A 57,671-nucleotide genomic window follows, 5' to 3' on the forward strand; every position below is an offset into this window, starting at 1 on the left:
AACGAGTTTTCTGGTGAACATTTATAAAACTAGCGAAGGCCGACCGTTTTCGACTCCTGGGGGATTAGCATGATCTGAAGATCCACTTTGAAAAGTGCCTTTCTTTTTGAAAGTTAGCTGAAGAGCATGCCCCCCGGAAAGCGAAACGGTCAGCCGAAGCGACAGTTTAGCACTCTATTCATTTCAAAATTAAGACAAAGTTAGAGCTTCCCTTAATCGGGTAATAGTTGTTATGTCTCAGACTCATCATTCCATCATTTTATTTTATTCAGCATCCATAAGCGGACACTTAACTCTAATAAAAAAGAATCATCAGCATCGATTAAGGATAAGTGCGTGAGTGACTCTATTTTTCGCAACCGATGCAATAACGATTGACGATGTAAATTTAATTCTCTAGCTGTTTGACTAACATTTCCTTTGTATTTGTTGTATGTCTTAAAGGTAAAAATCAGGTCTGTCTGTCTCTTTTTATCGTATTCTAACAATGGCTTCAATGTATCTTTTACAATCTCATGAATATTTTCTTCTTGAGATATTGCCATTAACAGCCGGTTAATTCTTGTATCACTATAAAATGTTCTATTACCAGGACCATCATGCAGCAGTCCGATTTCTAGAGCCGTTTTTGCCTTTTCATAGCTTTCATAAAAGGGGTACGTACTTTCTTTTTGAAGTGCAATTCCCCAAGAAATATCAATATCCGAAAGTAATTGGCTTAATCGACGTTCAATCGTATCTAAAAATTGGTTGGCTACATCATGGTAAGAAGAATCCTCCGCTTGCAAATATAAAATTACTTCCCCTTTTTCAAAGGTAGTCATAGTTTTTCGCTCAAATAATTGACCTGCATAGGTGATTTCCTTCTGAATATAATAATTAAAGCTTCTTAATGATGAATGATACGGATTCTCTAAAGTATCATGCTTATCTGACCCTAACTCTTTATGGCTAATTTCTCCGACAATACAAACATAAGGAAGGTTTAGATCATAGTTTAATAATTGTGCTTTTGTTAATAGTTGATGATCTACTTTCATTTTATTTTTAGCTAAATTTAACACAAAATTATCCTTTAATCGTATTTCGGTTAACTCAATGGCATTCTCTTTCACAAAGTATAGCGCACAAGCTGTTACAGCGTGCTCTAACACATTCATTACAGACCAAGTTAGCTCTTTATTATCACCCGGTTGAAATACAATGTACCCTTGGACTTTATGGTTGTTGAGAATTTGCAACTGAAAAAAACGTTCTTTATAAAACCTGTATTCTTTCATATGATAATAGAGTGGATGTTCTTGAAATTTTATATCAGATAGTGGTATTGGTTGTAAATGACTTTCTTGAACTTCGAGGCGATAGCTTTCTAAAATATCTTTATTAAAAAATTTGTATGCTCTCCATCTTTTTTCAGCATCTGTGATGGCAACAGGAATCCTAATATGCTTATATAAAGTATGTGCAATATCTTCTAATCCTTTATCTTTTAGGACACAATTAATTAATTCTTGTCTGGCATCTTCTACCTTTTGAAGTTCTTTTTGTTTTACTTCTGTAATTTTATCCATCACAGATTGCCAAATATCCGTAAAACGAACTTCCCAAGGAACATCAATAATGATTAAATCATTTTGATTAGCCTTTTTCAAAATTCGATCAGGGATACTATAAATATATCGTCCTGTGGCAAAACCTAAAACAGATGCTCTTGATTGAATGACATCTTGCACAAAAGATTCTAATAAGTTGGGATTATCTTCGCATCCTATACCGGTACTTAAAACAAACTCATTCTTTCTGACAAAGTTTTCAACAGGAAGCTCAATAACAGAAACCCATTCAATCTGCTTTTGCTCTAACACATGCTTACCTGCTTTTACTTCACAACCTTTCATCACCGGCAATTGCATAATATTATTTACTGTTAAGCTCATATCACTCACCTCTTTTTGCTACAAAAGTTCATCACACCTAAACATGGATGCTTAAAAAAGAAACATTTTCACCTTAAAGTTGAAGTTATCTAGCTTAGCCACCATGGATAATAGAAGATTTGTCTAGACGAGCTGTTAAACGAAGTCAGAGAATTAACCATTCGCGCGTTTATATAGCTCAGTCACTTCGATCCACCTGCTAATTTCCTGGCTGAGAGAACCTTGCGCTAAAGGTTGCGATCTCGTACTTTCTTTATGACTAATATAGCAGATCGGATCTAAGAACGTACAACGGGGAAACGTGACGAATCCAACACCAATTGGGTGAAATAGCAGCCAGTCACTACAAAGACCAGAATATTAATTTCTATCTACGTCATTGGATTAGCTATTTAGACGGAACTCGTGATAAAGGGTGGTTGTTATTATGAGATCTCAAAATAAAAGGGGTAAAGAAGCTGATATATAATTTTACGCTTACGCTACGTACAATATGCCTTTTCATTCGCTGCTCTGTAGGAATATGAAGCCACATTCACGTCTCTTATTTTTGGATAAAAAGACCAAAATGTTTAGGTATAGTCTATTAGGCAAAATTTCTTAAAATGAATAACCAGCTATTCTAACCTCTCTTTTGTTAAAAAAATTATGTTTGTTTTGGTAAAAAGCGGGAATAAATAAACAGAAAACTTTGATACTTTAATCAAATTTTGCTCATTTGTAAGAATAGATGACAATATTGGAGGATTTATAAAGTTATTCCAATTGAATGAAGCTCAAGTTAATAAAAGAAGATTTATAAAGTTTAATCAAGCTATAAGCGATTTGCGGAATATTGCAAATCCCTTTATTATATTGAATGTATCATTTGCGTAAATAAATGATTGCCAAATAAGAAAGGAGTAAATTGTTATTAATTACGTACAGAACCAAGCTCCAACACTAGACGTTGTATTCTCCAAACCAACAAAAAATGATGGAGCATCTATGTGGGAATTAGTATCAAAATCAACATTAGACACAAATTCTCCCTACAAATACCTTTTAATGAGTGAGTATTTTAGTGATACTTGTGTCGTAGCAAAAGAAAATAACCAAGTGGTTGGCTTTATTACCGCATTTATCCCTCCAAAAAAACCAGATGCTATATTTGTTTGGCAAATCGGTGTTGATGCATCACAACGAGGTAAGGGTATTGCATCGAGGATGTTGCATTACTTATTAACAAGTAAGGCATGTGAAACAGTCAGGTTTGTCGAAGCAACTATTACACCAGATAATAAGGCATCGCAATCTCTATTCCAGAAACTAGCTCGTGACTTTAATACAGAAATAACTTCAAGCGAGTTTTTTACCGAGGATGTTTTCCCTGGTGATGAACACGACGAAGAATTAAAGTTTATTGTTGGGCCAATTAACAAGTAATATTGTCGTAATATTTCGTATTTTCAGAATTAGAAAGTACGGAAATATTCGATATATAAAACCATTTAGGAGGAACTTAAAAGATGAGTAAAAATATTGATATTATCAATCATCATGAATCAGTAGTACGTAGTTATGTTCGTAACTTCCCAACCGTATTTACAAAGGCGAAGAAGCACAAAATGTGGGACGAGGATGGAAAAGAATATCTAGATTTCTTCTCTGGTGCAGGTGCACTTAACTATGGACACAATGATGATCATATGAAAGAAAAATTAATCGAATACATCACAAGTGATGGGATTACTCACTCTTTAGATATGGCTTCTACAGCAAAAGCTGATTTTCTACAGAAGTTTGATGACGTGATTTTGAAACCACGTGATCTTGATTATAAAGTAATGTTCCCTGGACCAACAGGAACAAACACAGTTGAAAGCGCCTTGAAATTAGCGCGTAAAGTAACAGGTCGTACCGATATTATTAGCTTTACTGGTGGTTTCCACGGTATGACAATTGGTTCCCTATCAGTAACTGGTAACTCTATGAAACGCCAAGGTGCAGGTATTCCACTACAAAACACTGTAACGATGGCTTATGATAACTATGTTGATCATGATACTGTCGTTTATTTAGAGAGATTCTTGGAAGATAACGGTAGTGGAGTTGCAATTCCAGCCGCAATGATCGTCGAAACGGTTCAAGGTGAAGGTGGTATTAATGCTGCACGCTTTGAATGGCTAAAACAAATTGAAGAAATCTGCCGTCGTTGGGGCATTTTACTTATCATTGATGATGTGCAAGCAGGTATCGGTCGTACCGGTTCATTCTTCAGTTTCGAAGCTGCCGGTATTAAACCAGATATTATTTGTTTATCTAAATCATTAAGTGGTTATGGTTTACCACTTGCTGTAACGTTGATCAAGCCTGAGTTGGATATTTGGAAACCAGGTGAACATAACGGTACTTTCCGTGGTAATAACCATGCATTCGTGACTGCGACAGCAGCACTTGACTATTGGAAAGATGATTCATTCGAGAAAGAAATCCACGAAAAATCTGAAATTATCTACAATTTCCTAGAAAAAATAGTTTCAGACTATCCTGAAATTAAAGGGGAAGTTCGTGGTCGTGGATTTATGGTAGGTATTGCTTCAGAAGTTGAAGGGCTTGCTGAGAAAGTAACAGCTCGTTGCTTTGAATTAGGTTTAATTATGGAAACAGCGGGACCAAATGATGAAGTATTCAAGCTGTTCCCACCATTAAATATTCCAAAAGATGAACTACAAAAAGGTCTAGATATTATTGAGCAAAGTGTAAAAGGTTTAGTTAAGGATCCCGTTACTAACTAAGTTACGGTTTTCAAATATAACAGACAATACAGGAGGCAATTTATTTTATGAAAGTAGTAAAACTAGAAGACATACTAGGAACTGAATATGATGTTGACGGAGGTAACTGGGTTAGCCGTCGTCTAATAATGAAAAAAGACGGAATGGGTTATTCTGTCAATGATACCATCATTAAAGCAGGTACAGAAACTCATATCTGGTACAAAAATCACCTTGAATCTGTATATTGTATTGAAGGTGAAGGCGAAGTAGTAACATTAAGTGATAATAAAGTATGGCCAATTAAAAAAGATACGCTATATGCACTTGATGAAAATGACGAACATTTACTTCGTGCCACAACAGATATGCGCATGGTTTGTGTGTTCAACCCACCTCTATCAGGTAAAGAAGTACATGACGAAAACGGCGTATATCCAGTAGACGAAGATTAATTAATCTGCTAGAAAAACTATCCCTCTTTTCTAACAGTTGTTAAGACATTCCTATAGTAAAATTTTTCTTATCCAAAAGCTCCCTTTTCCTTGGGGAGCTTTTACTTTTTTGTATATACTATAGATGAGGTGTTGAAAATGGGAAAAAAAGAAATAGAAGATTATTTACAAGAAGGAATTTATGGCGCAAAGGAAATTAACCCTGATGAAAAAAGAAAATATTTAGGGACTTACCGTGAGAGGGTTGTATTAGCCTTATCCAAGGCACAAGTTCGTGGCGAAAAAGGACTTTCTGAATTGGAGGAACAAATCCGTCAATTTCCTAGTACTACACTATTGATGAATAATAATATGAGCTTACGTTTCTTCAAACCTTACCGTGAACTGGCTGAGAAACTTGGTATTTCTCATACCTATGTAGCAAACCGGGAAGCTGACAGTGATTATGGCCTCATATTAGCAGCTAAGACTGCTGTAGATAAGGAAGATATTTTATTAACTGAGGCCGAACAAACGGAGAAAGAAATAGAGAAGAAATCTTGGTGGCAGCGGCTCCTTGGACTATAATGATTAAAAGTCGGTAACGCGCACTACTGATAGAATGATCCCTTTATTGGATGCAGAGGAAAGACACTTGCAAACTCGCACCTTTCCTCTGATACATATTTACTTATTAATATAAGTTGATTCTAATACTTTCACAAAACGTTTCATGCCTTCTTCTATTAGTGCTGGTTCCGAGTTCGTGAAATTTAGTCGTAGTGTATTTTGTTCTGGATCTGATACATAGAATGGAGCTCCAGGCACAAAGGCTACTCCTTCTTTTACTGCTTCCTCTAATAACGCTGTTGTGTTCATTTCGTTCGGCAGCTTCACCCAGAAAAACATACCACCTTTAGGAACAATATATTCAAGCCCTTCGATGTTGGCTTTCTCTAATAGCCGCTTCATCACTAACATTCGTTCATAATAAGTTTTTCTAATTGTTTGAATGTGCTCATCAATATCAAAGTCTTGTAATAAATGTACTAATGCATGCTGACCAATAGAATTGGTATGAAGATCTGTTGCCTGCTTAGCTTGGGCCATAATTCGAATAATTTGGTGTGGGCCAACAATCCAACCAATACGAACAGCAGGGACAACCGTTTTAGAAAAAGTACTCGTGTATAATACTAGTCCATTCTCATCTAATGAAGCGATCGATGGAGGTGTTTCACTTTCATCAAATTGTAATTCCCCATAAGGATCATCTTCAAAAATAACAACATGATATTTATTTGCCAGTTCCAATAGTCTTTCTCGTCTTTCTAGTGACCACACTTTTCCAGTAGGGTTGGAATAGGTTGGTACGACATAAATGCATTTTGGTTTATGTTGGTTAATTTTTTCTTCTAAATCAGCTAAAACCATACCGTCATCATCTGAATCAACTGCCACCACTTTTGTTTCATACGATTCAAATACTTGCAATGCAGCTAAATATGTTGGATTTTCTGTTAAGATGACATCCCCTTTATTGAACATTACTCGTGAAAACAGATCAATTGCCTGTTGACTACCTGAAGTAATCAAGATATTATCAGGAGATCGGTGTAGCCCTTTCTGCTTCATACGATCTGCTAATAGTTCCCTTAACTGTGGTACTCCTTCTGTTTCACCATATTGTAATGCTTTTTTATTTGTCGTAATTGCTTTATGAAAAGCCTCGTCAACAGCTTTTACCGGGAATAAATCTTCTTCCGGTAATCCTCCTGCAAACGAGATAATATTTCCTTGATTAATAACCTTTAAGATATCTCGCACTGCTGATGATTTCAAATATTTTACTCGGTCTGAAAAACCATATTTCATTCATGATCCCTTCTTTCTATCATATAAGGAGTTTTCATTTTAAATCAAAGTGTGTCTGTTATGCAATTTATTTCGTATACTTTGTACATTTTCATTTTATACTTTCCTAGCGTGTTAGAAAAGACAGCTACTCTCTACCAAAAGTAACTGTCCTTACTTTAACCTAATATAGCTCGGTCATTCTCCATTTGTGTTCCGCGGATCCGTTGGAATTCGTGTAGTAATTTTTCGATGGTAAGTTTTTGTTTCTCTTCACCGGATACTTCTAAAATAATTTGTCCCTTATCCATCATAATCAGACGGTTACCTAAATCTAACGCTTGCTGCATATTATGGGTAACCATTAAAGTGGTTAAGCCGAACTGTTCCACTACCTCACCAGTCAGATTAGTAATCAATTCAGCTCTTGATGGATCTAATGCTGCAGTATGCTCATCTAACAGCAATATATTCGGCTCTGTAAAAGTTGCCATTAATAACGAAAGTGCCTGGCGCTCTCCACCAGAAAGCATTCCGACTTTAGCGTTCAATCTACTTTCGAGCCCTAGATGAAGAGTTTCTAAATACTCTTTAAATAAAGCCTTTCGTTTTTTGCTTACTCCAATTTTCAAAGTACGTTTTTTGTTTCTCGCATAAGCCATCGCAAGGTTCTCTTCAATTGTCATCGTCGGTGCCGTTCCTGCCATCGGGTCCTGAAAAACTCGCCCTATAAACTGGGAGCGTTTATATTCAGGAAGCATGGTTACATTTTTATCATTAATTTTTACCGTCCCGATGTCTGGCTTTAATGACCCGGAAATCATGTTCATTAATGTTGATTTTCCTGCCCCATTACTCCCAATTACGGTAACAAAATCACCCTTTTTCATCTCAAGGTTAATATCTTGCAGGGCTTTCTTTTCATCCAATGTACCTTCATTAAAGGTAATCGCAATATTTTGCATGCTAAGCATTGTTAGCCCCCTCTCCACTGGCTAGCATTGCCCTTTTTCTTCGTTTTCGTTTTGCTTCTTTTTGGGTGGCGATAATTTTCGGTGTGACAAGTGCAACAATAACAATAAGTGCCGTAATTAATTTCGCATCACCCGTTTCTAAGAATTTAAACTTTAAAGCGAAGGTCAGCACTATTCGATATGCAATGGCCCCACCAATAACCGCTAGTGTTGTACGGGCGATTGTTTTTGTTCCAAATAATGCTTCACCTATAATAACAGATGCAAGACCGATGACGATCATACCAATCCCCATATTAACATCTGAAAAACCACCATATTGCGCAATAAAAGCACCAGATAACGCAACTAGTGCATTAGAAATACCTAAACCGACAATCGTTAGAATATCAGTGTTAGCAGAAAAACTTCTGATCATTTTTTCATTATCACCAGTTGCCCGTAAAGCGAGTCCAACTTCTGTTTTTAAGAAATAATCCGTTATAAATTTAATGATTAATGTAATAATAACCATAATAATGAGTATTGCCCAAGTGCCTGGTACACGATCCGCACCAGCCATGGTAAATATACTATTTAAAAAGTTGTCAATACCTAAAGATGCCCAAAAACCTTCAATCTGATTAAACATTGTAGGTTCATTTAGTAAAGCGACATTAGGTTTATCCATAATTCTAAGATTAATAGAATACAAGGCAATCATCATTAAGATACCGGATAATAAAGGGTTAATCTTCCCTTTCGTATTTAAAATTCCTGTTACGACTCCTGCCAAAAATCCAGCAATAGCAGCATAAAAAGTTGCTAATACGGGCGGTACACCATTAACAATCGAAATCGCTGCAACCGCTCCACCTGTTACAAAACTGCCATCCACTGTTAAATCCGGGAAATCTAAAATACGAAATGAAAGATAAACGCCCAATGCCATCAACGCATAAATCGTACCAGATTCTACTGCACTGAATAAGGAAATTAAGATGCCATCCATACTACTTCTTCCTTTCTATCCTTCTGCCAAACTTGATAGAAAACCTCGACACCTATCATTCATCAGCAATGTCGAGGTTTCCTTCAGATATTTATTCTTCTTCTGTCGTTTCTAAAAATTCTGCATCTTCATCCCAGTCTTCGTTCCATTCCACACCTTGTGCTTCTGCTGCTTCTTTGTTAATAAACAACTGCATGCTTGGTGGAACTTCCACAGGGATATCTACTGTTGTTTTGTCACCTGTTAACACTTCTACCGCCATTTCACCAGTGCGATAGCCAATTGTGTGGTAATCAATACCAAACGTTGCAAAACCACCACGCTGTACAGAATCGGGTTCACCTACAAACAATGGAATGCCTTGTTCTTCCGCCACTGATACCACTGTTTCTAGTGCAGAAACAACCGTATTGTCCGTAATAATGAAGAAAACATCTGCATCACCAACTAAGGAATTGGTTGCTTGCTGTACTTCAGAAGAATTACCAACAGTAGCTTCAGTTGTAGATAAGCTCGTTCCTTCTACCGCCTCATTTACAGCCTCAATTTGAGCAACTGAATTTGCTTCTCCAGCACTATAAACAAGCCCAATTGTAGCTCCTTCGAAATAATTATCAATAAATTCTACCGTTCTTGTAACAGAATCTGGATGTAAGTCTAGCACACCCGTTATATTTTCACCTGGTTGGTCTAAAGATTCTACAAGACCACTTTCTACAGCGTCTGTTACCGACGTGAATAAAATCGGAATATCACTTGTCGCTTGTAATGCACTTTGCGCACTTGGAGTAGAGTTGGCAAAAATTAAATCTACACCATCCGCTACAAAGTTATTTGCAATTGTTGTTGCATTATTTTGATCATTTTGTGCTGATTGAAAGTCGTATTCTACTTCTAAACCAGCATCTGCAATCGCATCTTGAAACCCTTCATATGCCGCATCTAATGAAGGATGCTCTACAATTTGAGTTGCACCAATTTGATATACTTCATCGTCAGAAGGTGCCTCTTCCTCTTCTCCTTCTGTTTCTTCTGTATTTTCCTCTGTCTCTTCAGCATCTGATCCAGATCCACCATTTGTGTTATCCGTTTCGTCACTCGTACCACATGCTGCAAGAACAAGTGCACTGAAGAAAGCAATAATTAATAATAAAAGCAAGTTTTTCTTCATGATCCCCTTTTCCCCCATTTTCTTTGAATTTAGAATTTTCAAACTTTTAAGATACATTATAGCACAGATTCGACAGCTTAGGTATAGCATATTACAATTAATCTATTACTGGCGTTGTGCTTGTGTGCATCATCGAGTCGATAGATTAGCTAATTTTTTTTAAAAAACATCGTTACTAGTAAAGGTCCAATTAAACCTTCTAATTTATAAAATATAGTAGACATGAATCGATATATAAAGACGCAATGTCTCACTAGTGATAGATAATTAAACACAACTTCTTTATCCTTCATTGCACTTATGATGGACACTTTCCTTGTATCTCCCTCTTTTTTGTCCTTCATCGCGCTTATGATGGACACTTTCCTTGTAGCTCCCTCTATTTTGTCCTTCATCGCGCTTATGATGGACACTTTCCTTGTAGCTCCCTCTATTTTGTCCTTCATCGCGCTTATGATGGACACTTTCCTTGTATCTCCTTCTTTTTTGTCCTTCATTAAGCTTATGATGGACACTTTTCCAACTCAGGTGCTTTTTTGTCCTTCAGATGCAAAAAAACACGCGTCTCATCAATGATGAAACGCGTGTTTTGACCACTATCTTCCTTATTGATCTGTTCGATTGATGAAGTCTGTTACGGCACCTTGTGATGAGCAGGAAACGTTGTGCGCGTACTTTCCTAACACACCTCGTTTGTATAGCTCTGGTGCTTTCCAGTTTGCACGACGTTTTGCTAATTCTTCGTCCGAAACATCCATCGAAATTTCTTTTTGTTCTGAATCAATGGTAACCATATCTCCTTCTTCTAAGAAAGCAATTGGTCCACCTGATTGTGCTTCTGGCGAAATATGACCTACTACAAGACCATGTGTACCACCAGAGAATCGACCGTCTGTTAATAACGCTACTTTTTGGCCTAAACCTTTACCAACTAAGATTGCAGAAATAGAAAGCATTTCCGGCATACCTGGTCCACCTTTTGGCCCTACATAACGAATAACTAGAACATCCCCTTCTTTGATCTCGTTATTCATTACTGCGTTTGTTGCTTCTTCTTCATTATTAAATACACGAGCAGGACCTGTGTGACGTTTTACTTTTACACCTGATACCTTTGCAACCGCACCGCTCGGTGAAAGATTACCTTTTAATACGATTAATGGTCCATCTGCACGATATGGATCACTTAATGGATGAATAATATCTTGGTCATCAGATAGAATTGGTGCATCCGCATAATTTTCTGCAATTGTCTTACCAGTAACAGTTAAACAGTCGCCATGTAAGTATCCATTATCTAATAATAGACGCATTACAGCTGGAACTCCGCCAATTTTATGTAAGTCTTCCATTACATATTTACCACTTGGCTTCAAATCTGCTAAGTGTGGTACTTTTTCTTGGATACGATTAAAGTCATCAATTTTTAGATCTACTTCTGCTGCATTAGCAATCGCTAATAAGTGAAGGATAGCGTTAGTAGATCCACCTAATGCCATAACAGCAGTGATCGCATTTTCGAATGCTTTCTTCGTTAAAATATCTTTCGGATAAATACCTTTCTCTAACAAGTGGTAAACTGCTTCCCCTGCTTTACGACAATCTTCAAATTTCTCAGGAGATTCCGCCGGGTTAGAAGAACTTCCAGGTAAACTCATACCTAGTGCTTCTACAGCCGTCGCCATAGTATTTGCTGTATACATACCACCGCAAGAACCTGCACCTGGGCATGCATGACATTCAATTCCTCGCAATTCTTCATCATCAATATCACCGTTATTGTGTTTACCTACCCCTTCAAAAACAGACACAATATCTAACTTTTCCCCTTTACGGTATCCTGGCGCAATCGTTCCACCATAAACAAAAACAGCTGGAACATCAGAACGAGCAATTGAAATTAAACAACCAGGGATGTTCTTATCACAACCACCAATTGCTACATAACCATCCAAGTTCTCTGCTCCTACTACTGTTTCAATCGAGTCTGCAATTACATCACGACTTGGAAGGGAATAACGCATTCCCGACGTCCCCATCGAAATACCATCAGATACTGTGATTGTATTAAAAATTAACGGAACACCACCAACTTCACGAGCGCCTTCCTTAGCTTGGATCGCTAAGTCATCTAAGTGGATATTACATGGTGTTACCTCACTCCATGTACTTGCAACACCAATCATAGGCTTTTTAAAATCTTCATCTGTTACCCCAACAGCACGTAACATCGCACGGTTTGGAGCACGTTTTGCATCATCAAACACATTACTTTTGATACGTAAGTCCTTCCCCATTCCAACATGCCTCCCCACTATATTTTCTAGAAATACTAGAATTCTTTCAATTTATAATTTTCTGTAAAATTTAGTTTGAGAAATGGTGTCTCTACATCTCAATAATGATATAGTATCATATATTTATGAAATACGGAATAATTCGAACTTTAAAATAGAGGAGAAAAAAATGAAAATTCGCACAATTTTAGTCCTATTGTTTATTATTGGCATTGGTTACTTCATTTTTCTGTTTCAGAAATACAGCAATCGACCAATGCCGACAGAACTACATCCAATTGTGGAAGAAAAGAAAGAAGAACTGGTAAAGCAAGCAGAAGAAATCGGGATTACCGTAATCATTACGGACGGTTTTCGCTCTGTCGAAGAACAGGATGCAATCTATCAGCAAGGAAGAGAAACTGATGGAAACATTGTTACCTATGCTAAAGGGGGAGAATCCTATCATAATTATGGACTTGCGATCGATTTTGCCCTGCTAACAAATGACGATAATGTTGTCTGGGATTTAGAATATGACGGCAACCAAAATGGGGAAAGCGATTGGAACGAGGTGGTCGAGATCGCTAAAGAATTAGGTTTTTCCTGGGGTGGTGATTTTACCCGTTTTAAAGATTATCCACACTTGCAAATGGACTTTGGTCTAAGCATCAGGGAATTAAAATGGGGGAAACGACCTGAAGATGTGATCGATTAGCCCCCTTCTATCAACGGTAAATTACCGTACTATACAGTTGTTCAGTAGCACGTGGATCGATAAATAAATGTGCTTTATTAACAGCCGTAATTGCTTCCGAATAGCCCGATGCAATCAAATTTGTTTTCCCTTCATATTGGACAATATCACCAGCTGCAAAAATGCCGGGTATATTAGTTGCCATGTCACCTTTAACCAAAATACGCCCTTTATATGTCGCAACTCCCCAGTTATCAAGGGGAGTTGCCTGTAACTCAAGACCGTGATAAGAAAGTAACGCGTCTGTTTCAACGGTAATAGTTTCATTGATCTCCACGGATTGCAGTTGATTTTCCTTCACATCAAAATTCGTTATGTGGGATTCCATATGAATTGGAATGGAACTATTTCGTAATTGCTCTAAATCTTCTTCTTTTACTTGATGGAATTTGGAATCTGGATTCACTACCGTGACAGATTTCGCATGATCCTTAAGATACAATGCCCAGCCTACTCCTACCTTATTATTAGCAGTAATAACGACATTTTTATGATGGTACTTTTCCCGGTTCATCAAGTTAGTAGCCACATGTTTGCGAAATTTTGGAAAAGGTAACGCATCCCAATTATCTGGCATTTTCGTTTGAAATGTTCCAGAGCCTGTTGCAAGCAAAATCACTTTCGTAATATGTCTCTCCCCGTCACTCGTATTTAAAATAAAATGATCCGATTTTTGCTCGATAGACTCGACCCATCTATTGGTTAACATCTCAGGTTGATGCCGGTTAGCTTGAGCTATCATTTGCTTCACTAAGTCTTCGCCTGATATATCAGGGTATCCACCGACATCATAGATTAATTTTTCCGGAAAAAATTGCATCACCTTGCCGCCAAATTGAGATTGAGATTCTAACAATTTAACTTTCATATTACGCATGGTTGCATAATACGTAGCAAAAAGACCAGTTGTGCCACCACCAATAATGGTGATATCAAACAATTCATCATCCCCCATCGCTATACACCTCTATCTTTTATATAATCGGTCAGTAGATTGTAATGCCTTTAAGTTTACAGCACCTACACCAAACATGACCATTTGCAATTCTAACTCGCGAACTTGCATCCATTCTATCACATTCTCAGCAGAATCAACCGCTTCTTTTAAAATCGACCTGGCGAAACCTACATAATCGGCACCTAATGCAATCGCTTTAGCTGCATGGAGACCGTTGCGAATACCACCACTGGCAATGATGTTTTTTTCCGGCATTATACCGGAAACCTCTTCTAAACAAACTGCAGTGGAATTTCCCCAGCTTGCAAAAGCTTCTGCTGCCTGTTTCTTAAATTTTTCTTTAGAACGCAATTTCTCTACTTGACTCCAAGATGTACCACCTGCTCCAGCGACATCAATAAAGGAAACACCAATATCGATTAATCGTTTTGCTGTTTTTCCGTCAATCCCAAATCCTACTTCTTTCACCCCTACCGGAACAGCTAGCGACTGAATCAAGTTCTCGATTTTAGGCAGCAAATTACTGAAATTCGTATCCCCTCCGGATTGAATCACCTCTTGAATCGTATTTAAATGAAGGACCAACGCATTGGCATCTGTCCACTCTACAATCTGTTTAACCTGATCAACTGTCACACCATAATTCAGCTGTACTGCCCCGAGATTTGCTATAATCGGTGTATTCGGTGCATATTCTCTAACTTGAAAAGATTGACGGAACTTTTCGCTTTCTAACATCACCCTTGTTGAGCCTAAAGCAAAGACCCAACCTTGTTGTTCTGCCGCGATCGCCAGATTTCGATTGATCTTCTCAGCCATTTCTGCTCCACCAGTCATCGAACTAATCAAAAAAGGTGTCCGTAGGTGTTGATCAAAAAATGTCGATGAGATATCAATCGCTTCAAAATCGATTTCAGGTAATGCGTTGTGCTGAAAACGATATAGATCGAAGCCATTTGTTATTCCTTCTCCTAATGCCTCTTCTTTCAAACTTAACGCTATATGCTCACTTTTCCGTTTGTGGATTTTATCAGACATATACTGACTCCTTTTATACAATAATTATTAATACTAGTATACATAAATCTATTTAAAATCTCTCGTTGACACTCTTTCAGCATTAGTATGATATGATTAATGGTAAAACTATACATATCGCAACTGAAATGGAGGCCTTAACATGAAACAGAAACTAATAGAAAGATTAAGTAAATATGTACAAATCGATACACAGTCAGATGAAAGTAACCCGGACTGTCCCTCAACAGATGGCCAATGGGAACTAGCACATTTGCTAGTAGAAGAATTAAAAGATATTGGCATGCATGATGTAACAGTTGATAAACATGGCTATGTGATGGCGACTCTTCCGAGTAACGTTGATAAAGATGTACCAGTAATTGGCTTTCTTGCCCATATTGATACAGCAACAGACTTTACCGGTAAAGGAGTAAAACCTCAAGTAGTCGAACAGTACAATGGCAAAGATATTCTATTAAACAAAGAGAAAAACATTGTCCTGTCACCAGATGAGTATCCTTCATTGGCAAACTATAATGGACACACCTTAATAACAACAGATGGTACTACATTGCTTGGCGCTGACAACAAAGCAGGTATTTCTGAAATCATGACCGCATTAGAATATCTTATGGCAAACCCTGATCTTCCACATGGTACAATCAGAGTCGCTTTTACGCCAGACGAGGAAATTGGGCGTGGTCCTCATAAATTTGATGTAGATCGATTTGGTGCTCAGTTTGCTTATACGATTGATGGTGGACCATTAGGTGAACTACAATACGAAAGTTTTAATGCTGCCGCTGCAAAAATTACTGTGCAAGGTAACAATGTTCATCCGGGAACAGCAAAAGGGAAGATGGTTCACGCAACTAAAATAGCAATGGAAATTCAAGCACAATTACCAGCAGAACAAGCTCCAGAGTATACAGAAGAATATGAAGGCTTTTTTCATCTACTTTCATTCAAGGGGGATGTAGAAGAAGCTAAGTTATATTATATTATCCGTGACCATGACCGAAATAAATTTAATAAGAAAAAACAGTTGATTACTTCCATAGTCAAGGAGTTACAAAATCAGTATGGTGAAGAATGTATCCAGCTAGAAATGAAGGATCAATACTATAATATGGCAGAAAGAATCGAACCTGTTAAATATATTGTAGATATAGCAGCAGAAGCTATGAAAGATGTCGAAGTTGAGCCTTTAATCCAACCAATTCGTGGTGGAACAGATGGTTCACAACTTTCCTTTATAGGATTACCAACCCCTAATATATTTACTGGTGGTGAGAACTTCCATGGAAAATTCGAATATATTTCCGTCGATAATATGGTTAAAGCTACCGAAACGATTATAAAAATTGCTGAACGATTCACGAAACAATGCTAATGAGAGCATTGTTTTTTTATTGTAAATTTAATTTTTATACGTTGACACTAGACTCGATATTTAATACAATAGCTTTCGTGACCAAAAAGTCATTATGGTGACCATTTAGTCAGAAGGTGATCAATTGGATACTAAACAGCACATCATGAATACAGCTTTAATACTGTTTTCAGATCATGGGTTTAATGAAACATCTGTCCAGCAAATAGCCCAAAAGGCAGGTATTTCTAAAGGCGGTTTCTATAATTATTTTTCTTCTAAACGGGATTTAATGCTGGAAATGATTGATGAACATCACAACAAAATTATTAACAGTACCCATCAAATAGATGAAACAAATCGCAATTTAGCTGCGTATATACAACACGAGATGACAGCATGGATGGAACACCAGCCTTTTATTCATGTGATGTTGAATGAGTTTCAACCAAAAAAGGACCCACAAATTAATAAAAAAATGGATGAACTACATGTTTCGCTAACACAGAAACATAAGGAGATATTCTATCTGTGTTATGGGGAAAAAATAAAACCATTTCTTACCGATATGGTTGTCATTTTAGAAGGTATGCTGAAAGAGTATTTGTTATATATGTTTATCAAACAAACCCAATTTGACGTCCAACAATTAAGTAATTGGATATGTCATCACATCGACAGCATTGTTAATAATCTTAATGACATGGATCCTTTTTTAAACGAAACTCAAAACGAAACATTGGAAAGTGTGTTAAAAGATTTAAAAGCAGCTATTAAGCAAAAAAAGCTTCCTAATCAAGACAAACTCTTAAAAGTAGTGAAAAAGATAGAACAGGAAATTGATAACCATTCACCATATTCTATCACCGCAGAAGTATCACTACACTTTTTAAAAGGCGAAGAAACGATTCATACAGACGTATTAAGACTAGAGCGTTTGTGCAAACAAGGGGGTAATTAAATGAATCAACAAGTAAATCCAACAGAAGTAAAAAGGATACCCATCGTCGCTGTAATGCTCGTAGGTGCTTTCGTAGGGTTATTAAATGAAACGCTGCTAGCAACTGCATTGCCAAGCATTATGGAGGATTTTGGCATCGCAGAAAACCAAGTACAATGGTTAACTACTGCCTTCTTATTAACTAATGGTGTCATGATACCAATATCTGCTTTCTTAATTGAACGCTTTACAACAAGACAACTATTTATCACAGCTTTAAGTATTTTTGGGTTAGGTACATTTATTGCATCGATTTCCCATGCATTTGAATTACTGTTGGTAGCGAGAGTTATTCAAGCTGCCGGATCCGGTATCATGCTACCGCTAATGATGACGGTTATGTTAAAAATATTCCCACCAGAGAAACGTGGAGCTGCAATGGGGATGGCTGGGATTGTTATTTCCTTTGCACCTGCAATCGGACCAACACTTTCTGGTTGGTTACTAGAATTTTTCTCCTGGAGAGGGTTATTTTATGTAGTACTACCAATCGTGATTATTGCCATTACCATCGCTACGATCTTTGTTAAAAATGTAACAGAACAAACTTATCCAAAGATTGATATTCTTTCTATTCTGTTATCATCATTTGGATTCGGGGGTCTGTTATATGGATTTAGCAGTCTCAGTGGCGGACATGGCGGAGGAGAAGCCAGTGCTCAAATTGATGGTCAAGCAATAGCAATTATTATAGCTGGTGCAATAATCATTACCTTATTTATTATCCGTCAAATGAAATTAAAACATCCAATGCTCGAATTTCGTGTATTTAAATACCCGATTTTTTCCTTGTCCTTAATCATTACAATGATTGTACTGATGGCACTAATCGGAGCAGAAACCATGTTGCCTTTATACATGCAAAACACAAGAGATTTTACCGCTTTAGAATCTGGACTAATGCTATTCCCAGGTGCGATTGTAATGGGGATTATGTCTCCTATAACCGGTATGTTATTTGATAAGTTTGGCGCGAAATGGTTAGCAGCAATTGGCATGACCATTGTAACAATTACGACTTTCTTATTTACGAGTCTAGAAATGGATACAGCATATAGCTTTCTTGTTACGATCTATGCCATTCGTATGTTTGGCCTTTCATTAGTGATGATGCCTGTCATGACAGCAGGATTAAACCAGCTACCACCAGAATGGCACCCACACGGGACAGCAATGGCAAACACGATGCAGCAAGTTTCTGCTTCCATTGGAACGGCGATATTGATTACCGTCATGACCTCTGCTGCAACCAACTATCAGCCAGACCAAGCAGCATTAGAAGGTTTATCAGAAGCAGAAGCAATGAACCAAGTCGCTAGTAATGCAGCAATCAGTGGTTACAATACCGCTTTCTGGATCGCAACGATCTTATCGATTATCGGTCTCTGTTTATCACTATTCTTAAAAACAAAAACACAAACAGATCAAGCAAATAAGAAAGCAGCTTAAAGATTTAGGGGGGGATGACATTGGTTCATCCTCCTATTTTTTACAAATCCCTTCTAAATTATCCCCCATCAATTGGAAATCATGTTAAAATAGGCTATGTATGATTACTTATACATAGGGAGGAATAGCTGGAAATGAAAGACAACATAACAAAACCATTAGGATTTGGCGAAATTTTAGATCAAACATTTCGTATTATCAAATCCAATTTTAAATCTTTATTTACTATTACCTTTTTAGTAATGGTACCGTTGTTTGCGCTACAAGCTTTTATTTTAACGTTAAGCGGACGCGATTTTATTATTGGCGGTGACCCAGGACAAGGTCTGGTTGATCAACTGCTTACAGGTGCTGACTCTGTCGTCAACACCACCATACAAGAGGACATAATATCCATGTTCGTAGATCTGCTAATGGTTTTTGCCATCCCGGTTCTTGCAGGTGCCGTTACTTGGGCAGTCAAAAACGCAAGAGAAGGGAAAGACATATTTGCGAAAGAAATGATCAATAAAACGTTGCCAAGATATGGGCCACTTCTGGGAAGCACCATGCTTTTTGGTCTTATCACATTTGGAATACTCTTACCTTGTTTTTTTGTAATTGGTTTTATAAGTGTTCTTCTCGCAATCATACACCCTATTTTGACTTTTGGCTTTTTGATGCTTTCTTCTTTAGGTATCTTTATAGGTGTAGGTTTACTCTTAACAAAATGGAGCTTATACTTACCCGCTGTACTCTTTGACAATGTCGCACCAGGATTATCGAAGAGTTGGCGCCTAACAAAGAAACAAACATGGAAATTCTTTGGCTTATTTATTGTGCTTCTGATTATTACAACCATTATTAGTGGGATATTACAACTACCACTTATCTTTTTAGGAAACAGTGTGTTAGCACATTTATTAACCAACATCATTTCGTTAATATCTTCTATCGTGTTTACCGTTGGTTATGCTGTTATGTATTTTGACGCTACTGTTAGACAAGAAGGTACCGACTTACAGGAAATGATTAAAGAATACGAAGTGACAGAAGAATCGTAAAGGAGATCGGCCATGTCATCTTTTCGAACAGAGCAAGATCAGTTAAACGACATTTTAAGTAAACAAGAATATCAAGTCTATTATGAGGATAATCGCAGTTTTTTAGAAAGAATATGGGATCGTATAACAGACTGGATTGGCGACATTCTCGCTCTATTATTTGATTCCTTTGAACCTTCTTCGACAACTGGTAATCTGATTATTACCCTCATTATACTGATTGTTTCAGCTGTAGTGATACTTGGTATGATCGCTTTGGTCATGTTCACAGTGAGAAAAAGAAAACTATCCAATCGGCAACCATTTGTAAAGCATGATGAATTAGCTTGGAGCTATCACGAACATTTGCACGCTGCCAATGATTTTGAAGCACAAGCTGATTTCCGCCGTGCCACAAGGCATCATTTTCTAGCGTTGTTGTTAATCTTTGATGAGTATGGTTTTTTACAAGCAAATCAGTGGAAAACGAATTGGGACTATTACGATGAACTGAAGCAGAGCAATAAAACACTAGCAGTAGACTTTTACAATTTAGCCTTATTATTCGAGAAAGTCACATATGGTGAACAGTCCATCACTGAAGATGATTATCGAAAGTTCAAGGCCGAAACTAGTAAATGGATTGATTCCATTTTGCAGCAATCAGACCCAAAAGAAATAGGTGAACGATAATGTTTGGAAAAAAAAGAAGCTGGATCTTTGGAATCTTATTTTTTCTTTTGCTTATCGTAGTCAGTGTAATCTCGACTAGTAATACACCAGAAGAGTATCCGCCTTATCTGGTCGAGTCGCCATCCCCAACAGGGCTTAAGGCGCTTTATACATATTTAGAACAAAATGGGCATGATGTTACCCAAGAAGAAACACTTCCCACGATGACAAAAGAAACATTAAGGGTATTAGTTAATCCACCAGTGTTTACAGATCAACAAATTGAAAATCACTATCTCGATTATGTAAGACAGGGTAATACCATCGTGCTCGCCAAAGAAAATCCGGATGGACTCTTTAATCTGAAAACAGAATATGCATTAACCGGATCAGAGTCAGAAACAACAGAAGCTGACTATCAAGGTAAGAAGTTGGAAGTGCTCCAAAACAGCTTTGTCCGTTTGGCGACAAACGAAGATGACGACGTGCTGCTAGAGGATGATGCTGGTGCACTTGCAATCGAACGGCATATTGGCGAAGGCTCCTTAATTGTACTTTTAGAACCAACCTGGCTTACAAATGATCAAATTACCAAGCATGATCACACGTCTGCAGTATTTAACCTGATCCCATTCGAAGAATCAAGACCAGTTATTTTTGATGAATATAGTTTAACGAAGTCAGGTGGTCTTGTATCTCATTTTGAATTATATCCAGGTTGGGCTTATGTATTATTGGTCCAAGGTATCATCATGGCGATTTTTATCCTATGGAATCAAGGTAAACGCTTCGGACCGATTTACCCTGTTCGAGAAGAAACAGTCCGTTTAAGTAATGAAAGGTTAAGAGCGATCGCAATTTGGCAAGCAAAAGGTAAAAATTATTACGCATCGCTCGAATACCAGCTTGACTATCTAAAAGAAGTTATTCGAGAAAGATATGGTATACCTTATCAGCAAAATTGGACGGAAAGATTAGCTGAGATTGCAGGCAAAACAGCTATTTCCACAAAAGAATTAGATTATATTGCTCAAGGAATTGAAACCATTTTAGCCAGCAAATCGTTAAATAAACAAGAGTATCTTTCTTGGTCTGCAAAAATAGACAAAATACGAGAAGAGGTGGAGTAACGATGACTTCAAAGATTTCGTCATTATTAGAAAACTATGAACAACATATTCTTGGTCAACAGAAAAATTTACGATTATTATTAGCCGCTGCTTTAGCTGGTGGTCATGTATTAATAGAAGGGGTACCAGGAACAGGTAAAACACAAATGGTAAAAACATTAGCTAAGTTACTAGATAGCGACTTCAAACGTGTACAGTTCACCCCTGATTTACTACCAAGTGATATCACAGGAAGTGCTATCTATAATATGAAAGAACATGACTTTCAAACTTTAAAGGGCCCGATATTTACAAATGTTTTGCTAGCAGATGAGATCAACCGTACACCTGCTAAAACGCAAGCATCGCTGTTGGAAGCAATGGAAGAAAAACAAGTTACCATTCAAGGAGATACTTATAGATTACCAGATTTCTTTTTTGTTGCCGCAACACAAAATCCTATTGAATTTGAAGGTACGTACCCGTTACCTGAAGCACAACAAGATCGCTTCTTCTTTAAACTCAAGGTCGACTTCCCTAGCTTGGAAGAAGAAATTTCTGTCTTACAAATGGTAATCGAGAAACAATCCAATTCCTTGGAGATTCAAGCGATGTTCTCCAATGATTCATTACTAGAAATTCAACAAAAAGTTCAAGGAGTAAACATTAGTAACGAAATAGCTGATTATATTACGAAAATTGTTCGTAAAACACGTGAATTGGAACATATTCAATATGGAGCAAGTACTCGTGCTGCGATCGCAATAGCAAAAACAGCACAAGCTTGGGCCTATCTTGATGAACGTGACTATATAACACCGGATGACGTCAAAACAGTAGCTATTCCTAGTTTACGTCATCGTGTTCAACTATCTCCATATGCAGAATTGGAGGGATCTGATATCGATGAAACGATTCAAGAGCTTGTGGGATCGGTTGCTGTTCCGAGATAAAGGGATCATTCCTACATACAAACTGATTACCTATTACGCCCTTTTCACCTTAGCTATGTTTATTCTATCAATCTGGCAATTTTCGTGGCTGTTTCTAGGAATAGCCACGCTACTAATGATAGGTCTATTAATCATAGATGCATTCCTACTACCAAAAAAAGAAGACATAGAGGTAGCTCGGACAATAGCTGACGAAATGGAGCGTTATGCGAAACAAATGGTAACCATTCATTTTCACAATCGCACAAACGACACATATACCGTTCGGTTAATAGATGGAATACCTGAATCATTTCAAACTATTTTTCCAACCAACCAGTTGATTCCTAGCGGAAAATCGGTTGCTATTTCGTATGAGATATTTCCTCAAATAAGAGGAAAATATCAAATAAATACGTTATATGTACGTTTAAAAACAAAAATGGGACTCTGGGAAAAACAAATTACTTATCACCTGTCTGATGAAGTAAAGGTTATACCTAATTTATCAGAGACCAAAAAATATTTAGCAAGTGCTCAGAAATATTTATTACACGAAGGCATCAAGATTCGAAAAGTGCGAAGTGGTGTTGGGGAATTCTCAAAGGTTAGGAGCTATGTCGTTGGCGACGACCCACGTAAAATAAATTGGCGTCAATCTGCCAAATTACAAGAGATGATGACTAATGAATATGAACCGGAACATGGAAAAAGTGTTACAATCTTACTTGATTGCGGTCGCATGATGGGAGTTGAGTTAGAAGAAGGAAACCGGTTGGAAAAATCTATTGAAGCGGCAATTACGCTCGCAACAGCAGCTTTGCAAAACGGTGACCAAGTATCTGTGATCGCCTTCTCAAAAGAAATTAAAGCAGTTGTGCCTAGTGGAAAAGGATTAGAACATTTAGATACCATTTTACAAACGATATATGACCTAGAAGTAGACGCACAAGAATCCAACTATGCGCTTGCTATACAGCATGCCCAATCGATCCAACGAAAACGTAGTATGATTGTGCTCTTTAGTGATGTGCAAACATTTGTGAATGAAGATTATCAACTATTTTATATGAAAAAAATAAGAAAAAAACACCTTTTTGTCATGCTAGGCATTGAAGATCGACTACTACAAGCACAAATAAAGATGAAGCCAGATGATACTATAGCGGCAATGGAAAAAAGCATGGCACAAAAACAGTACATCAACCAGAAACAAGTGATGAGGAAATGGGAAAAGCATGGACTACCCATGCTCGAAGCACCTGCTGAACGGTTAGCAGTCACTTCTGTTTCCCATTATATTGAAACATTAAACCGTGGATTGTTGTAGAGCTCTTTTGCGCAAAAGAAAATGACCGATGATCATGTAAGCAATCAGACCAATAGCGGTCGTAACTGCTACAGCATATTTCATCTCTAACGAAATATCAGCAGGAGTGATAAACCCTTCGATGGTACCAGCGATTACAAATAACGGGATCGTTCCTAGCATCAGTTGAACGGACCTTATTGTTTGGGTCTTTAACTGGTACCCTCTCGAATGCTTACCAGGTACAAACAATTTGTATCCCATTAAAAGCCCTGCACCACCTGCTATAAAAATAGCAATTAACTCAATGACGCCATGTGGGACAATATAAGCCCAAAACACATATGAATTGCTATAGTTGAAAAAAAGTCCTGCAATTGCGCCAACAATAATACCGTTATAAATTAATACATATACAGTCAATAATCCGAATGTGATGCCACCAGCAAAGGCTAGAATACCGACCCGAATATTGTTAATCATAATTTCTGTCGACATGACAGGTGCATCAACAGCTGCCGGGTCTTCGCCGAGCGATTCAGGATCAAATGACTGTGCCATATTTTCCGGTAGGATACCATATAAATGAGCTGGATTTTCAACTACAGCGAAAAAACTCGCAATACCTCCAAAACAAAACAAAAGCATGGCAATCATAATTGCCTTCCATTGTTCCAGTAATAAACCTACAAATTTGCTGGAAAAGAAATGATAGGCTTGTTTCCATGAAGAATGCTGGGATTGGTATAATATGTTGTGTGCTTTTCCAACTAGTTCATTTAAATAATTGGTTACATCTTCATTTGGAAAAAATGTCTGACTATACGATAACTGTCTGGAAACTTTCTGGTATGTATGTTGAAACTCTTCGATAATTTTGCTGGACTTTTGCTTTGGTAATTGGTTTACCAGTCTTTCTAACCGTTCCCAGTCTTGGCGATGCTGTTTGATGAATTGATTTAATTGCATATAATCACCTTTTTTTCTAGCATTTTACTTTATTATAATGGAAAATAGACTTAATGAACAGTACAGAAAGCTACTGTTCTTCTGAAAAAGTAACAGGAAAGAGGTTAAACATGGAACAAGAACAGTTAAAGGTAAAGACACCCGAATATGTTTCCTTACAATTTCAATTAGCTGGTTTAGGATCGAGAGCTGCTGCCCAGATCATTGACTTCACCCTTATTTTTTTAACACAATTATTAACGATCTTTCTTTTAATACTAGCGTTTAATAATAGTTTCAGTGATTTATTTTCAGGGCATCTCGATAGTATTCTGTTAGTAATTCTCATCATCATTATTTATTTATTTCACTTTGCTTACTTCATTTTCCTTGAATACTACTGGGGAGGACGAACAATTGGCAAAAGAATGCTAGGTATCCGTGTTATTCAGGAAAACGGACATAATATTACTTTTCTTTCGAGTATCATTCGCAACTTTGTGCGACTGATAGATATGATGCCAAGTGCGTATCTAGTTGGTATTATCATGATTTTTTTTCATTCTAAACATAAGCGGTTAGGAGATATAACAGCAGGGACGATTGTTGTACATGAAAGGCGAAAAAAGTCACTTAAACAATCGCCACTTGAAAAATATATCGAGCAACAAGGGATTCGAAAAGAAGATTTACAATTAGAACCTTATCATTTGAAGCAATTTAATCAGAAGGATTGGCGACTTTTACAGACCTACGTACATCGAATTCTTCATATGGGTATACAAGAAAAAAGAACGCTAACAACGAAAGTCAGTGAAATACTCTTGCCAAAAATTGAAGATCAGACGCAAAACAGTATCAAAAGTAACGAGGAATGGTTATTACTACTTTATTTACATCTAAAAGATGAGTGGGAATACGTTTTATAGAAACTCCCCACTCCATGAGACACGCATAAGAAAACTGAGCAAAATTCACTCAGTCCTTATCACTAAATGCTCAGATTTAAGCTTCCTCTAGTGTTTATTATGAAATAATATCAACTGCTTGATCACCACTCCGGCTGCCCTCTTCCCTTTCCGTGGGGTTTGTCCTTCAGCTAACTTTTTTGAGCAAAACTCGCTCAAAAAAGTGGATCTTCAGGTCAAACCATTCCCACAGGAGTTGAAGTGGGCGGCCTTCGCTTTATACATGTGCTACAACATTTGTCAGATCAGGCAACTTGAGTTGTTATCCCTGTGAAAGTGCAGGCATGACATAGGAAATCACTAACAAGGTTTATAAAACCCAATATGCTTTCTCTATTATTCGTTGTAGAAAAAAGAATAGCGAAGGCGACCGTTTCGACTCCTCAGGGATTAGCATGCTCTTGGAAAGCGAAACGGTCAGCCGTAGCGGTTGACTTGCACTAGCTAGCTTTCAAAATGGCAACTTCGTTAAACACGCTCATTGCGCTAATTATATAGTTCTTACCTTTTAAAAAAAGGATAAAAACCCGTGATAAGGTTTTTATCCTTTTTCTTAATTATTATAATGGACCGGGGATCCTGGTCCTAGGTCTATTCCTAATAGTATCCACGCGATTAACATTAACGTCCAAATGACAAAGAAAAAGATGGAATACGGGAACATGGTTGAAATGAGGGTACCAATTCCCATTTTCTTATCATATTTTTGTGCATAAGCGATAATTAAAGCAAAGTATGTCATTAATGGCGAAATAATATTTGTTGACGAGTCCGCAATACGATATGCCATCTGTGTCAATTCCGGAGAATAGCCGAACTGCATCATAATTGGAACAAATATAGGTGCCATCATTGCCCATTTTGCTGTTGCACTTCCAATAAAAATATTGATAATACCAGCAATAATAATGAAGACAATTAATAGTGGGATACCAGTTAAACTAATACTGTCTAAAAATTCCGCACCATACACACCGATTAACATGCCTAAATTCGATTCATCAAAGAATGCTACAAACTGACCAGCTGCAAAGGACAGAACAATGAACAGCCCCATTGTCCCCATTGAATCTGATAAGTGGTTAGCAACATCTTTATCATTTTTGATATTCTTCGTTACAATCCCATATACAACACCTGGAATAAAAAACAGAATGAAAAGAATCGGCACCAATGAACTCATAAATGGTGAAATGATAATAGCTCCATCTTCTCCACGTAATGGTGCATTTTCTGGAACAATTAAAAGGGATACGGCAATTAAGCTAACTAGCAATGATAATCCAGCATATGCTAAACCTTTTTTCTCAGCCTTTGTTATGCCAGTTGCATCTTCTTTATAGTTGCCTGTGTAAGCACCCAATCTTGGTTCTACTATTTTTTCAGTTACAAATGTACCTACTAATGTTAATACAAATACGGAGACAATTGTAAAGTAATAATTCATTAGAATATTCATGGTTTCAGCGTATGCTTCATCTGTTGTCGCCGCTATCGTCATTTCACCTAGTAATGGTTCCAATGCAGTCGGGACAAGGTTGGCACTAAACCCGGCTGATACACCAGCAAAGGCAGCAGCAAGACCTGCTAAAGGATGACGACCTATTGCAGCAAAAAGGACTGCACCTAGTGGAGGCAAGACAACATATCCTGCATCTGTTGCCATGCTAGACATAATACCCGCAAACACTAAACCTGCTGTGATTAATGGCTTTGGTAATGCTAAAACAAATGCACGTAACCCAGCACTAATTAATCCAGTACGTTCTGCTAAACCAATCCCAAGCATCGTTACTAGTACAACCCCGAATGGATCAAAGTTAATAAAATTATCTACCATACTTGTAAAGATATAAGTGATTCCTTCTGTATTCAATAAGTTCTTAACCGATACTTGCTCATCTGGATTAACCGGATGTGCTACGGAAACACCAAAGCTGGACACAATCGCTGATGCTATCAACACGATAAATGCTAAAATGACAAAAAGTGTCACTGGGTGTGGTAATTTATTTCCTATATATTCAATTCGATTAAGGCTTCGTTGGAATAAGCCTAATCTTTTCTTTTCTCCCATTATCCATCCACCTCCATAGTTAAACAATAATAATTTTCAGAAAATTGAAGCTATTTTCCAAAAGACAAACTACATTATAAGGGGAATTAGTGCACTTTCAAAGAGGATTAAAAAAAGTTCTAATTTTAATAATTTTCAAAATAGTCTTTTAAAAAAACAAAAAGCCTCCTAATAATCATCAGGAGGCTATATCTCAGCTAGTTCTCATCAAATAACTAGTTGCTTATCTCATCTCTTTACCAGCAATTACCGGTTGTGCTTGCGTGTTTGTTTCTAAATTCATATCTACTTTTAGTTTTTTTCTGCGTGACGTAATTTTTTCAATTGCAGATAAAACTAGAAAAGTAAGCAGAATAGTTAAAGAAACCATGTATAAAGAAGTTACCATAGTCAACTATCCCCTTTCCTAAAAAAATTGCTTCATTTATTAATGAATTCAAGTATATAGTACCATATATTATCTATTTGTAAACATATTTTGCGAAATTCTTTTAAATTCTTTTTCATTCTCCACATTTTCCTCATATGCTCTAAATTTGCTATTCATCTTCAATTAATAGAAATGCGCTAATATCAACATTTTTATAAAATAATTGAATATTTATTCACTTGTTTTAGAATTTTCTGACAACTTGAATCTTATCTGTGATAAGATACGTATATACAAATAGCCTATCACAAAGGAGTTGAATGGAAATGAACAATCATGAAATTGACTTTCAATTATACGGAGACGATATGCAGTTTGTTGAAGTCGAGTTAGATCCACAGGAAACAGTGGTTGCTGAAGCCGGGAGTTTAATGATGATGGATAGTGATATCTCGATGGAAACAATTTTCGGGGACGGGTCTGCCAATCAAGGAGGACTGGTTGGTAAATTACTTGGTGCTGGGAAACGAGTTATTACAGGTGAAAGTTTATTTATGACAACATTTACGAATCAGGGTGCAGGTAAAAAACATGTCTCCTTTGCTTCTCCTTATCCAGGGAAAATCGTACCCATGGATTTAAGTGAATTAAACGGAAAAATAATATGCCAGAAAGATGCTTTCTTAGCTGCTGCTAAAGGAGTGGCTATAGGTGTTGAATTTCAGCGCAAAATGGGGACTGGATTCTTTGGTGGAGAAGGTTTTATTATGCAAAAGTTAGAAGGAGATGGCATGGCATTTGTTCATGCTGGAGGCACCATTCATAAGCGTGAGTTACAACCAGGTGAAAAGCTACGTGTTGATACTGGATGTTTGGTTGCTATGACTGGTGATGTGGATTATAACATTGAATATGTTGGTGGAATCAAAACAGCACTATTTGGTGGAGAAGGGATTTTCTTTGCAACTCTATCAGGACCAGGAACTGTATGGGTGCAATCATTACCATTTAGCCGTCTTGCCAGTAAAGTATTTGCTGCACTTCCTGAAAAAGGTGGAAATAAAGGTGAAGGTGGTATTGGCGGGGTATTTGACTTATTTAATAAGTAACCATATTTATTATCGGCAATTGCAAAACATTCATGATTACCATACGATTATAAGTTAATGGCATGATTGATGAAGTGAGCTTTCCCTCAGCAGGGTTTTAGGGGCGATTAGTACCAAGTAAGAAGCTAGAATGCAGTCATAGGTTGTACTTAACATATCTATAAATATTAAAGGAGTGAACCATAGCTGTTCACTCCTAAATTATTTTATTGAGTTACCGTAATACTGCCATTTTTCGTTGTTAATTTAACCAGGTTATCTCCATCTCCAATTACCGTATTATAATTCGAATTACCAAACAAATTTACGCTTCCGTTGTTTACTTTTGTATCAAGTACCGCATTAGTAGGTTCCTTTTCACTCTGAATCTTAATTCTTCCATTATCTGTTTCAAAGTTGATATTGCGGTCCAAATTAGCTGTTACCAGAGAAATTGCACCGTTATTTGCCCTTGCTGCCAATTCTCCCTCCACGTTTGTAAGATCAATTTTGCCATTGTACGTTCTTAAGTGATAGGTATCCGCTACAATTTCACTAAGCTCTACTTTTCCATTTTTCGTTTCTACATTTATATCATGTACCGCTAAATTTCGAGCATGGATACTGCCATTACTTATATCAACTGCTAACTGCTGATATTCTTGTTCAGGTAAATAGACTGTTATCGTACGTGTACTATTAAAGAAATTAAAACTGAACCATTTTCTCATCTCATGTTCTGTATGAACTGACAATGAATGATTATTTTCTTCTACAACTAATTCCGTTTTAGCATGATTACTCTCAGTTCCCGTCATTTCAACTTTTGGGGTAGGATCTGTTGTAGGTATGATCTCTACTTTTTCATTATTGGCGTCGATTTCAATAGTGGTGATTTCGGCATTTTCAACTTCCTTCATTACAGCAAGGGTAGCTGGTTCATATACACGATAAGAAACTATACTACCAATTATCCCCACGATTAATAGCGCGCAAGCAATTGTAACGATTCTCTTTACATTAATCATGATTTCATTCCACCTTTGACAAGATTGACATTATAATTCAAATATTTGATCAGTCCTTTAGTACCAAATCGGGTGAGATACACCATTCCAATCACAACTAATAATCCCAGTCCACATAGTGTTAAGGAAAAAAACATATCAAAAAATTCAAAGGAATCTGGAAAAACAGCTACATTAATTAGAAATAATAGCGGAGACAATACGAATGCTGCTCCGGTTATCCAGCCTGCTGCAATCAAGCTGACGATAGCGATAAAAGGGCCGAGTACAATTACTAAGTTAAAGAAACTTAATCCAATGACAGCCCAAACAGCTTTGAATATATTACTTGCAGATGAAGTTGACTCCACTTTTTCAACATAATAGCTAGCTAATATTTCTTTCTCAATTTGACTTGGTGAACCTAGCGAATGAGCAATTTCTTCTTCCGTCTTTCCTTCCTCTTTGCCAACCTCGAAGTGCTCATTGAAATCCTGCAAAATATCTTGTCTTTCTTCTTTAGAAAGTTTTTGCAGTCTCGATTCTAGACTCGTTAAAAATTCCTTTTTATTCATTACTAACACCTTCCTTAATTATATGATTTACCCCTTCAGAGAATTGCTGCCATTCTTTGAGTAATTCATACAAATAATCTCTTCCTTTATCTGTCAATTTGTAATATTTACGTGATGGTCCTTCCACCGATTCCTGCAAATAAGTCGTAAAGTACTCCTCCTTTTTCAATCTCCTTAATAAAGGGTAAACAGAACCTTCCGATATAGCTATTCGATCTGATATTTTTTTGACTAGCTCATAACCATAATGATCCTGCTTATTCAACAAAGCAAGCACACATAATTCTAGCGCTCCTTTTTTAAATTGGATATTCATGTTCGCTTACCTCCGATTTTCTCGCCACTACTATTCATTAAACAGTACTGGCATACAATTAGTACTTTGTAGTTTAACTATACCACCAACTACTGTATAATGCAAGGTACTGTTTTTCTTATAAGTGAAGGGGGGGGAGATACAAACTGCGAAATAGTGAAAATTCTATATAGTTACAAAATTAACGGGACTCCTCGTCCGGGGATATCCCTTGCTGTTCCGTGGATATCTTCTTCTCTTCCCTGGATATAGTCGTTTATCCCCTAAAGAGAAGAACTTTTCCCCGGAAGAGAAGCCTTTTTCCTCGGAACAGCGTGGCACATCTGGGGATATCTCTTTTCCATATCTACATTACTTCGCAGTATATGTATATTACTGTGTTTTAGACATTAAAAACCCCCTTTTTGTTTCATTACAAAACGGGGGGTTTTTAATCTTTTAACATTGCCTTGATACCAGCAATGTTAATTCCTTGATCAATCAATTCTTTTATTCTCTTTAATCGTTCGATATCTTGTAAAGAAAACATTCTTCTGTTTCCTTCGTTTCTAGCCGGGGAAATTAAACCTTGTTCTTCATAATAACGAATTTGCCTTCCACTTAATTTTGTCAGTTCCTTTACTACACTAATCGGAAAGGTGGCGATATGATCCGGTATATCATGATTCACGTTCTTTTCCTCTCCTTTCAGAATTAAGGCAAACTAGCAATATGTGTATAAATATCTTTTAAATTCGCAAAGCCCATTTCTTCTACTTTTTTTACATTCTCTGACCATAACTTGGCAGTTGCTGCAGCATCATATAATGCATGATGTCTGCGGCCAATATCAACGCCGTAGTGATCACACCATTCATCTAATGTCACGAATGAAACATCTGGAGACACAACCTTCGTTAAAAAAGAAGTATCTATAATCCGATGCTGAAAACTTGTTTTCAAAGCTGTCCAGCTTGCATGTTTCATAAATTGCTTTTCATGACTCGAGTGATGGGCAATCAAAGTATCGCTACGAACAAATTGGAAGAATTGCCTTAACACTTCTGACAACGGTGCTGCTTGACTTAGTTCTGCTTCAGTGATTCCGGTTAAAGCTGCAATTTCTTCTGAAGGAGGTAATTCACTATAAACCGTTTTATAAAATAACTGGTCTCTTAAGACTTCTGATCCTTTCATTTTCACTGCACCTATCGAGAGAATGCGATCTCCGTTGTAAGGATAAAAACCCGTTGTTTCGATATCAAACACTACTACAGCTAAGTCTTTAAAAGCTGTATTCAACACATCTTTTTGCTTCAATTCTCTTTGTAAATTACGCATATAGGCAATCTTTCTAGCATCTGTTTGACTTGTTACAGGATTCATATCATTCATTTTCCCTGACATCTGCTTAATAAATTGAAGCATTTGATTCATTACCATTTAAAACACTCTTTTTCTATCATATTTTTTGCCTGCTGAAATAGTTCCGTACCTTTTTTCATGTATTCCTTCAACTCCTGTTTGTCTTTTTTTGATAATTTTTTTAAAGGAATATAATGTACTTCTTCATATTCAGTTGCATCTTTAGTGAACTGAAATTTAAAAGCTAGCAAACTTTCAAACAGTCTGTGATACTCAGATAAAAAGGGGTATTTCTCCTTAAGAGCTGCAAACCTTTCAAGAGTTGGTGCTTTCATGATATGGTTACCTAAAACTAATAGTCGTAGCGCGTTAACATATGGAAACAATGCAGTCGTTTTGATATTAATCTGACCTGTTCTTTTTCCTGATTGTTGCGGCAATAACTGACCAAATACTCCGACGCCTTTTTGAATAAAGCCTACATTATCCACCAGTCTATTCATTATTTCTGGGTGACTTTGAATATATGAAAATGTTACTTGTTTAACGCCCTCCAGTAATTTTTCTTCCCCTACTAAGACACGTGAATCAAAGAAAGTGGAGAAATGGCGTAATGATTGCCAACTTTCTTCATCAAGCCAGTCGCTGACTTGACGGTTCCAATCTTCCATTGATTTCGTCCATAATGATTCAGATGCCATCACTTTACCTTCACATCGCTCATAACCGACTATTTCCAAACCATCAACAATCTCTGTTCCTAACTTTTGAAAATAGGCCTGATGTTTTTCAGCACCATTAAAAATAATCCCATGATCCTGATCACTCCATATGGATTGTTCTCTTCTACCGGCACTACCCATCAGAAAAAAAGCGAAGGGAGCAGGGACTTCACCCTGCTCTACCTTAACTTTCTCCATTGCTAATTGTACGGTTTTCAGCATTAAATCATCGTGAAAATCGTTTAATTGTTCTTGGTCCATTTGTACTTGAATCTGTTGTTCACGCCATTTCCTTATGTCTTCGTAACTCATGACGGAGGTCCTCTCCTTTATCGAAGAACGATGCATTATTTCGCTTGTTCATTCGGGTGTGGTATATTCTCAGGATAACCATAGCTACCATGCTCACTCATGTCAAGGCCAATAATTTCCTCTTCTTCAGAAACTCTTAATCCTCCCATTACTTTATCCATAATCTTAAGGATAATGAATGATACAACAAATGCATAAGCACCAGATGCTACAACACCTAGGATCTGAACACCTAATTGCTCAAATCCACCACCGTAGAATAAACCTGGTTGACCCCAATCCATGCCGACTGACAATTCATGTGTAGCGAAGAAACCAGTGGAAATCGTACCCCAAACCCCGACAGTACCGTGAACAGATAATGCAAAGATTGGATCGTCAATTTGAGCACGATCAAAGAATCGCATACTAGCGTAAACGATCAGACCACCAATCGCACCAATCACTACTGCTGCCCATGGTTCAACGAAACCACATGATGCTGTAATGGCTACCAGACCAGCTAATGCACCATTTAATGTCGTTGGGACATCTGCTTTTCCTGTTACTGCCCAAACGAGTAACATTGCTGCGATTGCACCAGCTGCCGCTCCTAATTGTGTGTTTAAAATAACATAGCCAAAGAATGCGTCTTCTACCCCAAACGTACTTGCACCGTTAAAACCAAACCAACCTACCCAAAGTAGTAATACTGCTAATGCTGTATATACTTGGTTGTGTCCTGCTAACTCATTAGAAGAACCATCTTTATTGTATTTACCTATACGGGGTTTTAAAATAACTGTTGCTGCTAGTGCTGCCATTGCACCTGTTAAGTGTACAACTGTTGAGCCAGCAAAGTCTTGCTTACCATGATCCGCTAACCAGCCTGCACCCCAAATCCAGTGAGCAACAACTGGATAAACAAGTGCCGAGAATAAAACTGCAAATATAACATATGCTGATAATTTTGCACGTTCCGCGAAACCACCGAATGCAATGGTTAAGGCGATGAGTGCAAACATCATTTGAAACATAAAGTCAACTGCTGGGGATAAACCATCTTCACTAAATGATGTATCACCATAGAAGAAATCAGATAAACCGATAAACATGTTACCATCACCATAAATGAAGCCCCAACCGACAGCCCAGAATACGATTGAGCCGATCCCAATTGTAAAAATGGTCTTTCCTGCAATGTGGCCGGCGTTCTTCATTCGAGTAGAACCAGCCTCAAGTAAAATAAATCCACCAATCATTAATAAAACTAAAAAAGTACCAATAATGACCCATAAATTATCCATAAGTACAGTATCCATAATCTTTTCCCTCTCCTTGTAAATAATATTAACATCAACTGTTAAATACAGTGTAAGCTGAAAGCTAGTGCCCCACAATTTTCATGTAAGGTAATCTAACAAGATTTTTCGTAGAGGGTAATTTGGATCAGATTAGCACAAGAAAAGCGCAGAGCGCCCGTTTAGAAACGTAGCGACTGGAACGCATCAACTGAGATAAAGGAATCACGGTGAGTTTACGAACCGATGATGACTTATCGGAGGGCGATTCGTGAAGTCGCCTAGTTTCTGGGCGTTCGGAGCTAGACATCTCCGAAAATTTTATACTTTCTTGTCTCATAAGAAAAACTGGGCAACCAACGCCGGTCCATCATTAAATGTTATTTAGATCTCGATTACTTTGGTAGTAATGACGGAATATATGAACAGCTTGACGACCACTCCGGCTATCCATTTCCCTCCCCCGTTAGCTAACTTTCCCAAGCCGAAAATCCACTTGCAAAGTTAGTAAGATCCTACCCACGTAAAGCGAAGTAATTAGTCGGAAACATTGGCAAATACACATAAAATATTTCAAAATAACTACTTCACTTAACCACGGTGGTTGCACTGATTTTATACTTTCTTGTTTGACAATAAAAAACCCCCTTCCTCCAGGATAACTGGAGAAGGGGGATTACTGTTATTGTATTTGGTCTAACAATTGATACGCTTCTTCTGCAGATTTTACATTTAACAATTGCTCTCTAAATTGATCATCCATTAATTTTCTGGAGAGCATTTGCAGAATCTTCAAATGTGCGTCTCCTTCCGCATGCTTCGGTACGGCAATCATAAAGATCAGTTTCGCTAGAGAATCATCAGCACTATGCCAATCTACCCCGTCTTTTTGAAGGCCGAACACAACGCGTGGTGCTTTTACTGCATCTGATTTGCCATGAGGAATAGCCACATTCATACCGATACCTGTAGAGCTTTCTGCTTCACGATCTAATATTGCTTTTCTGAAGTGCTCTTTAGAAGTTAACACATCATTTGCATCTAATTTTGCAATCATTTCATCAATAACTTCATCTCTGTCATTTGCTTTTATCTCTGGATCGATTAAGTCAACATTTGTAATGTCTGTTAGTTTCTCGATTTGTTCCACTGTTTGAGCGGCAGATTCATCACTTATTTCTTCCTCTGCTTCTTCCATTACCGGATTATCTACATCTTTTTTCACTAACTTGATCATGAACGCTGTCACTACCGAACCAATAATAATGGCAACGAAGAACATCAATACATTGTCAACCGCGCCTAATATCCCAACAATTGGACCACCGTGTGCTACACTATCTCCAACGTTACTTAACATCGCAATAACTGAACCTGTCATCGATCCGACCATAATACTTGGGATCACACGTAAAGGATCCTGTGCCGCAAATGGGATCGCACCCTCCGTAATACCGAAGAATCCCATTGTTAAAGATGCTTTACCAGTTTCTTGTTGGGCTTGTTCAAATTTATTTTTGAACATTAATGTTGCCAAACCTAAACCAATTGGTGGCACCGCAATCGCAACTGCAATGGGGCCCATGATTTCATAGTTACCTTCCCCAATCATGGCGGCACCAAATAAAAAGGCTACTTTATTAACCGGTCCACCCATATCAAATGAAATCATCGCACCTAAAATAAGTGCTAATAAAATCGAACTTGTTCCTTGCATACCTGCAAGCCAACCTGTGAGTGATTCAAAAATTTGTGCTACTGGAGCACCGATTAACAATACAAAAAGAAGACCTACTACTAAAGAAGATATTACTGGAATAATTATGATTGGCATAATGGGTTGTACCATCTTTGGCACTTTAATTTTCTTAACCCATAACGCCACATAACCCGCTAAGAAACCTGCAATAATACCACCAAGGAAACCAGCACTTGCTTCACTACCGTAAAAACTGCCGTTTGCAGCAATATAACCGCCAATCATACCTGGTGCAAGACCAGGACGATCTGCTATACTGTAAGCAATATAACCAGCAAGGATTGGTACCATAAAGCTAAAGGCTGCATTACCAATTGATTCTATTGTTTTCCAAAAGGAATCCTCTGGTATTGTAATTCCACCTTCTCCAGGATTACCACCTATAGTTAAAGCAATTGCAATCAATAAACCACCGACAACGATAAATGGCACCATAAAGGAGACGCCGTTCATTAAGTGACGGTAAATTGGATTTTGCTTCGTTCCTTCTGAAGCAGTCGGCATTTTTTCTTTTTTACTACTTGCTTCCCCCTTATGAACAGGGGCATCATCACTTAATGCTTGTTTAATTAAATCCTTGGGGTTTCGAATCCCTTCCTGCACACCTGTAGCTACTAATTTCTTACCAACGAAACGGGATTTATTAACTGTTTTATCAGCCGCAATGATGATCGCATCTGCTTCTTCAATTTCAGCAGCAGTTAATTCATTTTCTGCCCCAATCGAGCCTTGCGTTTCCACTTTAATATCTATATTCATCTCTTCTGCTGCTTTTTCCAAATTCTCAGCAGCCATATACGTATGCGCAATCCCATTAGGACAAGATGTAATCGCTAATATTTTTGTCATTTGTAACACCTTCCCTTGTTGTAATTACCTATAGTATACCCCTAAATTGGCTTATCAAAATAAAAGAAACTTACCACTACTTCCGGCAAAAATGATATTTTTAGTTCAGATGAACAGGGAAAATTGCCCCATTTGTTATCATGAGAAAAACTGTTACCTTAACATAAGAAATCCTTACAATTCTCAGAACTGCAAGGATTATTTAATCTATTATAGCTAAAAAATCATCCACATCTGTTACAGCGGTTAGTTTGGCAACTTTCTCAGGATTGCCTGCTAACCTAGATAACTGGTGGAATAGCTTTCTTCTTTTATCGGATGGCTCCTGTTTTAATACGAGGAAAAAAACTAAAGAGACTAATTCCGTACCCCATGTAATCGGTTCTTTTAACGTTGCTACTATTATGGCAGACTCTTTTACTAAATTTGGGTCCCCATGTGGAATGGCAATACCACCACCGATTGCTGTAGCTGCTGCTCGTTCACGAATTAGCGCCTGATGACCATAATCCTCTTCTACCAAGCCATCATAAACTAATCTCTCTGATAATTTCTCTATTAATTCGAAGCGATGTTCTATAGCTAAATCTAAAAATACATACTCGTCTTTTAGATAACTTCTTAATACAGAATCACGATTACCTAGGCTCTTTCCAAGCAAGGCATTTCGCAGCTTATTCTTGTCATGCTCGTTAAAAAGAGGGGTAATCATCACATATGGAATAGTTTCACTCTCTATAGGCATAGTCGAAACAATTAGGTCTACTGACTGTTCTTTTAAAAACAGTTCCAATTTATTTTGTGAAAGTGTTGCAATAACATCGATTTCATGAAACGATGCAGAAATTTTCGAACGTAATATTTCTGATACGCCAATCCCCATATGACACACAATTACTATTTTCTTGTTAAACTGGCGTTCCCCTCTTATTCGTTCCACTGAAGCTTGATAATGCAAGGTTAAAAATGCCACTTCATCTTCTGGAATTTCAAATGGCAATTCCTCTTCCATATCCTGAAATGCTGTAATTAAAGCATCAAACATAAACGGATACATCTGTTTAATATCTGCTGCCAGCGGATTTTGAACAGGGAGTTCATATTTCAATCGATTGATAACCGAATAAAGATGTACCTTTAATCCTTCTTTTAATGTTTCATCCTGACCAAAAGGCATTAATGCTAAAACACTCAGCCGTTTGGTCAGCACTTCTGTCAGCCATTCTGCTTGTTGGTCAACATCCGCATCAAAATGAGACACATCGCCATGCCTTTCCTGAAACTTTGCACCTAGAAATTGCATCGTTAAGTAGACCTTTTCCTGTTCTGGGACTTTAATAAGAAAGATACGCTCTAAGTCCTGCACTAATTTCTCCATCCATTGAAATTCTTGTTTCTTTGTTATAAAAGTTATATGTTCTTTACTTATATCTACCATATGGTTTGATTTCAACCTTTTCATCATTACAATGATATAGATTTTTAAATTCTTTATACTTTCATCTGTTAGTGGTATTTGATAATGGCGAATAAAGGTTAAAAAAAATTGATCCAGTGCTTGTCGTTCATGTTCTTGCACTTGTTGATACACAAAAGAAAAATCTCGTGAGTCTTTCTCTTCTTTATAGAAATCGAGATGCTGTATTGCTATTCGAATATCCTTTTCTGTTGCTTCGACTACTATACCAACTTTTTGTTTAGTCTTTATCTGTACATTTTTAGTTTTCAACCATGTTTCCATCTCTTCAATCACTTTTTTTATGGCAGAGTGTGACACAAAGTAGCGATCTGTTAACTGTTGAATAGAGATATTTTCATGAATAAGAAGCTGAAATAGTATTTCTTTTTGTTCTAAAACGTCCAAAACACTTCTTTTCTCCCTATTTTCAGACTGTATTAATGATAATATCTCCTGCTTTTCATCATCAGAAATTTCAATCGATACACCGACACCAGGCTTTCTAATCAATCGCCCATTACTTTGTTCTTTTAAAAACGATTCCACTATTTGCAAATCATTACGAATGGTTTTCTCTGAACAATTTAACTCTTCGGCCAAATGCTGCACTAAAGCTACTTGTCCATCTGCTAGCAATAACTTCTTTAAGAGAATCCGTTGCCTCTCCTTCATGAAATCACCTCCATTTCCAACACAACAATACTACAAGTCACATCCAACCGCAATGGCAATCAAAAGGAAAAGGCACTAACCGAACTGGCTGTGCCTTCTGCTTCACTATTTCAATTATAACAATCGACCAAAGACGTAGGTGATAAGGAACCACAAAATTCCAAAGAAAATAATTAAATAGGTTATATATTTAATTACAGCAACGCCAACTTTACTAGAGTCTGATTTCTTCTCTTTTCTTTCGACTTCGACATCTCTGTGTTGTGTCATAGATAATCATTTCTCCTCTCTTTTAGTAGCGTTACAGATGTAATACCACTTAACGAGAGTTTAAAACAACATACTTTCAAAATAGAAAAAAAGCATTAGCACACAAAATCCTTGTGTGCTTGGCAAACTTATTTCGCTCTGATTTGGTCCTGGAAACCAATTTCTTTATGTGATCCATCACAGAACGGTTTGTTTTTGGATGCACCACATCGACACAGGGAAAATTTTTGTTTTGTTTCGAATGGATTTCCCTCTGCATCCACTAATTCAACATCTCCTGTTACTAGAATCGAGCCATTGTCTCTTACCTTTAGTTGTACTTTATTGTTAGTTTCACTCACCTTTTATTCCCCCCTCTACAAATTTTAACTGAGTTTCTTCGCTTCTGTCTATCACCACTTGTATAAAATATTATGCTTTTTCACACATTAAAATGAAAGGCGGGATAAAAAGATGGAAAATAATGAACATGTAAACTATTTTGATCAATCCATAGCAGATTTCAAACGTGGCACTCGAAGGATGGAAGAATACTTACCTGAAATGACTAGAGGATATTTTGAGTTTACCGAAGAGGCATTTAAGGATGGAACAATTGGTAAAAAGCAAAAGCAACTCATGGCGTTAGCGATTAGTATTTATGCCCAGGACGAGTATTGTATTATTTATCATTCAAAAGGTGCTGTAGAAAACGGTGCTAGCCAGGAGGAACTAATGGAAACAATTGCTGTTAGTGCTGCATTAGGCGGAGGTGCAGCATTCGCCCAGGCCGTAACCCTCGCTACAGATTCCTATGCACACTATCAACAAAAACTACATTAAGTATAACCGGGCACAATCTTGAGCCCGGTTTTTCATTAAAAGCTTATTTCAAAGGTTGTTGTTTCTTTTCTTTTTCTTTTAACTGCTCATACCGCTTTTTTTGTCGATATCCATAAGTTGCAGAAAGTATTGTTTCTTCACTTTCTAAGGCTGTTCCTAAAGCACCGATGATTGTTGCAAAGCTGGTGATAATCCACGCTATGTAAAAGTAATTACTGTAATTAACGTGAGAACTTACTTGCGATTCTAACATACCGATAGGAATGAATAAAAAAACAGCAATTAAGAACAGAAGATATAAGTTTAAATAGAATAATGTAACTGAAATGACCAATGTACAAACCGTGGTTATATTGTATAACATTCTTTTTAGGTTATTTGTTTCAATTCTTGGGGATTCCCATAATTTATGAGCGACGATAATCCAAGTTACCATCGCAATAATAGACACAACGCTTAATATAATCATACGCCACGTCTCATATTCACTCGCTAACATCCATGAAGTCGGAAAAATTAAGGCATAAGTTCCTGTGGTAAATGCAACAACCATTACTTTTATGAAAGATGGAAACATTCTAGAAGGACGGTTCGCCCGTACCATACCAGGCAAAATTCGTAAGCCTCCTAAGTATTTAGAAGGAATAGTAAAACGAACATCGATATTTTTCTCACCATTTTGAGGTGTTTCTCTTCTAACTGGAGAGAACCTCTCTAGCCCTTTTTTGCTAACTAGTATATAACCATTAACAATTCTTAGACCGTCTTTAGCTGCTTCCTCTATCTTATCTGTCAATTTTTGTTGGTCTTCATCAGTGACTCCTCTGTACATTTCATTGACTAATTGGATAATAGATGCCCTAATTCGTTTGACCATTGGGGTAGATCCAAGAGCAGGTAAACTAAGTAATGCTATATTCTTTTTTTCATATGCTTCAGCAACCACAACATTACTATTATGGAATAACGGTAAATCTGTTAAACAAATCAAAAAAACATTATCATATTCTTGTGCATTTTCTAATATTAATTCCAAAATCTCCCTTGCATTCTCTGTCGATCCTGTTAAAGGATCTGTTTCGTGTTCAAATTCCCAATCCACTGTTTCATCAACATAATACTTCAACAAGGAAGGCAAATCACTTTTCATTTCATCAATGACATCATCTGCAAATCCTGGAGCGGTAATTATTTTTATCTTTTTATTAGAACTACTCAACATCACTCACCTCATACAAACCATTTACTAATGTTTTACACAAAGTTTGTGATTTAAACCATTTTATAAGTATTAATTCTAAATGAGGAAGCGTTATACTAATTAATCGCAATACTTCTGAATTACTATAAGAAAAACCGGGAAAGCCCACCCGGTCCTGTCCAAAGTAGTTATTTTGACATGAATAATAGGCGTAACAACCGCTTCAGCTTGCCCACTTCGCTTTCCGTGGGGCGTATCTTCAGCTAACTTTTGCAAAGAAGATCGCTTTACAAAAGTGGATCTGCAGATCACGCTGATCCCACAGGAGTCGAAGTGGACAGCCGCAGCGATGGTTTCCTGTACAAGCTATTTCAAAATGGCAACTCTGCTTACAAATGCGTTGATACCGCGGATTATATGCTTTCCTATATTAAGGAAAGCACAGAGCGCCCGTTTAGAAGCGTAGCGACTGGAGCGGATCAACTGAGATAAAGGAACCCCGGTGAGTTTACGAACCGATGATGACTTTCACCTAAAGGCATAAGTGCGACTAAGCCTCTGGTTTCACCAATCGGCAAGTCTTCTTTATCGTAGGGCGATTCGTGAAGTCGCCTAGTTTCTGGGCGCTCGGAGCTAGACAAGCACACACTTTTATACTTTCTTGCCTTATAATCAAAAAAAGCTTAAAACCTATTCCATTTACTTAATAGGTTCCAAGCTTTGATTATAATTCATAGGGTGTTTCCTGATAAACATAATAATTCAGCCAATTAGAGATCAATATATTAGAATGTGTGCGCCAGCGTAGTTTTGGTGTTTGATTCGGATCATTATTCGGATAATAATTTTCTGGTATGATCGGGTTTAATCCAGCTGCCATATCCCGATCAAACTCTTTCTTTAATGTTAAAGCATCATATTCTGGGTGGCCTGTAACAAAGATTTGTTTACCATCTGTTGAGGCGACCATATATACTCCCGCTTGCTCCGACTCACTTAATATCTTCAATCTTGAGACCTTTTCGATATCTTCTTTTCGTATATCAGCATGACGTGAATGGGGCACTAAAAACTCCTCATCAAAACCACTGACTAACTTCTCTCTTGGTTCATTGAGCGTATGTGTATAAATGCCTGATAATTTTTCCGGCATCATATACTTATCTACCCCGTAATGATAGTAGAGACCTGCCATTGCACCCCAACAAATATGCAGGGTAGAGGTGACATTCGTTTTACTCCACTTCATAATTTCAGACAGTTCATCCCAGTAATTCACTTCTTCGTAAGCTAGTTTTTCAATTGGTGCACCAGTAATGATTAGTCCATCATATCTATTAGCCTTTACATCATCAATCGATTTATAAAATTGCTTTAAATGCTCTACCGATGTATTCCTGGAAGTATGTGTACTCGTATGCAATAATCCTACCTCTAATTGTAATGGGCTGTTTCCTAATAATCGTAATAAATGGGTTTCGGTTTGCTGCTTTAATGGCATTAAATTTAATATTAATATTTTAAGTGGCCGAATGTCTTGTTTAAATGCCCGGCTTTCATCCATAACAAAAATATTCTCTTCTTGTAACTTACTCTTGGCTGGTAATAAATCCGGCACTTTGATAGGCATTTTTTGTGGCTCCTTTGTTAATAAATTCCCTAAAATGAAAAAATTCACGATAACATCTATTTTATCGATATTTTGGATTAAAATAAAGGGAAATGTTTTAAAATTCTGACATATTATATTTCTAATATTATGGTTAAAAAGGATGCCCTCCTATACGTAAGGCATCCTATCTATTACGACATCCATTTTGGTGGTGTATCTTTTCCCCAATAAACTTCTGCTATCGGGAAGTGCTCTTCGAATTGATCGACTTGCAAATGATAGTGGAATTGAAAATAATAACCGTCTTGTGGTCTTCTTAACCGATTGACATGAAACTTTGCAACATTTTCTTTATCTTTTATATGGTATAAGTTAAAGATACGCTCTCCATATCCGCCTGAGGGCTCTTCGGCAATCATTAAATATTGGCTTTCTTCTTCACCAATTTCTTTATATAGTGCATCTAATACCGTTTCAAGATTTGGTAAGACAGTTCGATTAAGATCTCCATTCACTTTTGCCGAGATTTTTGTACCTAGCTTTGTTTGCACTTGTTCTTTTGCAAGATGATTTAATTCCTCGAGATAAAGTTGATTCGAGTCTTCAAGAATTAAGTTTTCTTCTGTTATCGAATCTTCAATTTCTTCTTTATCTACTTGTTTCGACTGATCTTCGCTTGGCTCAATGTCCTTTTTGCCTAGGTCTACATCAGCATTAGTGTAGATAGGGGGAACATATAACCCAAGCGTTAATATCGTCACTAATAAAACGGTTAATTTTTTCATCCACATTTTCATCTCGATCGAACTCCCTCACATCGACTTACTAAAATTTTATCATTTTTTACTAATTTGTCCATACATGTAAAGGGGTTTTTCATTTTTTACATAATTTTTACTTATGTTTGTGCTAAGCTTTGTCTCGGAATTTCTGGTTGTTCTGCATCAATCACTTCACCATTAAGGGAGTTACCTAATGTAACAACAATTTCAAGAATTATTTTTCCATCATTTGTACATTCTCCTCACCTTATTTTGAAATAAAAAAATCCTTCCCTATAAAAGATAGAGAAGGATTCTACGATTAATTACATTATACTACACAAAAAACAATCGTGGTCGAATCTTCTCATCTTCGAATCAAAATCGATTCTCTGAAAGTGGCACCGGGCACATACGTGCTGGTTGCCGAGGCTTCGCAGGGTCAGTCCCTCCACCTCTCTGGATAAGAAAATCTTGCGTTTTATTAAATTGTAAATACATCACTTGGATTTGCTACAAATCATATCATACTACTTAAAAAACAACAAGCGCTTTTTTTAATTTTCAGATAATAGTATAAATCTGTTCATTTCACACCAAAATAAGGATGATAGTTTACGTACAAATAAGGTGGGAAAAACAATGGATCAAGAACATATTGATAAGTGGAAAGACCTTGAACATGATTTAGACCATGCCATTCCGGAAGAAGTCCTTCCAGATATCGCTTATTACCGGACTCTTGTTGTTAACGTCATCATGATCGGTGCTCCAAATGAAGATTGGGTCTTAATCGATAGTGGCACGCGCAAATATCATGATAGAATTCTTCACGCTTGCGAATACCGTTATGGCAATAAACCACCACAAGCAATTATATTAACCCATGGTCATTTTGATCATATCGGTTCCGCGAAAAAATTGACAGAATACTGGAACGCACCAATATATATCCACGAAAACGAAATGGATTTTGTCACAGGCAAGAAGGAATACCCTCCAGGGGATCCAACTGTTGGTGGAGGAATGATTTCATTATTATCAACAATATTTCCTACCAAGCCAGAACACTTGGAAGGTCTTGTAACAGCATTACCAAATGATGGTTCTGTTCCTTTTCTCGAGGATTGGCAGTACATCAAAACACCCGGACACACCCCCGGTCACATTAGTTTGTTTCGTGAAAAAGATCGTGTTTTAATTGCAGGTGATGCCCTTTCAACTGAAAAACCAGAGTCATCCTGGGCAGTGTTTTTCCCTTTACAGCACGTTTACGGACCACCTGCTTATTTTACTGAAGACTGGATTAGCGCAGAAGAGACTGTCAAAAAGCTAGCTGATCTAAACCCCGACATGATAATCGCTGGTCACGGTTTACCGATGGAAGGCGAGACAATGAAAAAGGAACTAAGAAAACTGGCAGACAACTTTATTGAACAAGCAATTCCTAAACATAAGCGTCAGTGATTAATCAATTAAATGCACTAGTCGACGAAACTACTTATACATGAGTCTTCTACAGCTATGATTTCTTGGCTATCCTCGCTTGACTTCTATACTGTTTCGTTGTGAGATGGTGTTAAATCTATTTTTGACATAAGCAGTATAGAAAGGTAAGACTAACTAAAACGAAAAAACAGTAGAAGAGTGGTATTAGCAATTTACCACTCTTCTTTATTCAATCTATCGAGAAGTTTTCATCCTACTATCGTTTCGGTTTTTTCGGACTGCCAAAACACCTATAGTCACACCACTAACAATGAAGGCAATTCCTATCAAAATCCATTGAAAGATATTGGTTGCTGTACTTGGGAGTGTGGATCCTCCACTTTTTTCAATAATTGCCTGCTCAGCTTGCTCACTATCCTTATCCAATACAGTGAAAGTACTAAAATGTTGAACATTTGCTGTTACTTTTCCGTCCTTATAATTTCCGCCAACCGATTCCCATTTTTGACTATCCTCGTTTAAGTGATAGATACTTAATTCATTTAGATTATCAATTCTTTGTTCTTTTAAGATAAAAGAAATCGTGACAGAATGAGTACCAAATTCACTTATTTCCTCATCATTCTGTTTAATAGTAAAATCATAGACAGCACTTGCAGCATGTTCTATATCAGCAAGTTTGTCCAGTGTTATAAGTGCTTCAGCCTCTACCAAAATTACGGAAGGAATGATTAACTCTACCTCATTATTTCGAATATGGAGAGCAGCTCCTTTATCTTTCAACAGTTTAACTTGATCCTCTGTTAATTGAATGGTTACTGGTCCCTTTTCTACTGGGAATTCGACAATAAGCAGATTACCATCGCTGATTTTTTCTATGTCTGATAAATCAATCGCTGCTACTCCATCGTTTATATCTGGTTTTGTGATAACAGGGACTTCCTCTGATTCACTGTCACGATCCGTACTTCCGTCAGTCGAATCCGGTTCTGAATCACTATCTGGAAGTGATGGATTGTCTTTATTTTCATCTGGTTTTTCTGAAGGATCTGTTTCATCCTCTTCTATGTCATCATCTGATGGTTCTTCATATTGTGCCATAAATTCATTAAAGGTATCCCAAATATCTCCCCAGATGATTTGGCCATTTTGATCTCTTTCAAATTCCGTAATTTCTTCTAAGACAGCTAAAACATCTTGAGGGACCTGATCACCAGATTGATTCGCAGTTTCCTGGCCAGTGTACATAAAATTATTATTTGTTAGAAGGCGTGATGGATATTGATCTACCGCTTCTTCAGCATTTCCTTCTTTCGTATGGAAAGAAATGAAGCCGTCAATTGAGAAGTTCTCCTCAATTCCAGAATAAGTGGTAAACGAAATATTGCCACCTTCGTTATCAAATGCATAATTATTCTCTGCAATCACAACTGGATTACTATTACTATCAAAACCTACTGCACCATTACCAAATGCAATACTATTTCGAATCACATGTGGGACATATACACCTTCTCCACCAAGCTTGAATCCATTTTTACTACCATTACCAGGTTCACTTCCTGTTACATAGCCATTATTAAAAGCAATACTATTCTCAATAGTGACTGCACCAATTGCCCCAGTTCCTACTTTAGTGTATAGATCCCAACCATCGTCAATGTTATTATGTGAAATGGAACCCCGAAATATATTACCTTCTCCTACTGTCAATTTCGCTGCGAACCCGTCCGCATTATTTTCAGAAGGATCCCGATTATCGAATGTCATACTATTTAAAACAAGATTATTGGAAGGCCATTCCTCTATAGTATTTGCTTGATCTGTACGGCTTATCTGTAATCCGGTATCACCATTTTCATAAACAGCAACATTCTCAATAATATTATGACTACCTCCAATATGAAATCCTTTCATATTGGGGCCTGACCGTGTAAAATCAATCCCTTTAATGTGCCAATAATCTCCACTATGGACAACACCTTCTGTTCGGGTATCAAAATCAATGACTGGCCTATTGTCCGCCTCAGGATCGGCTATTAAAACTTTTCTGTCTTCTTCTGTTCCGTCATTGTACTTGGCAATCTCCAATCTTTTATTGCGAAGATAATGACCTTCCTGCACTATAATTTTCTGACCTTTTTGTACATAATCAATAGCCGTGTCTAAATCTAAAGGCTGCTCCCTTGACCCATCTCCCTTACTTGTACCATCTGGGGCAACGTAAATATTCCCTTCTTCACCCGCGTAAGTTTTCATTGACACAGTGAAATTTTGTATAATCGAACTGTAATCTGTCAGCTCTTGCGTATCATCAGGGACAAACACAACAGTAAAATTAGTATTGAGATTAGATTCTAGTGTTGTTTCAAGATCAACTAATTCATTTCCTGTAACATGGATATCTTCCGCAATAATATCATGTCCTTTCCTAACAGTCACTCTCCCATCAACATTTGATTTAAACATAAATGAATAGTCAGCATCTGCCGTTTTATCCAATGATACAATATCTAATTTAGGTGTAACTGGATCTTTTGGTGGTTCTACTTTCGGTGCATCTGTTTCTATAGCACTTACAGTCAAATCAATGTTACTTACTTCAATCGTCGCTACTCGTGCAGTATAAAAACCAACATACATTTTATCATTTTGAACGTTTAATATTTCTGGTTCAAAAATATGATGCTCTTCGCCATTATTTAGTTTCCCGACAAAACCACTATTTGTTTTTGCTAGTGTTAAACGATAATTTGTTTCCGTTGTTTCTAATGTTGGCTTCTGTTCGTCTATCATGATACGCTGTAGTCCTTGACTGCCTTCACCATCAGATGATAGTACGCCTGTTCTAGCCAAAAGCTGCGTTCCATTCGGATCTCTAGTGCCTCCACTAAACCCACCAACTGCAGCTATATTAGAAGCAAAAACAGCAGAGTCACCTTCTATTCCGATAGCATCTCTTGCCATCATACCGAACGACTCTTGTCCATCATGAGGGTCTTTAGCATAATTTATTACTTTAATATCTGCAGATAAAACAAAATTGTCTTGATTGGCATCTAATTCTGTATAATAATATGAAATACCATCATGATCTCCCGTAATTTTACCTCCATTTTCAGCAGCTAATTTCACTGCTCCATCATCTAATATTTCTACCGTATTATTCTTAGATGATGTAGATTGTCCGAAATGAGTTGACTTCCATTCATGTGCCTCTTGTTCACGAACAGTGACAGAATACGTTATAGCTGATAACCCATCAATGTTCGGCTCGATCTTTATCACATATACACCAGGTTTACGAGAGTCATATGAAGAAGCATCTATGGCAAAATCTGCTTCATCAAGTAATTCTACATCCCCATTGTCATACACTTTTGCGACCGTTAAATCATCACTTTGAAAGGTATCCCCAACAAAAAAGGTGGTTTGTGGATAGTCCTGTATTTCCATCTGTTGCAATTCTTTTTCTTTCACTGTAATTGGAACTGATGTTTCAGCTTGTTTGTACTGAATAGTAAGCTCCTTTTCTCCTATCGTTTCAGAATCAAAACCATGAACTTCTAAATCTGATGGTATCAACCTTACTGCATGCCCATCAGTGTAAATAGCATAGACGGCCATCCCTGAAAGATCGAGTTCATCCCCTAAGAAATAGATTAGCTTATTTGGAAGTTGACGCACCTCTAGTTCTTGAACCCTTTCTTCCATCACTTCGATCTCAAAGACTGTCGATACTTCCGGCCTCTCTATTGAAGTAACTACAACTTCATGAGTCCCTGGCTCATCTAGTACCGTACCTTCTCCTATCTCCTCACCATTAATACTTAGTGTATATAGCTCATCTGGTATTTCCTCTGTAATAAAGCCGTCATTATATGTAGCTTCAATGACTAAGCCTTCCGGATGAAATATGTCACCTACATAGTACTTTTCTTTAGCTGGGTAGTACTTGACTTCTAAACCTGTCACTGTATGAGGAACGATTTCGACATCGATAGTTTCAGTGACTCCATTATAATGAATGGTTAACGTATTAGTACCATTCTCACTATTATCAAAGCCCGTGACAACATAATCCTCTGGCGAAAGAATTTCTGTTGTACCGTCATCATATATTGCGGTCACTTCAAGGCCTGTTAAATCTAGTTCTTCACCAATTAAATACTCTCGCTTCTCCAAAAGTTCCTCATTAATTTCTAAACCGCTTACATTTTGTGACTCTATAATTGTAATGTCATCAAATCTAACTTTCGCTCCTCTTGCTGCATAAACACCAACATGTATATTTTCCGAAAAAATATCCTCTGCTGTAAATGTTTCGGTTTCTCCATTGGATTCAAGTAAGTACGTCTCGCCTGTTTTCTTTATAGATAATTGGTATACTTCATTCATTATAGGAATTTTATTATTTGCAAACCCTTCTAATTTTGCTAAGGAATCTCTTTTGTAAAAGCCTTTTATAACCTGATCTAATGCACCGACAGCTACATAGTTAGACTCATGTCCAACAGAACTGTGGTGCTCACCAATTTCATCTCTTAGCATTAATCCAAAGGAAACCTGATTATCAGGCTCAAAATATTCAACTGTAGCTGTTGCCTTTATTTCGAAATTGGATTGAGCAGAAATAGAATCATATAAAAAGGAGATTCCATCGACAGTGCTGGATATTTTACCGCCATTTGCCTCAATAGTTGCTACATTTTCGGAATGGAAAGTAGGATCTGGATTTTTGTCAATAGATGTATTGGAACCAAAAGCAACAAATTCCATACCACTTTCCCCCTGATTACTAGTAGTTTCGGCTGTAATATTGACTACTTGAAAATTAGATACTAAAAGGAGAGTTATTGCAAATATCGCAAACATTCGTTGATGTTTTTTCATCTCATCACCTTCCTAAAATTATTTAATTGTTAATAAACTACCAAAATCCTCCTTCCTATACTAGCCTCACCATATAACAACGTTGTTATTTTTGAGGTGAGTTTTACTCTAGACTCCATTTCTTATAACAAAAATTGTAAACGTATACATATGTTCAGTCAATAGTTTCCAAAAATATCGACATATTACACTGTAAAATAAATCTTTTTTACCATTTGATAAGGTCCTGTTATGTTTTTGGCATAGTAAAAATTGATCACAAGGATAACCATTATTGATTCTCCGGGCATTTCATCCTTCAGATATAACTCATCCCAAAACTAAGAAAAACCGGTAAAGCACACCCGGTCCTGTCCAAAGTAGTTATTTTGACATGAATAATAGGCGTAACAACCGCTGCGGCTTGCCCACTTCGCTTTACAAAAGTGGATCTTCAGATCACCCTGATCCTACAGGAGTCGAAGTGGACGCCTATGCTAAATAACGTTCTAGATTGTTTTAACGTATGGACATTACGTCTTTTATTTCACACTATATAAAACCACAAAAAGTTAGCTGATACATACATTATAGAGCTGTTTCATAGCGGAGGCCGCCCGCTTCAACTCCTGTGGAAACTGTTTTACCTGAAGATCCACTTTTTCAAGCGGTTATTGCTTGGAAAAGTTAGCTGAAGGTAAAACACCACGGAAAGGGAAGCGGGCAGCCGGAGCGATGCTTTCCGTCTACATATCATTTCAAAATGACCATCTATGATACAAAAACACTATCATGCTGCGTATTGTATACTGTCCTTATAAAGCACAAAAAGGAGATTAGCTTGCATACTAATCTCCTTCTTCTTCATCATACGGCTTACTGTTTTTAATAAAAAAGGATAGAATTAAACCTATTAAGGTGATAATCGAAAGGACTAAAAAGGCTGTATTCGCGCCAGTTATCCCTGGGAATTGATCACCGCTTTGTTCAGCAATTGATTCTGCCTGTGTTAATACTGTAACGATAATTGCCGTACCAACAGATGCTGACACATTACGCAATGTATTATCCATTGCTGCACCATGGGCAATTAGTTTTTTTGGTAATTGATTTAAACCAGCAGTCGCTGCAGGCATCATTACCATAGAAATACCTAGCATTCTAATTGCAAACACAATTGTCAAATACGTAATCGATGTTTTATCATCTAAAATCGTGAATAGGAATGAGCCGATTACCATTAATGAAAAGCCTACAATCGCAAGCCATCTTGCACCAATTTTATCAAATATCCGTCCTGTTATCGGAGACATAAAGCCGGTAATTAGTGCACCTGGTAAAATAACCAGCCCTGATTGTACGGCCGTAAAATCCCTAGCTTCCTGCATGTACAACGGCACAAGAGTTTCCACTGCAATTAACCCCATAAATGCAATCATACCAAGCGTTACTGTTAATGGGAAAATCGAATAAGTAAAGACTCGAAACTCTAACATTGGGTGTCGTAATTTCAATTGTCTTAAAATAAACCAGATTAGTGAAATAACCCCTATTATTAAAACAACAATCGTAATCGGGGAGCCCCAACCGTTATTCCCAGCACTTGTAAAGCCATATAACAGCCCACCAAACCCTAGTGATGATAAGATAATCGATGGGATATCTAGCTTTGGTTTCGAAATCTCGGTTACATTTTTCATCACAAAATATGCGATGATGATATCAATAATAGCAATAGGCAATATTATGTAGAATAAGACGCGCCATGAATAATGTTCTGTAACCCATCCTGATAATGATGGACCAATTGCTGGAGCAAAAGAGATAACTAACCCTACTAATCCCATAATTGATCCCCGTTTATTAACTGGGAATATCATAAGAAATACAGTTTGCATTAATGGTAACATCACACCTGCACCAGCAGACTGAATGACCCGTCCAGCTAATAATACAGCAAAATTCGGTGCTAATGCTGCTACCAACGTACCGAAAGTAAATACAGTCATTGCAGTAATAAATAATTGCCTCGTCGTAAATCGATCTATCAGAAACGCACTAATAGGAATCATTATTCCATTTACTAGCATAAAAATCGTCGTTAACCATTGTGCTGAGTTAGCAGTAATTCCCATTTCATTCATAATCGGAGGAATTGCTGTAATCATTAACGTTTGATTCAATATCGCGATAAAAGATCCTGCCAGTAACAATGCAACGATAGTTCCTCGCTTTTGAACAGTTGTAGTCATTCTCTCACTCCCTTATTGTGCGTGTTCAAAAAGTTGCTGAATGAGATGACTTTTTGAACATCTTCTTTTAAATTACTTCTAGTCACGAAAGTTATTGTATGCCCTTTTACATCAAAATGCAAAAAATAGAAACCGAAAAACAGTTTCTATTTTAACCAGCCCTTTTCATTCACTTTTGCAATCGCCTCAATACGATTATCCACCTCTAGTTTATCTAGAATAATAGATATATAATTCCGAACCGTTCCATTGGATAAAAAAAGTTCTTTTGCAATAGTTTTTGTCGTTTTTCCTTCCGCTAACAATTTCATTACTTCGATTTCTCTTCTTGTTAGAGGGTTCTCTTCCGAAAAGGCGATATCTATTAATTCCGGTGAATAAACCCGTTTTCCTCTCATAATTTGGCGAATCGACTGTGCCAAATCCTCACTAGGACTATCCTTTAATAAATAGCCACTAACACCGGCATTTCTTGCTCTTTCGAAATATCCCGGTCTTGCGAATGTCGTGAGGATTACTACTTTACAAGCGTGGTTTCGTAACTGTTCCGCTGCATCCAGCCCTGTCATTACCGGCATTTCGATATCCATTAAGCAAATATCTGGCATTTCTTCTTTTACTAAAGCCAATACTTCTTCCCCATCATTGGCTTTTCCGACCACTTCCATATCTTCCTCTAAATCCAACAAAGCACCTAGCGCTCCTAATAACAACTGTTGATCTTCAGCTAGCACAATCCGGATCACAGCTCTTCCTCCTCTTCTATCTGTTTCAAAACTTTCGGAACAGATATATACACTTCAAAACCATCTTTTTTTCTCTTGATAGCTAATGTCCCATTGACAAATTCCAGCCGCTCTTTCATTCCTTTTAAACCATTTCCATAGCTCCTATTACTCGCATTACCGATACCATTATCAACCACTGCCAGTTGTATAGCCTGATTTGTTTCGGTAATATTAATCAAACAGGAAGAAGCATGGCTATGCTTCACTACATTGGTTACTGCTTCTTTTAAACACATACTTAACACGTTTTCTAAAAAAAGCGGGAGATGATCGCCATCAGCTTCAAATGTAATCTCTGACCCTATTTCTGCTGCATCTAGTAACTGCTTGGCATGTTCCACTTCTTCACTTAATCGGATACTTCTCATATTGGAAACCATTTCGCGAACTTCTTTCAATGCTTGACGAGCAGTGTCCTGCACATCTTGCAGCTCTTTTTTGACAGCTTTAGGATCTTTTTCGACCAGTTTGGCAGATAATTCACTTTTTAATCCAATCATCGATAACTTTTGCCCCAATGTATCATGTAAATCTCTTGCAATCCGATGCCGTTCTTCTATAATCGCTAATTGTGATATTTTTCTATTCGCATCTTCCAACTGTCCTTCCAATTTCTCCTGTTTTAATCGATTATAGCGATTTATCGGGATTAATATAACCCCTAAAATAGTCATAATTAAAAAGGGAATTTGACTTAAAAACAAGGAATAATTTAGTAAAAATCCTGCTGTCATCGCTCCAACAGTAGTAACGAGATGGATAACATACATCGTAATAAAACCTGCTTTACTGCGAATATTTCCTATATAAAAAGCAATGAATAGTGCAAAATAAACATATCCAAATAACATCGTCATCATGATATTTATCACAAATTCAATACTTAATCCTATGTATACCAATGGACCGTGCGAATTAAAAGTCATCCAATACACACCAAAAAACAACATTGTTGCGGCTATTCCTGCCGCAATCTCCCAAAGGGAAGTGGAATGGAAGATAAAATAAAATGGCAACACACAAAAAATGATCCAGATATATAAACTTAACCCCGTGTTCCGAGGGAATATATCATACCAATGCCTCATTGAAATCACCTCACGTAGGATAAACATGTACATTTATTGTTTATCTATATTTTGTTCTCCTGGCAAATTTGTCTATCATCTCTGTTTTTATGACAAATACTTAATGAATCTCAGCACTTCACTTTCAGATATAAATAACCCCCATCACCATTGTACCAAAAAGAATTGGAACAATGGGACAGGGGGAATTTATCAGGAACGAATTGTCTGCCTACCTTTAGTCGAAGGTAACGAAATATTTGATTTCTTTTTACTTCGCTGTTTCATTTCCTTAAAACTAATAAAAGTCTTTTGCTCTTCATCATATAGTCGAAAGCGAATTGATTCCAAGCTTGTCTTCAAGGTAATTGTTGTTGCCTTTTGCAATGGCGGTGTTTCTTGGTGCGCCTTCTCCAAATGGTAGTTCGGCACTCTTGGTGCTAGATGATGAACATGATGATAACCAATATTCCCTGTCATCCATTCCAACCATTTTGGCAACTTATAATAAGAGCTTCCGTCCACAGCAGCCTTCACATAATCCCATTCCGATTCATTCTCAAAGTAGGAATCCTCGAATTGATGTTGAACATAAAACAACCAAATACCAAGAACACCTGCTACATATGCAATCGGTAGTTGGACAAGTAAAATCGCCTGCCATCCTAATGTCAGCACGATAATCGCATAGATTGCAACTAACATAAAGTTGATTAAATACGTATTCCAGCGCTCTTTCTTACGAGCATCTTTCCGATTAAAGCGATTTTCATACAAGAATAATGAAAATGGACCTAAACCGAACATCACAAAAGGATTACGGTATAAACGATATTGTAACCTTTGCCATTTACTAGCTTGTTCATATTCATTAACTGTCATAATCCAAATATCACCAGTACCACGTTGATCTAAGTTTCCACTTGTTGCATGGTGAATCGAATGCTCTCTTTTCCATTTTTCAAAAGCAAAATGAGTAAGAACACCTGTCAATGTTCCAATCACACGGTTCCATTTCTTATTTTTGAAAAAGGATTGGTGGGCACAATCATGAAAAATAATGAATGTTCGTACCATAAATCCTGCCGCAACAACTGAGAATGCAAGACTCAAGAAAATGGAGACCGACAAACTTTGATATGCCAAAAACCACAATATAAAAAATGGTGGTATCGTGTTGAATAATTGAATCATGCTTGTTTTTGTTTTCGATGTTGCATACGGCATGACATCTTTTCTTAATTTCGCTTGTTTTTGTTTGCTCATCATCATCCCTACTTTCGAAGCTTACTATATATGCAGTTTACTCCAATTTAAGCTATTTTATAAGACGCAATTGTCAGCACTTTAAAATGACATTTGTCATGTATGGAGTAACATTTTTCCATGATTGGAAATACTCTATCCTGCTATTAGCAAACCGACTTACTGCTTTACATAGTATATAGGTTTACTACGTAAGAATATTGCACAAATCTCAGCACAAAGATAAATGTAAATGTTGATAAAAACAACGTGTATATAGTAATATCTTAACAATTTTTCACATAATATAGCTTCAAGTACTCCACAAAAACTCCAAAATTGACTTCCATACGAATGTAACCTGAACTTTTCACAACTTGTATTACTCTCAAGTAAATCATGGTACTTTAACTTTGTTTATCCTTAGGACTAACTAAGTTATCTTATTTGGTATTGGTTAGCCATCAACAGCTAATTAATATAATAAAGAATTATAGGAGGGTTAATGAGTAATGCTAAAAAAGTATGCGCTTTCATTATTGTTTTTCGTCCTCTTTATTTGTTTAGCTGCATGTTCAGAAGACGATGAATCCAGTGGATCAGGTGATAATGGCTCTGGTGGATCAGATGGTTCCGGTGAAAATGTAGAGTTAACAATGTGGGTTTTCCCGGGAATGGGAATCGATGAACAAATTGAACGATACCAGGAAGAGAACGGAAATGTCACAATTAATATCCAAGAAGCAGAGTATGCCGATCACCATCAAAACTTACTAACAGCTCTAGGTGCCGGTTCAGGTGCCCCGGATGTTGCAGTTGTTGAATCAGCTTATATAGAACAATTTAAAGTCAATCCTGATCAATTCCATAATTTAAATGACTACGGTGCAGAAGATATTAAAGGTGATTTTCTGGAATGGAGATGGCGCGAAGCCTCTTCTCCTGATGGCTCGTTCGTATTAGGAATTCCAACAGATGTTGGTCCGATGGCAATGGCATATCGAATGGATATTTTTGAAGAAGCTGGCTTACCAACTGATCCTGATGAGGTATCCAGTCAATTAAGCACATGGGAAGATTATATTGAGGCTGGTAGACAGATACAAGATGCTACCGGCGGATATATGTTTAATCATATTGCTGAAATTTACGGTGTTATTCGTGATCAAGGAGAAGAGCAATATTTTGATGAAGAGAACAATTTGATTATTGAAGAAAGTGAACAAATTGCTAAGGCATGGGAATTAGCTGTTGAAGCAATTGACATTCAACCAGGGATCGAAAGGGAATCCACTGAATATGGCGCTGCGTTAGCTCGAGGCGATTTTGCTACGGTTTTCTTACCACCGTGGATGTTGCAACGCATTAAAGATGATGCCCCAGACACAGAAGGATTATGGAATGTCGCTCAAATTCCTGAGGCTTCCGGAAACTGGGGTGGCTCATTGCTAACAATTCCTGCCCAAAGTGATCATCCTCAAGAAGCATATGACTTTATTTCCTGGCTAATGGCTCCAGAGCAACAATTGGAAATTTTCAAAAGCTATGGGAACTTTCCATCTACACCAGAATTGTATGATCATGAAGAAGTGC

The 57,671-nt window shown here is 37.3% G+C and carries 49 protein-coding genes and 1 riboswitch (1 of these 50 running past the window's edge); of the genes, 18 read left to right on the plus strand and 31 right to left on the minus strand.

Annotated elements, in window-relative coordinates:
* Positions 1-254: 254 nt before the first annotated feature.
* On the minus strand, positions 255-1,937 hold the full coding sequence (locus GHT08_RS15565) for a PucR family transcriptional regulator (RefSeq protein WP_163582397.1): 1,683 nt from the start codon (positions 1,935-1,937) through the stop codon (positions 255-257).
* Between the two features lie 912 nt (positions 1,938-2,849).
* On the opposite strand from GHT08_RS15565, the gene ectA reads away from it, so the two are divergent.
* The 4 genes from ectA to GHT08_RS15585 all read left to right on the plus strand — a co-directional run bounded on the left by ectA (position 2,850) and on the right by GHT08_RS15585 (position 5,715).
* Positions 2,850-3,362 carry a diaminobutyrate acetyltransferase gene (gene ectA / locus GHT08_RS15570; RefSeq protein ID WP_163582464.1) on the plus strand — a complete coding sequence of 171 codons (513 nt, stop codon included), beginning with the start codon at positions 2,850-2,852 and terminating at the stop codon, positions 3,360-3,362.
* 83 nt (positions 3,363-3,445) lie between these two features.
* The gene (gene ectB, locus GHT08_RS15575) at positions 3,446-4,714 is read left to right on the plus strand and encodes a diaminobutyrate--2-oxoglutarate transaminase (protein ID WP_163582398.1); all 1,269 of its coding nucleotides are present in this window, start codon (positions 3,446-3,448) and stop codon (positions 4,712-4,714) included.
* A gap of 47 nt (positions 4,715-4,761) precedes the next feature.
* A complete protein-coding gene (locus GHT08_RS15580) occupies positions 4,762-5,148 on the plus strand; it encodes an ectoine synthase (RefSeq protein WP_163582399.1) in 387 nt (128 codons plus the stop codon).
* A gap of 138 nt (positions 5,149-5,286) precedes the next feature.
* Positions 5,287-5,715: a YueI family protein gene (locus tag GHT08_RS15585; protein WP_163582400.1), complete on the plus strand. Its 429-nt coding sequence runs from the start codon at positions 5,287-5,289 to the stop codon at positions 5,713-5,715.
* Positions 5,716-5,814: 99 nt separating this feature from the next.
* Here GHT08_RS15585 and GHT08_RS15590 read toward each other — a convergent pair whose 3' ends face one another.
* The 6 genes from GHT08_RS15590 to ilvD all read right to left on the minus strand — a co-directional run bounded on the left by GHT08_RS15590 (position 5,815) and on the right by ilvD (position 12,414).
* The gene (locus GHT08_RS15590; RefSeq protein ID WP_163582401.1) at positions 5,815-7,002 is read right to left on the minus strand and encodes an aminotransferase-like domain-containing protein; all 1,188 of its coding nucleotides are present in this window, start codon (positions 7,000-7,002) and stop codon (positions 5,815-5,817) included.
* Between the two features lie 158 nt (positions 7,003-7,160).
* The gene (locus GHT08_RS15595; RefSeq protein ID WP_163582402.1) at positions 7,161-7,955 is read right to left on the minus strand and encodes an ABC transporter ATP-binding protein; all 795 of its coding nucleotides are present in this window, start codon (positions 7,953-7,955) and stop codon (positions 7,161-7,163) included.
* The gene (locus GHT08_RS15600; RefSeq protein ID WP_420370982.1) at positions 7,948-8,946 is read right to left on the minus strand and encodes an ABC transporter permease; all 999 of its coding nucleotides are present in this window, start codon (positions 8,944-8,946) and stop codon (positions 7,948-7,950) included. The genes GHT08_RS15595 and GHT08_RS15600 overlap by 8 nt, the downstream gene beginning before the upstream one ends.
* Before the next feature lie 91 nt (positions 8,947-9,037).
* The gene (locus GHT08_RS15605) at positions 9,038-10,117 is read right to left on the minus strand and encodes an ABC transporter substrate-binding protein (RefSeq protein WP_163582403.1); all 1,080 of its coding nucleotides are present in this window, start codon (positions 10,115-10,117) and stop codon (positions 9,038-9,040) included.
* A 149-nt stretch (positions 10,118-10,266) separates the two neighbouring features.
* A complete protein-coding gene (locus tag GHT08_RS15610) occupies positions 10,267-10,581 on the minus strand; it encodes a hypothetical protein (protein ID WP_163582404.1) in 315 nt (104 codons plus the stop codon).
* Between the two features lie 141 nt (positions 10,582-10,722).
* Positions 10,723-12,414, minus strand: coding sequence for a dihydroxy-acid dehydratase (gene ilvD / locus GHT08_RS15615; RefSeq protein WP_163582405.1), 1,692 nt, complete (start codon positions 12,412-12,414; stop codon positions 10,723-10,725).
* A gap of 169 nt (positions 12,415-12,583) precedes the next feature.
* Here ilvD and GHT08_RS15620 point away from each other — a divergent pair, with 169 nt between their 5' ends.
* Complete coding sequence (locus GHT08_RS15620) at positions 12,584-13,111, plus strand: M15 family metallopeptidase (protein WP_163582406.1); 528 nt, start codon at positions 12,584-12,586, stop codon at positions 13,109-13,111.
* Positions 13,112-13,121: 10 nt separating this feature from the next.
* Here GHT08_RS15620 and GHT08_RS15625 read toward each other — a convergent pair whose 3' ends face one another.
* Together GHT08_RS15625 and fni are read right to left on the minus strand one after the other, a co-directional pair.
* On the minus strand, positions 13,122-14,105 hold the full coding sequence (locus GHT08_RS15625; RefSeq protein WP_163582407.1) for an NAD(P)/FAD-dependent oxidoreductase: 984 nt from the start codon (positions 14,103-14,105) through the stop codon (positions 13,122-13,124).
* Positions 14,106-14,117: 12 nt separating this feature from the next.
* Positions 14,118-15,146, minus strand: coding sequence for a type 2 isopentenyl-diphosphate Delta-isomerase (gene fni, locus GHT08_RS15630; protein WP_163582408.1), 1,029 nt, complete (start codon positions 15,144-15,146; stop codon positions 14,118-14,120).
* A gap of 142 nt (positions 15,147-15,288) precedes the next feature.
* On the opposite strand from fni, the gene pepT reads away from it, so the two are divergent.
* From pepT to GHT08_RS15670, 8 genes are all read left to right on the plus strand, one after another.
* Positions 15,289-16,521 (plus strand): peptidase T, encoded by a 1,233-nt coding sequence (pepT, locus tag GHT08_RS15635; RefSeq protein WP_163582409.1) that lies wholly within the window; start codon positions 15,289-15,291, stop codon positions 16,519-16,521.
* A gap of 124 nt (positions 16,522-16,645) precedes the next feature.
* Positions 16,646-17,461, plus strand: a complete 816-nt coding sequence (locus GHT08_RS15640; protein ID WP_163582410.1) for a TetR/AcrR family transcriptional regulator — start codon at positions 16,646-16,648, stop codon at positions 17,459-17,461.
* On the plus strand, positions 17,462-18,949 hold the full coding sequence (locus tag GHT08_RS15645; RefSeq protein WP_163582411.1) for an MDR family MFS transporter: 1,488 nt from the start codon (positions 17,462-17,464) through the stop codon (positions 18,947-18,949). It begins immediately after the preceding gene.
* 134 nt (positions 18,950-19,083) lie between these two features.
* Positions 19,084-19,992, plus strand: a complete 909-nt coding sequence (locus GHT08_RS15650) for a DUF7847 domain-containing protein (RefSeq protein WP_163582412.1) — start codon at positions 19,084-19,086, stop codon at positions 19,990-19,992.
* Between the two features lie 12 nt (positions 19,993-20,004).
* Positions 20,005-20,664: a DUF4129 domain-containing protein gene (locus tag GHT08_RS15655; protein ID WP_163582413.1), complete on the plus strand. Its 660-nt coding sequence runs from the start codon at positions 20,005-20,007 to the stop codon at positions 20,662-20,664.
* Positions 20,664-21,773, plus strand: a complete 1,110-nt coding sequence (locus GHT08_RS15660; protein WP_163582414.1) for a DUF4350 domain-containing protein — start codon at positions 20,664-20,666, stop codon at positions 21,771-21,773. The genes GHT08_RS15655 and GHT08_RS15660 overlap by 1 nt, the downstream gene beginning before the upstream one ends.
* A gap of 2 nt (positions 21,774-21,775) precedes the next feature.
* The gene (locus tag GHT08_RS15665) at positions 21,776-22,705 is read left to right on the plus strand and encodes an AAA family ATPase (RefSeq protein ID WP_163582415.1); all 930 of its coding nucleotides are present in this window, start codon (positions 21,776-21,778) and stop codon (positions 22,703-22,705) included.
* A complete protein-coding gene (locus tag GHT08_RS15670; protein WP_337747648.1) occupies positions 22,659-24,014 on the plus strand; it encodes a DUF58 domain-containing protein in 1,356 nt (451 codons plus the stop codon). Before GHT08_RS15665 ends, GHT08_RS15670 begins: the two co-directional genes overlap by 47 nt.
* On the opposite strand, the gene GHT08_RS15675 is transcribed toward GHT08_RS15670, so the two are convergent.
* Positions 23,994-24,962, minus strand: coding sequence for a stage II sporulation protein M (locus tag GHT08_RS15675; RefSeq protein ID WP_163582416.1), 969 nt, complete (start codon positions 24,960-24,962; stop codon positions 23,994-23,996). The two genes, GHT08_RS15670 and GHT08_RS15675, sit on opposite strands and share 21 nt — an antisense overlap.
* Positions 24,963-25,072: 110 nt before the next feature.
* On the opposite strand from GHT08_RS15675, the gene GHT08_RS15680 reads away from it, so the two are divergent.
* Complete coding sequence (locus GHT08_RS15680) at positions 25,073-25,870, plus strand: RDD family protein (protein WP_163582417.1); 798 nt, start codon at positions 25,073-25,075, stop codon at positions 25,868-25,870.
* A gap of 592 nt (positions 25,871-26,462) precedes the next feature.
* Here the strand turns inward: GHT08_RS15680 and GHT08_RS15685 are convergent.
* Both GHT08_RS15685 and GHT08_RS15690 read right to left on the minus strand, forming a co-directional pair.
* Positions 26,463-27,986, minus strand: coding sequence for an AbgT family transporter (locus tag GHT08_RS15685; protein ID WP_163582418.1), 1,524 nt, complete (start codon positions 27,984-27,986; stop codon positions 26,463-26,465).
* A 223-nt stretch (positions 27,987-28,209) separates the two neighbouring features.
* The gene (locus GHT08_RS15690; protein ID WP_153836654.1) at positions 28,210-28,374 is read right to left on the minus strand and encodes a hypothetical protein; all 165 of its coding nucleotides are present in this window, start codon (positions 28,372-28,374) and stop codon (positions 28,210-28,212) included.
* A 308-nt stretch (positions 28,375-28,682) separates the two neighbouring features.
* Here GHT08_RS15690 and GHT08_RS15695 point away from each other — a divergent pair, with 308 nt between their 5' ends.
* Positions 28,683-29,465 (plus strand): TIGR00266 family protein, encoded by a 783-nt coding sequence (locus GHT08_RS15695; protein ID WP_163582419.1) that lies wholly within the window; start codon positions 28,683-28,685, stop codon positions 29,463-29,465.
* A 206-nt stretch (positions 29,466-29,671) separates the two neighbouring features.
* Here GHT08_RS15695 and GHT08_RS15700 read toward each other — a convergent pair whose 3' ends face one another.
* The 11 genes from GHT08_RS15700 to GHT08_RS15750 form a co-directional block, all read right to left on the minus strand.
* Positions 29,672-30,472, minus strand: a complete 801-nt coding sequence (locus tag GHT08_RS15700) for a DUF4097 family beta strand repeat-containing protein (protein WP_163582420.1) — start codon at positions 30,470-30,472, stop codon at positions 29,672-29,674.
* Positions 30,469-31,026: an HAAS signaling domain-containing protein gene (locus GHT08_RS15705; protein WP_163582421.1), complete on the minus strand. Its 558-nt coding sequence runs from the start codon at positions 31,024-31,026 to the stop codon at positions 30,469-30,471. The genes GHT08_RS15700 and GHT08_RS15705 overlap by 4 nt, the downstream gene beginning before the upstream one ends.
* The gene (locus GHT08_RS15710) at positions 31,019-31,342 is read right to left on the minus strand and encodes a PadR family transcriptional regulator (protein WP_018932110.1); all 324 of its coding nucleotides are present in this window, start codon (positions 31,340-31,342) and stop codon (positions 31,019-31,021) included. The genes GHT08_RS15705 and GHT08_RS15710 overlap by 8 nt, the downstream gene beginning before the upstream one ends.
* Before the next feature lie 430 nt (positions 31,343-31,772).
* Entirely contained in the window at positions 31,773-32,012 is a 240-nt protein-coding gene (locus tag GHT08_RS15715; RefSeq protein ID WP_163582422.1) for a MerR family transcriptional regulator, read from the minus strand.
* Between the two features lie 23 nt (positions 32,013-32,035).
* Positions 32,036-32,764: an exonuclease domain-containing protein gene (locus tag GHT08_RS15720; RefSeq protein ID WP_163582423.1), complete on the minus strand. Its 729-nt coding sequence runs from the start codon at positions 32,762-32,764 to the stop codon at positions 32,036-32,038.
* The gene (locus tag GHT08_RS15725; RefSeq protein ID WP_163582424.1) at positions 32,758-33,720 is read right to left on the minus strand and encodes a DUF294 nucleotidyltransferase-like domain-containing protein; all 963 of its coding nucleotides are present in this window, start codon (positions 33,718-33,720) and stop codon (positions 32,758-32,760) included. The genes GHT08_RS15720 and GHT08_RS15725 overlap by 7 nt, the downstream gene beginning before the upstream one ends.
* 35 nt (positions 33,721-33,755) lie before the next feature.
* Positions 33,756-35,021 (minus strand): ammonium transporter, encoded by a 1,266-nt coding sequence (locus GHT08_RS15730; protein ID WP_163582425.1) that lies wholly within the window; start codon positions 35,019-35,021, stop codon positions 33,756-33,758.
* Positions 35,022-35,682: 661 nt separating this feature from the next.
* The gene (locus GHT08_RS15735) at positions 35,683-37,608 is read right to left on the minus strand and encodes a fructose-specific PTS transporter subunit EIIC (protein WP_163582426.1); all 1,926 of its coding nucleotides are present in this window, start codon (positions 37,606-37,608) and stop codon (positions 35,683-35,685) included.
* A gap of 202 nt (positions 37,609-37,810) precedes the next feature.
* Entirely contained in the window at positions 37,811-39,739 is a 1,929-nt protein-coding gene (locus GHT08_RS15740) for a BglG family transcription antiterminator (protein WP_163582427.1), read from the minus strand.
* Positions 39,740-39,853: 114 nt separating this feature from the next.
* The gene (locus GHT08_RS15745) at positions 39,854-40,009 is read right to left on the minus strand and encodes a hypothetical protein (protein WP_163582428.1); all 156 of its coding nucleotides are present in this window, start codon (positions 40,007-40,009) and stop codon (positions 39,854-39,856) included.
* 128 nt (positions 40,010-40,137) lie between these two features.
* Positions 40,138-40,350: a CDGSH iron-sulfur domain-containing protein gene (locus tag GHT08_RS15750; RefSeq protein WP_163582429.1), complete on the minus strand. Its 213-nt coding sequence runs from the start codon at positions 40,348-40,350 to the stop codon at positions 40,138-40,140.
* 112 nt (positions 40,351-40,462) lie between these two features.
* Here GHT08_RS15750 and GHT08_RS15755 point away from each other — a divergent pair, with 112 nt between their 5' ends.
* Positions 40,463-40,831: a carboxymuconolactone decarboxylase family protein gene (locus GHT08_RS15755; RefSeq protein ID WP_163582430.1), complete on the plus strand. Its 369-nt coding sequence runs from the start codon at positions 40,463-40,465 to the stop codon at positions 40,829-40,831.
* Between the two features lie 43 nt (positions 40,832-40,874).
* Here GHT08_RS15755 and GHT08_RS15760 read toward each other — a convergent pair whose 3' ends face one another.
* The 3 genes from GHT08_RS15760 to GHT08_RS15770 form a co-directional block, all read right to left on the minus strand.
* Positions 40,875-42,053, minus strand: a complete 1,179-nt coding sequence (locus tag GHT08_RS15760; RefSeq protein ID WP_163582431.1) for a hypothetical protein — start codon at positions 42,051-42,053, stop codon at positions 40,875-40,877.
* A 703-nt stretch (positions 42,054-42,756) separates the two neighbouring features.
* Entirely contained in the window at positions 42,757-43,662 is a 906-nt protein-coding gene (gene metA, locus GHT08_RS15765) for a homoserine O-acetyltransferase MetA (RefSeq protein WP_163582432.1), read from the minus strand.
* Between the two features lie 173 nt (positions 43,663-43,835).
* Positions 43,836-44,441, minus strand: a complete 606-nt coding sequence (locus tag GHT08_RS15770) for a YpjP family protein (RefSeq protein WP_163582433.1) — start codon at positions 44,439-44,441, stop codon at positions 43,836-43,838.
* A 328-nt stretch (positions 44,442-44,769) separates the two neighbouring features.
* A riboswitch (SAM riboswitch) is annotated at positions 44,770-44,875 on the minus strand.
* A gap of 172 nt (positions 44,876-45,047) precedes the next feature.
* On the opposite strand from GHT08_RS15770, the gene GHT08_RS15775 reads away from it, so the two are divergent.
* Positions 45,048-45,872: an MBL fold metallo-hydrolase gene (locus tag GHT08_RS15775; RefSeq protein WP_163582434.1), complete on the plus strand. Its 825-nt coding sequence runs from the start codon at positions 45,048-45,050 to the stop codon at positions 45,870-45,872.
* 216 nt (positions 45,873-46,088) lie between these two features.
* On the opposite strand, the gene GHT08_RS15780 is transcribed toward GHT08_RS15775, so the two are convergent.
* From GHT08_RS15780 to desA, 5 genes are all read right to left on the minus strand, one after another.
* On the minus strand, positions 46,089-50,747 hold the full coding sequence (locus tag GHT08_RS15780) for a bacterial Ig-like domain-containing protein (RefSeq protein ID WP_163582435.1): 4,659 nt from the start codon (positions 50,745-50,747) through the stop codon (positions 46,089-46,091).
* Between the two features lie 827 nt (positions 50,748-51,574).
* Positions 51,575-52,978, minus strand: coding sequence for an MDR family MFS transporter (locus GHT08_RS15785; RefSeq protein ID WP_163582436.1), 1,404 nt, complete (start codon positions 52,976-52,978; stop codon positions 51,575-51,577).
* A gap of 146 nt (positions 52,979-53,124) precedes the next feature.
* Positions 53,125-53,724, minus strand: a complete 600-nt coding sequence (locus tag GHT08_RS15790; protein ID WP_163582437.1) for a response regulator transcription factor — start codon at positions 53,722-53,724, stop codon at positions 53,125-53,127.
* Positions 53,721-54,854 carry a sensor histidine kinase gene (locus GHT08_RS15795; RefSeq protein WP_163582438.1) on the minus strand — a complete coding sequence of 378 codons (1,134 nt, stop codon included), beginning with the start codon at positions 54,852-54,854 and terminating at the stop codon, positions 53,721-53,723. Before GHT08_RS15795 ends, GHT08_RS15790 begins: the two co-directional genes overlap by 4 nt.
* A 192-nt stretch (positions 54,855-55,046) precedes the next feature.
* The gene (gene desA, locus GHT08_RS15800) at positions 55,047-56,099 is read right to left on the minus strand and encodes a Delta(5) desaturase DesA (RefSeq protein ID WP_163582439.1); all 1,053 of its coding nucleotides are present in this window, start codon (positions 56,097-56,099) and stop codon (positions 55,047-55,049) included.
* A 491-nt stretch (positions 56,100-56,590) separates the two neighbouring features.
* On the opposite strand from desA, the gene GHT08_RS15805 reads away from it, so the two are divergent.
* Positions 56,591-57,671 carry the 5' portion of an ABC transporter substrate-binding protein gene (locus GHT08_RS15805; RefSeq protein ID WP_163582440.1) on the plus strand. The gene runs 215 nt beyond the window's last position, so 1,081 of the gene's 1,296 nt are visible here — the first part of the coding sequence; its start codon is at positions 56,591-56,593; its stop codon lies beyond the right edge, outside the window.

Origin of the sequence: Gracilibacillus saliphilus, assembly GCF_010994085.1 — a bacterium.
In the GTDB taxonomy this organism is placed as follows: domain Bacteria; phylum Bacillota; class Bacilli; order Bacillales; family Amphibacillaceae; genus Gracilibacillus; species Gracilibacillus lacisalsi.

Excerpts from the sequence above, each read along its gene's own strand:
- GHT08_RS15565 (WP_163582397.1), bottom strand. The coding sequence starts at position 1,937 with ATGAGCTTAACAGTAAATAATATTATGCAATTGCCGGTGATGAAAGGT.
- ectB (WP_163582398.1), top strand. The coding sequence starts at position 3,446 with ATGAGTAAAAATATTGATATTATCAATCATCATGAATCAGTAGTACGT.
- GHT08_RS15580 (WP_163582399.1), top strand. The coding sequence starts at position 4,762 with ATGAAAGTAGTAAAACTAGAAGACATACTAGGAACTGAATATGATGTT.
- GHT08_RS15585 (WP_163582400.1), top strand. The coding sequence starts at position 5,287 with ATGGGAAAAAAAGAAATAGAAGATTATTTACAAGAAGGAATTTATGGC.
- GHT08_RS15590 (WP_163582401.1), bottom strand. The coding sequence starts at position 7,002 with ATGAAATATGGTTTTTCAGACCGAGTAAAATATTTGAAATCATCAGCA.
- GHT08_RS15595 (WP_163582402.1), bottom strand. The coding sequence starts at position 7,955 with ATGCTTAGCATGCAAAATATTGCGATTACCTTTAATGAAGGTACATTG.
- GHT08_RS15600 (WP_420370982.1), bottom strand. The coding sequence starts at position 8,946 with ATGGATGGCATCTTAATTTCCTTATTCAGTGCAGTAGAATCTGGTACG.
- GHT08_RS15605 (WP_163582403.1), bottom strand. The coding sequence starts at position 10,117 with ATGAAGAAAAACTTGCTTTTATTATTAATTATTGCTTTCTTCAGTGCA.
- ilvD (WP_163582405.1), bottom strand. The coding sequence starts at position 12,414 with ATGGGGAAGGACTTACGTATCAAAAGTAATGTGTTTGATGATGCAAAA.
- GHT08_RS15620 (WP_163582406.1), top strand. The coding sequence starts at position 12,584 with ATGAAAATTCGCACAATTTTAGTCCTATTGTTTATTATTGGCATTGGT.
- GHT08_RS15625 (WP_163582407.1), bottom strand. The coding sequence starts at position 14,105 with ATGGGGGATGATGAATTGTTTGATATCACCATTATTGGTGGTGGCACA.
- fni (WP_163582408.1), bottom strand. The coding sequence starts at position 15,146 with ATGTCTGATAAAATCCACAAACGGAAAAGTGAGCATATAGCGTTAAGT.
- pepT (WP_163582409.1), top strand. The coding sequence starts at position 15,289 with ATGAAACAGAAACTAATAGAAAGATTAAGTAAATATGTACAAATCGAT.
- GHT08_RS15645 (WP_163582411.1), top strand. The coding sequence starts at position 17,462 with ATGAATCAACAAGTAAATCCAACAGAAGTAAAAAGGATACCCATCGTC.
- GHT08_RS15650 (WP_163582412.1), top strand. The coding sequence starts at position 19,084 with ATGAAAGACAACATAACAAAACCATTAGGATTTGGCGAAATTTTAGAT.
- GHT08_RS15655 (WP_163582413.1), top strand. The coding sequence starts at position 20,005 with ATGTCATCTTTTCGAACAGAGCAAGATCAGTTAAACGACATTTTAAGT.
- GHT08_RS15660 (WP_163582414.1), top strand. The coding sequence starts at position 20,664 with ATGTTTGGAAAAAAAAGAAGCTGGATCTTTGGAATCTTATTTTTTCTT.
- GHT08_RS15665 (WP_163582415.1), top strand. The coding sequence starts at position 21,776 with ATGACTTCAAAGATTTCGTCATTATTAGAAAACTATGAACAACATATT.
- GHT08_RS15670 (WP_337747648.1), top strand. The coding sequence starts at position 22,659 with ATGAAACGATTCAAGAGCTTGTGGGATCGGTTGCTGTTCCGAGATAAA.
- GHT08_RS15675 (WP_163582416.1), bottom strand. The coding sequence starts at position 24,962 with ATGCAATTAAATCAATTCATCAAACAGCATCGCCAAGACTGGGAACGG.
- GHT08_RS15680 (WP_163582417.1), top strand. The coding sequence starts at position 25,073 with ATGGAACAAGAACAGTTAAAGGTAAAGACACCCGAATATGTTTCCTTA.
- GHT08_RS15685 (WP_163582418.1), bottom strand. The coding sequence starts at position 27,986 with ATGGGAGAAAAGAAAAGATTAGGCTTATTCCAACGAAGCCTTAATCGA.
- GHT08_RS15690 (WP_153836654.1), bottom strand. The coding sequence starts at position 28,374 with ATGGTAACTTCTTTATACATGGTTTCTTTAACTATTCTGCTTACTTTT.
- GHT08_RS15695 (WP_163582419.1), top strand. The coding sequence starts at position 28,683 with ATGAACAATCATGAAATTGACTTTCAATTATACGGAGACGATATGCAG.
- GHT08_RS15700 (WP_163582420.1), bottom strand. The coding sequence starts at position 30,472 with ATGATTAATGTAAAGAGAATCGTTACAATTGCTTGCGCGCTATTAATC.
- GHT08_RS15705 (WP_163582421.1), bottom strand. The coding sequence starts at position 31,026 with ATGAATAAAAAGGAATTTTTAACGAGTCTAGAATCGAGACTGCAAAAA.
- GHT08_RS15710 (WP_018932110.1), bottom strand. The coding sequence starts at position 31,342 with ATGAATATCCAATTTAAAAAAGGAGCGCTAGAATTATGTGTGCTTGCT.
- GHT08_RS15720 (WP_163582423.1), bottom strand. The coding sequence starts at position 32,764 with ATGGTAATGAATCAAATGCTTCAATTTATTAAGCAGATGTCAGGGAAA.
- GHT08_RS15725 (WP_163582424.1), bottom strand. The coding sequence starts at position 33,720 with ATGAGTTACGAAGACATAAGGAAATGGCGTGAACAACAGATTCAAGTA.
- GHT08_RS15730 (WP_163582425.1), bottom strand. The coding sequence starts at position 35,021 with ATGGATACTGTACTTATGGATAATTTATGGGTCATTATTGGTACTTTT.
- GHT08_RS15735 (WP_163582426.1), bottom strand. The coding sequence starts at position 37,608 with ATGACAAAAATATTAGCGATTACATCTTGTCCTAATGGGATTGCGCAT.
- GHT08_RS15740 (WP_163582427.1), bottom strand. The coding sequence starts at position 39,739 with ATGAAGGAGAGGCAACGGATTCTCTTAAAGAAGTTATTGCTAGCAGAT.
- GHT08_RS15745 (WP_163582428.1), bottom strand. The coding sequence starts at position 40,009 with ATGACACAACACAGAGATGTCGAAGTCGAAAGAAAAGAGAAGAAATCA.
- GHT08_RS15755 (WP_163582430.1), top strand. The coding sequence starts at position 40,463 with ATGGAAAATAATGAACATGTAAACTATTTTGATCAATCCATAGCAGAT.
- GHT08_RS15760 (WP_163582431.1), bottom strand. The coding sequence starts at position 42,053 with ATGTTGAGTAGTTCTAATAAAAAGATAAAAATAATTACCGCTCCAGGA.
- metA (WP_163582432.1), bottom strand. The coding sequence starts at position 43,662 with ATGCCTATCAAAGTGCCGGATTTATTACCAGCCAAGAGTAAGTTACAA.
- GHT08_RS15770 (WP_163582433.1), bottom strand. The coding sequence starts at position 44,441 with ATGAAAATGTGGATGAAAAAATTAACCGTTTTATTAGTGACGATATTA.
- GHT08_RS15775 (WP_163582434.1), top strand. The coding sequence starts at position 45,048 with ATGGATCAAGAACATATTGATAAGTGGAAAGACCTTGAACATGATTTA.
- GHT08_RS15780 (WP_163582435.1), bottom strand. The coding sequence starts at position 50,747 with ATGAAAAAACATCAACGAATGTTTGCGATATTTGCAATAACTCTCCTT.
- GHT08_RS15785 (WP_163582436.1), bottom strand. The coding sequence starts at position 52,978 with ATGACTACAACTGTTCAAAAGCGAGGAACTATCGTTGCATTGTTACTG.
- GHT08_RS15795 (WP_163582438.1), bottom strand. The coding sequence starts at position 54,854 with ATGAGGCATTGGTATGATATATTCCCTCGGAACACGGGGTTAAGTTTA.
- desA (WP_163582439.1), bottom strand. The coding sequence starts at position 56,099 with ATGAGCAAACAAAAACAAGCGAAATTAAGAAAAGATGTCATGCCGTAT.